Genomic DNA, 51,101 nt, shown 5'->3' with positions numbered 1-51,101 from the left:
GGGCCCTCTTGTCTTCAACGACACGAACTCAATTCCCCACCAACCACGAAGAGCCGGTTTTGGAGATCCGATGCTGCCGCTGTGGTTGACGTGGCAAATCTAGTGACCAACCGTCGCGTTCTGCATGGAATCGTCATCTGTCTGTTGATTGGCGACCCTCTCGGCGTCTTCGAGCACCCTGAGGACATTGCCGAAAGCGAGGCTGCGGAGATCTGCAGCCGACCAGCCCCGTTCAGCTAGTGCCATCTTGACGACAGGGTAACTGGATACTCCGGTTATTCCGCGGGGCAGCCGTTCGATCCCGTCGAAGTCCCCTCCGATGCCCAAGTGTTGGGGTCCCACCACTTCACGCGCATGTTCCACGTGTTTCACAACGTCGGCGATGGTTGCGTGTGGAGGCGGGTTCTGAGATGTCCAGCGGGCATATTCCGATATCGCGGCCTCGTCCTCGTCCACATGGCCTGCGTGGAATCCCGTCCGGAGGCCCAGCCTCTTCCGGATATCATCCGACCGTTGCTCGTGCTCGGCGCAGGCATTGGAGATGAAAGCGGGAACAAACGTAAGCATGAGCACTCCACCGTTTTCAGGCAATCTTTCAAGCACGGAATCCGGCACGTTCCTGACGTGATCGGTTACATTGCGACAAGACGAGTGCGAAAACATGACGGGGGCCCTGGTGATGTCCAGCGTGTTGTGCATGGTCTGTTCGGCCACGTGGGACAAATCGACGATGATTCCAAGGTCATTCATCTCGGCGATCACACTTCTTCCAAAACCAGTGAGCCCGTAGCCAACCTGTTCCCCCGTCGCTGATCGTGCCCAGGGCGTGTTGTCGTTGTGTGTCAGGGTCATATAGCGGACGCCGACACGTCTCATCATCCGGAGGACGCCGAGGGATGAGTCGATGGAGTGGCCTCCTTCAATTCCCATCAGGGAGGCAATCAGTCCCTTCTCAACGGCGGTCCTTACACCGGCGGCCGTGTCGACCAAACTGAACGTTTCGGGATACTCGGACATGATCCGGTGCACGCAGTCGATCTGTTCGAGTGTCGCCACGACGGCGTCGGCCGGCAGCATGTTGGACGGGACGAAGACTGACCAGAATTGCGCACCGACCCGGCCTTCCCGGAGCCGTGGAATGTCTGTGTGCAAGCTGGGCTGGTGCTGCGATAAGTCGATCTCCTCGACACGGGAATCGAATTTCTGTCGCAGAGCCCAAGGCAAATCGTTGTGGCCATCGAATATGAGAGCCTCGGCCATGACGGGACTCTCCAGGGTGGGTATCACCTGACGGCACTCAATTCCTCAAGGGCGACCCATGGCTCATGGAGTCCGAAAGCCTGGGGGCCAAAGACTTGCAGCGCTTCAGGGGTCCGCATGATGGCAGGAGTCGAGATTCCGTAGACGGCCACCCGCTGTCCGAACCGCAGGGCCTCGGAAGTGATGGGGGTGCCCAAATCAACATCAACTATCGTAATAAGATCCGGAACAATGGCAACGACCGCACCATTCTTGTGTGCAATGACGTTCTCGTTCCGGAACTGGATCCGCATTTCGTCGATACCGTCGAAGGATTCCACAACCGCAGAGCCGTGGGTGAACCCGTCTCTAACGAACCTCTCAACGTCAACGATTTTTCCCCGCATGAGCACGGTTCCGTGGCCGTATATTGTGTCCTTTAGGAAGGCACTGAGTTCTGCCAGCGGATCAAGATGTTTGTCCTTGGCCGTACGCAAAGTCCGGCCGATATTGAGGGCCAGGGTGACGGTGTTGCGGATCGCAGTTCGCTTGACGTCTGCTCCGCTCATTGGATACTCGGCGATGTATGCCGCGCCCCCCATCTTGATGGCGACCGCGCGCGCGAAAGTCTCCATCCTCTGGTTGTCCTGGCCGGTATCGACGATGCACGTGTGCCCGTTTTCGTCAGAAACAGCGAGCGGTGATCCGGACACCCCGTAGACTCCGAACGTTTCCATTTGAAGCTCCGGGAAGGCTCGTCCCATTCCGTCGCCGTCCACCACCGGGATACCCGCTTCGGCGGCGACGACCAGAGGAATCATGGAATTCAGTCCACCGCACTCCATGGGGATTGTTGCGTCGGCTGTTTTTCCGAGGTGTCTCTCCAAGGCGCGGAGCGACCGGACGGCCTCAGTGCCGGCTGGGACTTTCTCGACTACGACAGTCGGAGCACCCATCATGGCCGTGGAAATGACAAAGTCATCGTCATCAAGTTCGGTCGGATCGAGGATTTCGATCTTCTTCCCGTTTTTGAGGCATTCCTCGACGAGGAGGCGGCCGATGAGCGGATCTCCGCCGCCGCCTGTACCCAGTATCGCCGCGCCCCGCGCCAAGTCAGGAACGTCGTTTAGTGAAAGATAGAAACTCATTATGTTTTCCTTCTAGTTCTTGCAGTCAGCATTCCGGGGTTACTTCGACGTCGGAAGATCGCCAACGGCCTTGATACGGACACGGGACGCGTTCCCTGGCAGATAAGCCAAGGGAAGCTCATCGATCTCCACGATTTGGACAGTGCTGGCTTTGGCTCCGGCAGCTATGGCCTTGCCGATTGCTTCCTCCCTGGCTTGGTCGAGCACTTCTTCGCGCTTTCCGGCCGGGATGGCAAAGATTCGGTCGACTTCCCCGCCTACTTGTGCAATAGCGGCGCCGATGGCATTCGCTACTCCGGAGTGCCCCGGACGGGCAACGTCACTGGCGCATGCCATCTGTTCGGGAACGAGGAACGCACCGCCGCCGACTGCAATCACCGGGACCAGGTCAGAGCTCGTCCGCATCCGGTCAACCGTCTCAGTGATCCTTCGGTGGATTTCATCTCTGGCCGCGTAGATCAGTGAGCGGTCCAGATGTTTGACGCGCTCCGGGTCGCCAATTACCGTGTCTCCAGCCGCGACCATGATGTCGGTCGCCGTCAAGGTTTGGCCGCCGAAAACGAGCGCCTCCTCCGTTACCCGATATCCGACGCTGTCCGGCCCGACGGTCACTCCATCGTCGAATCTGATTCTGCTGCCACCACCGACTCCCACGGACAAGACATCTGGCATCCGGAAGTTGGTGCGGATTCCTGCGACCTCAATCTCGGTGGCAGCCTCCCGAGGGAAGCCGGACTGGAGAACTCCGACGTCCGTCGTCGTCCCTCCAACGTCAACCACGATGCAGTCCTTGATGCCTGAGAGATACGCTGCCCCCCGCATGGAGTTTGTTGGTCCAGAGGCAAATGTGGCAACGGGGTATTTCCTGGCGAAATCGACGTCCATCAAGGTTCCGTCGTTCTGGCTCAGGAACAGAGGAGCGTTGATGTCCAGCGCCATGAGTGATTGGTCCAGGGAAGAACAAACTTCGGCTGAAAGGTCACGCAGGGCGGCATTGATGATGGTCGCGTTTTCCCTCTCGAGCAGTCCAACCCTGCCGATTTCGTTCGAAAGGCTGACCGGAAGTTCGGGAAATTCGATCCCGATGATTTCCGCCGCCATCTGCTCAAACTCGGAGTTAACCGGAGAGAACACAGACGAGATAGCGAAGCTTCGTGCGCCCCGGGCCACGGCATCCCGGACAGCTCTGCGTATTTCTTCACGGTCGATCGGAGATATCTCCCGTCCGTCGAACTCATGTCCGCCGTGGCACATGTAGGGCAGGGCCTTCACTGCTTCGGTGATCCGCGTGGGCCAGCCTACGAAGGGGGGCAGTCCACTCGTCGCAGGAAGTCCCAGCCGGATGGCCGCGGTCGGCGCCAGCCGCTCGGCCTCGATGAGAGCATTGATGAAATGCGTGGTGCCGATCATGACTGCGTCTATCTGCGTCGGATCGAAGGGGAAAGCACTCTGAAGACGGCGGAGGGATTCAGTAATTCCCAGTGCAACATCACTCATTGTTGGGCTTTTTACGCCTGCCAGGACCTCGTTGCCATCAATAAGCACAGCGTCTGTGTTGGTCCCGCCGACATCGATGCCTATTTTCACTGGTGTTCCTCCTGCAGTTCGCGAGTTTCAGTTTTCGGTTGGCGTGAGAGCACGTCTTCGGAAGTCCCTTTGATCAGGCCCAATTTCCCGGCAATGACGTACAGAACAATGGATGCACAGAGTGAGTTGAGGGAGCCTACCCCCCAGGGCAGGTACATCCCAATCAGCACCGACGCCCCCCACACCACGAGGGTTCCGATAACCCATGTGGGCTCAGTTGCGGGCAACCCGGGGGAAGAACCGGACAATACGCTCCGCCATTTCTTGACGATGTAGTATTCGGCGACCATGATGCCCGCGATCGGCGGGAATGTGACTCCAAGCAGGATCAGGAAATCCACGAAGTAGTTCAGGATTCCAGCGGCAGCGAGCATGGCTCCCAGGGCGCCGATAAAGATGGTGACACTGGTGCGGCTCACTCGTTTCCTGAACACTGTCTCGACAAAGTTCACGATGCCCAGAGAGGCAGAGTACAGATTCCAGTCATTCATCTTGACGGTGCCCGCAACGATGACGATCGTACCGACGAATCCGCTGCTGGACGTGACCAGTGCGATGACGTCGTTGGTCTTGAGCGCGTGAGCAAGAAGGACCCCAGCGATAGCAACCATGAATTCGCCAAGGGTGACTCCCAAAAGCGTCTGCTTGACGACATCGGAGGGTTTGCGGTTGAAGCGTGTCATATCCGGAGTGATGACCATCCCGACAATGAATCCGCCTGCCACCAGCGTCGTCCCCGCAGCGAGGCTAAGCACCGGTCCAGGGGCCGGCTGACTTACAAGATCGCCCAGATTGTGGTTTTGCAACTCAGAGAAAATCGACCAGCCGGCCAGCAGGAGGAACGCCGGAATCGTAATGTACGCGGTCCAGGCCATGCTCTTGAAACCATAAATGACAATCGCGGTCACAGCTGCGCCGACCACAAGGGACCACGCCCAGGCGGGAAAAACGGGTGCCAGCTTAGCAAGACCATCTGCAGCCACGCCGCTCTGGACGCCAAACCACCCGACCAAGCTAAGTGAGATGAATAAGGCGATGATGCTGGATCCATGGCGGCCAAAGCCAGTCCATCTAGCCAGAAGCGAGGTCGAGAGGCCTTCCCGTTGGCCGAGGATGCCCGTCATGATAGCGACAACCTCGAGGATGACCGACCCAAGGAAGATCGCCAGCAAAGCGTCGGAAAATTGCATCCCAAATCCGAGAGCTGCGCCTAGGAGGAACTGTGACAGCGCTGACATCTGGCCGAACCTTTGAACAGCCACCGACCACCAGCTATGACGGGCGTGTTCAGGAACACGTTCGAGGGCAAAGTCCTCCTCCCCGGCATGCTTTTTCGTTGTTGTACCTGTTGTCATTTCGGCTCCTTTGCCTGCGAGGTGCCTACCCGCAAAGAGCTCAGGGGTAGGAGAAGAATTAAGACAACGCTACGGCTGATGATGCACGACAACAATGGTCGATCTAACTACTAAATGCCGTGCCGGTGTGCATACTTAACACGTAGCATTTTCGTCGATGAGGATGGGAGGAGGCGGCCATGCCTTGGGTTCTCAAGTCGAGCGGTTTGGAGGCGCTGGAGTTTGGCGCCAGGATGCAGGGATCGGGGGGTGCAGGAGACACTCATGCCATATCCCTTCTGACACGAAACGTGCTGGAACAAAGGGGCGGAGTTACCGTATTTCCTCCGAGTAAAATCGCTCCGAACGATGTCGTCATTCCCGTCGGACTAGCGGGATCGCCGCTGGCCTTCAGCGAAAAGCCCGGCGGACCTGATCCATACACGAGGGCGTTCGAGGCGGTCGCCGCGAAATTTCCAGGGACGCGACCGCTCGTCTGCGCGTTCGAGATGGCCGGGATCAATGCGTATGCGCCGATTCTTGTGGCCGCGGCTCTGGACATCCCGATGATCGATCTGGACGGTATGGGGCGCGGACTCTCGGGGCTGCATCAGACGACCTTCAACGCACATAGCGTCCCGATGACCCCGTGTGCGCTCGTCGACGCTTCCGGCAGGTGTGTCGAAATCTGCGGAACGGGCGCGGAAGATGCCGAACGATCGCTTCGCTTACTCATGGGAATATTCGGTGGGTGGGTGGCATTCGCTGGATATGCCATGGACGGTGTCCAAGCACGCCAAGCAGGGATCACGGGGACACTCCGGCGGGCAATCGAGCTTGGCTACCAGTTCCAACAATCGAGAAAACTCACAGCATCGGTCAGCGACGCAATAATGCACTTCTCTCAACACACCAAAGGGTGTCTGCATGTCGGCAGAGGGAGCGTCGTGGACGTTAAATGGGAGCCGGCTCCCCGGGGGTCAGACGTCGGGGTACATGCCAAAGGCACGATAATCGTCCGTGCCCAGGGAAGGTACCTTCGGATCGAGGCACAGAACGAATTCCTTCTGCTCATAGACGAGGGCCGACTGCTGGCAAAGGCACCTCAAATCATTTGCCTCCTTGACAGCCACACCGGAACTCCCCTCCTCAGCGAGCGTACTGTCCCTGGCTACGGCGTAGACATCCTCGTCTTCGAAGCTCCGGGCAAGTGGACCGAAGCTTCGGCCCGGTCATTAGTAGACATTGCCGGCTACGGCTACACAATCCCCTCATATGGAGCCCCTCAATGACAGATCGGCTGACCCTACGGGAACTAATGCGGTGCCCGGCCCTGTTGCACAGCTCGGTCGTCCTGGCGGAGCCAACCGCAAGCTACTCGTTCGTCTGCGTCAATCAATTCACCGCAAACGGACAAGCCCGAATCGCGCACCTGGACGCGCCCGACGACAGGCAAATCGACGGGGTCGAAGGCATCTGGATATCTTCCTGGATGCCTTCCTACGGGCTGGAAATGATATTCCCCCATCTGAAGCTACAGGGTGTGGGCATGGTCATTCTCACACCATCCGAGAATGGAGAATCCGGGAGCAGTACAGAAATGAGCATCTCCACGCGGGAACTGGCAAGAAAACTGAAGATGAGCGTCGTGGTCCTTGATCAACCCCAGACAACTGTTTCTGTGGCTGCATCCCTCCAGGGCTTCATGAAATCCAATCTCATGACTCGGTCCACGAGCATGGCCGCCCTCTCCCGCGCAATCCAAGGCATGGAACCGAACCCGGACAATGTCGTCTCTGAACTTAGAAAGTATGTAAACGCGGAGATAGCCATCGTCAATTCACTTGGGCTAACGCTTGCTGGCGCGTTGGAGAGCCCACTTTCTCTTGGCGAATTAACCACAGCGCCGGGGCAAGGCCCCATTCCGGCTTTGTCGGCGAACTTGATATCGGTCCCGCTACCGCCCCTCATGGAAAACGACGATCCAGCACTTTGGATCCTTGCCGAATTCAGCACCGACGCCGCGCCCTTCGAGCTTGAAGGGGCCAGGGAACTCATGGAACTGACTGCATCGCCCTTGCTTCGCTGGCTCACTCGGCAGCGCTTTGCTGACGAGCTTTTTCAATCCGCGAGATCAGCGATCGTCTCACAGCTCGCTGTCAGCGGCGGAGCGGTTCCAGACCACCTCATCTCTCAAGCACTCAGCGTCGGATGGAACCTCAACGGATGGCACACCCTGGTAAGCATTCATGCCCCACAGAAATCCACAGCTCATGACATTGGCCGAATGATTCCAGCCGCCCTGACACGCTATGGATACTCCATCGCCTCATCGGAATACATGGATCACTGGCTTATCTGGGAGACCCAACCAAACCAACCGACTAGGACAGAGTACAAAGACCTTGTGGGTGCATTGGACTCCGTCCGACCGCCTTTGGAATCCGGCATCGTTTTTGGCGTCGCAAGACCACGACTTGGACCGGAGGGGTTTGCGAAAAGCATCGCCGAAGCCGAAGACTTCGCCCGACAAGCAAGTTACAGCAAAGGACGCCGCCAAATTGTTGATGCCCAGGAATCAATCGCCACCCAGTTGATCCGGCTCACCCTCCACGATCCCGCACTTGTGCGCCCATCCATGAAGTTCCTGGGAGGATTATCCGAAGAGGATGCCGGGTACTTGCGGGACACGCTGAGCGCTTACCTGAAATGCGAATCCAGCCTCGCTGAGACTGCTCGCGTTCTTCATGTTCATCGAAACACTGTAGTCAAGAGACTTGAGAAGATTGAGCAACTGATGGAGGTTCCATTAGACAATCCCGACACGAAATTTGCACTGCGAATCGCACTCAGAATCCTGGACATTTCCGCCACCAAGTAAGTGGGCGCACAGTAGTCGGCTGTCGACCCCCGGCCACACGGTGAACGGCAAGAGCTTCTCCTTCAGGCTTTCCTGCACACAGGTGCACGCCGGGACCCTCCTGACCGGCTGCACACAACCGCCAGGTCACCGCGGACCTTCGCCGCAGCAGCCACGATTCCTTGGTGGCCATTCTCGGCGTGCTGCGGGGACGGGGGAGCCACCATGGACGCCCTCGAGTCCATCGCCGCAGAGTTGAGCAAGCGTCGCGCAAGGCAAGGCCTCCCCTTGGACAGCCTGGTGCGCGCCATCAGGTTGGACTTTTCCGTCGTGTGGGATGCATTGTCCGCATCCGCCCTGGCGGTGGATCCGGCGCTGCTGGTCAGCAGGACTGAACTCGTCTGGCCCACAGTGGACACCTTTGCCTCACGCGTCCAGGCGCGGTACGTCGCAGAACTGGAGGATATCGAGCGGGCCAACGCCGATCTCCAGCACCAGTACCTCTCGCAACTCCTGGCCCCCAGGGAACCGTCGGAATCGGACCTTGCCCGGATCGCCGGAGCCCTGCGCGTCGACGTCGGCGCACCCCTTGTAGCGGCGGTCAGCAGGGAAGATACCGGCTGGCGACGTTCGAACGGTACACCGGGCTGGACCTTCAGAACCCTACCGATCTTGCGTTGGCGGTGCTAGCCCTGCGCACCCCTACAGCGGATCCGTGACCTCGATCCGCACGGCGCACGCGTCTGCCGCAGCCTTGCGAAGCACGGTCGCGTTGGGGTCGGCGACCGCGAGGAACGCGAGCCTTTTCCGCGAGGTGTATTCCTTCAGCGCCGCCTCCTCCAGGACCGCCGCAGAGAGCGCGGCGTCTCCGCCCAGAACGAGATATTCAATACTGTGTCCGGCGAATACAGCGGCGGCATAACCGGCCACGGCTTCCGTCAGTGCGTTTGCCTGGTTTTCGCGACGACGGGCAAAACGCTGCTGCGACGATCCTCCTGCCGACGAGCGTGACTGTACATAGCGGGAACCCGATTTGGACGCAGACACTTTGCCGCCGCTCACGACCCCCACCGCGTAGCCACCCCGGCGCACCAGGATGATTCCGAGCCGCCGTTCCTGTGAAGCAAGGGACGCCAAACGCTCAACGGTGGTTGCGCCCTTGCCCGGCCGTCCATCGACGGGCCAGGGGGCTCTCAATAGCGCGGTAGCGCCGTCAGCCGCCCGCAGGAGGGTACCGCCGTCGTCGGGCTCTTCCTCAACGGTGCCATGGCTCGCGGCGAAGCGCTCCACCCAGCCGGTCAACCGCGGACCAGGGATGAAGGCGGTGCGCGCCGCTCCAAGCGGCTGCTTTTCGCCGGGGGCGGATGGCCGGGTCTCCACGTCGATGTCTCCTTAACTGGAATCATGAGTAGCCTATCCATGTGGAAGATCTCTTTGGTGCCGACGCGGACAACGACGACGACGCCGGCGGCAAAGCGGCGGATTCGGACCGTTCCGGTGATGAGCGTGCGGGCACGGTACGTCGGGCGTCGCCGCGGAGCCCTTTGGCTGTCCGCATGAGGCCCCGGACGCTCGACGACGTTGTGGGCCAGCAGCATTTGCTGGGCCAGGGTTCTCCTTTGCGGCAGCTTGCCGCAGGGGCCGACGCCGCCGGTCCTGCCGGTCCGAGCTCGGTCATCTTGTGGGGACCTCCAGGTACGGGCAAGACGACGCTGGCGCACGTCATCGCCCGCGGACCAGGCCGGAAGTTCGTTGAATTGTCCGCTATTACTGCGGGCGTCAAGGACGTCCGCCTGGTCATGGAAAATGCCTTGACTGCCCGGGATCTCTACCGGACCACCACTGTGCTGTTCCTGGATGAGATCCACCGCTTCAACAAAGCCCAGCAGGACGCCCTGCTGCCTGGCGTCGAGAACCGCTGGGTGGTACTGGTCGCAGCCACCACCGAAAACCCCGCGTTCTCGGTGGTCTCGCCGCTGCTCTCCCGGTCACTGCTGCTTACCCTGAAACCGCTCACCGACAGCGACATCGAGGCGCTCTTGCAACGCGCTGTTGCCGATGCCCGCGGCTTGGCAGGGGGAGTGGAGCTCACCCCTGAAGCGCTCGAGCATTTGGTCCGCTTGTCCGGGGGAGATGCCCGCCGCGCGCTCACCGCACTTGAGGCCGCCGCCGGCGTCGCCTACGGAGACCGGAACCACGACGGCGACGCTTCCGAAGACGCTTCTGAAGAGGAAGGGCTGGCCGGTGACGGCGCCCCGGAGGCTCCGGTCGTCGTCGAACTCCGCCACACGGAGCGGGCCCTCGATGTAGCCGCCGTCCGGTACGACCGCGCGGGCGACCAGCACTACGACGTCGCCAGTGCGTTCATCAAGTCGATCCGCGGCTCAGACGTCGATGCGGCCCTCCACTACCTGGCCCGCATGCTCGAAGCGGGGGAGGACCCCCGCTTCGTGGCCCGCCGGATTGTGATTTCGGCTGCCGAAGACATCGGCATGGCAGATCCGACGGCGTTGCAGACCGCCGTCGCCGCGGCCCAGGCGGTGCAGTTGATCGGCATGCCCGAGGGCCGGATCATCCTCGCCGAAGCCGTGGTGCATCTGGCGACGGCGCCCAAGTCCAATGCGGCCTATATGGGCATCAACAAGGCCATCGCCGATGTGCGTGCGGGGATGGGGGTCGGGATTCCGGCCCACTTGCGGGATGCGCATTACCAAGGAGCGAAGGGCCTCGGCCACGGCCAAGGCTATAAGTACGCGCACGATGCCCCGCACGGCGTGGCCACGCAGCAGTACGCTCCGGATGATTTGGTCGGCAGGGACTACTACGAACCCACGGCAAACGGTGCTGAACGGGATATTGCTCCCAGGCTCGAGCGGCTGCGCAGGATCATCCGGGGCAAGTAGGCGTCATGGTAGGCTAGATGCTTGTCTGGCAAGGCTCGGGCGCACAATCCATCAAAATCCAGGTTTTGATGCTGTGCCCTGCGCCCCGTAGCAAAAGGCAGCGGTTGGCCGATGCTCTCCCTCATGGAGGCCAGTAACACTGACACACCGCAGATATTGGAAGGACACAAGTGGCTAACAACACTCGTGCTCGCCGTACCGCACGCCTTTCGCGTGCACTCGGCATCGCTCTGACTCCCAAGGCCGCCAAGTACATGGAGCGCCGTCCGTACGGCCCCGGTGAGCATGGCCGTGCCCGCAAGAAGCAGGACTCTGACTACGCTGTACGTCTGCGCGAAAAGCAGCGTCTGCGCGCCCAGTACGGCATCCGCGAAGCCCAGATGACCCGTGCCTTCGAAGAAGCACGGCGCACCAAGGGCCTGACCGGTGAAAACCTGATCGAACTGCTCGAAATGCGTCTCGACGCACTCGTGCTGCGTGCCGGCTTCGCCCGCACCATCGCCCAGGCCCGCCAGCTGGTTGTGCACCGCCACATCCTCGTTGACGGCATCCGCGTGGACCGCCCGTCGTTCCGCGTTGCTGAAGGCCAGCTCATCCACGTTCACAGCCGCAGCGAAGTCATGGCTCCGTTCCAGGTTGCAGCTGCCGGCGCACACGTCCTGAACGTCGTTCCGGCTTACCTGGACGTCAAGATCGACGCCCTGCAGGCACGCCTGGTTCGTCGCCCGAAGCGCTCTGAGGTCCCCGTGACCTGCGAAGAGCAGCTCGTGGTCGAATTCTACGCTCGCTGATTTTCAGCAAGCACATACAAAGAAGCCCGTGGCACGCGCCGCGGGCTTCTTTGTATGTAAGGTACTTGGGGAAGCCACGCCGGGGGTGCCCGCGTCGAACTACATGGCGCACCAACGGCAAAGCAACAAATGCTAGGAGATGAGTGTCCATGACTGGTGGCGATATTGCAGGTCTGATCGCGGCCGGAGTTTTCGCGCTCCTTGTGGTGCTGCTCGCTGTGCCGATCCTCAAACTCGGGCGCGTCTTCGATGAGGTCCGCACCTCCATCCGCTCCTTGAGCGACGGAGCCACGCCCCTGATGGACGAGGTCACGGCGACGGTTTCCACCACAAACCAGCAGCTGAAAAAGGTGGATGGCATCACCTCCAACGTTTCCGACGCCTCCGCCAACATCTCTGCCTTGTCCTCACTGGTGGCTGCAACGGTCGGTTCGCCGCTCATCAAGGTGGCAGCGTTCAGCTATGGAGTGCGCTCGGCTTTTGCCGCCCGCCGCAAACCGGGCAGCGGCCGCCGCAGCCGCTGAATCCGTTCGTAAGTCACGATCTTCGTATGTCAGGAAAACTGTGAAAAGAATTGTCTGGATGGGGATCGGCGTGGCAATCGGAGTCATCGCCTTCCGCAAGATCACCCAAGCACAGGCCAATATTGGTCCCGACGGCCTGAACCGCGCCGTAGCGCGGCTGGCCGACGGCGTGTACGACTTCGCCGACGCCGTGCGCGCCGGAATGAATGAACGCGAAGTCGACCTCAGGGCCGCGCTCGGCATCGTAGAGTCCGACGCCGGCAGCCAGTAGCCGCCGCTAGTCACCGCGGTTCGCCCAAGCGGCCGTCAACAGGGCAGAATTAGAAGCTGCGGCAATGGCACATGCCAGAACCGCGCACAAACTCATGTGCAGTGAATTGAGAAGGGTAAGTAATCAGCTAATGAAGTCGCAGGAGATCACCAAACGCTGGGTGGACTTTTTTGTCAGCAAGGGCCATACCGCCGTCCCCTCCGCGTCGCTCGTATCCAGCGACCCTTCCCTGCTCTTCACTGTGGCCGGCATGGTTCCCTTCATTCCCTACCTGACCGCCCGTGAGGAACCGCCCTTCAACCGCGCCACGAGCGTCCAGAAATGCATCCGCACCGGCGACATCGAGGAAGTGGGCAAGACCGCCCGGCACGGGACGTTCTTCCAGATGTGCGGAAACTTCTCCTTCGGGGACTACTTCAAGGAAGACGCCATCAAGTTCGCCTTCGAACTGCTCACCAAGAGCGTCGACGACGGCGGCTACGGACTGGACGTCGAGCGCCTCTGGGTGACCGTCTACGAGGAAGACGACGAAGCCCAGGATCTGTGGCTCAAGAACACGGGCATTCCCGCCTCGCGCATCCAGCGGATGGGGAAGGCGGACAACTACTGGTCCACCGGGCAGCCCGGTCCTGCCGGTCCGTGCTCGGAAATCTACTACGACCGCGGCCCGGCCTATGGCGCCGAAGGCGGTCCCATCGCGGACGAAAACCGCTACGTCGAAATCTGGAACCTCGTGTTCATGCAGTACCAGATCGAGAACGTCCGCTCGAAGGTGGATTTCGACATCGTTGGCGAACTGCCCAAGAAGAACATCGATACCGGCCTCGGCATGGAGCGCCTCGCGATGATCCTGCAGGGTGTCGAGAACATGTACGAAACGGACCAGGTCCGTCCCGTCATCGACAAGGCCGCAGCCTTGTCCGGCAAGGAGTACACCTCTGCCGAATCCGCTGACGACCCGCACCACACGGACGACGTCCGGATGCGCGTCGTCGCCGACCACATCCGTTCGGCCCTCATGCTGATTTCCGACGGCGTGTCCCCGTCCAACGAAGGCCGCGGCTACGTCCTGCGCCGGCTGATCCGCCGTGCCGTCCGTGCCATGCGCCTCCTCGGGGTCGAAGAAGCTTGCCTCCCGCAATTGCTTCCGGCATCCCGCGACGCCATGAAGGGCGTCTACCCCGTCGTGGAGACCGATTTCGATCGCATCAGCCGCATCGCCTACGCCGAAGAAAAAGCCTTCCTGCGCACCATCGCTTCCGGCACCGCGCGCCTTGAAGAGGCCGTTGTGCTGTCCAAGGCTGCCGGCAAGCCGCTGTCCGGCGAGGATGCCTTCGCCCTGCACGACACCTACGGGTTCCCGATCGACCTCACCCTCGAAATGGCCGAGGAAGCCGGCCTGAAGGTCGACGAAGCCGAATTCCGCAGCCTCATGCTGGAACAGCGCCAGCGCGCCCAGGCGGATGCCAAGGCCAAGAAGGGTGGACACGCCGATGTCTCAGCCTTCCAGGAGCTCCTGGCTGAGGGCGAGACGGTCTTCACGGGCTACACCGAGCTGGAAGGCGAGGCGCGGGTCCGCGGCATCGTGAGCTCCGGGCGGCGTGTTGCCCACGCTTCCACGGGCGACGAAATCGAGCTCGTGCTCAACGAGACCCCGTTTTACGCAGAGGCCGGTGGCCAGTCCGCAGACAAGGGCCTCATCACCGGTGACGGCTTCGTCGTCGAGGTCCTCGACGTCCAGCGCCCGGTGAAGGGCCTGAGCGTCCACAAGGCGATCGTCCGCGAAGGCGAGATCGCCTCGGACGCTTTGGTGCGCGCCGCCGTCGACCGCGAACGCCGCCACGCCGCAGAGCAGGCCCACACGGGCACGCACATCGTGCACGCCGCCCTGCACCAGATCCTCGGCCCGGAAGCCACCCAGCGCGGATCCTTCAACAAGGCCGGTTACCTGCGTTTCGACTTCGCCTGGGGCGAGGGATTGAGTGCAGCCACGAAGTCCGAGATCGAAGAGGTCTCGAACATCGCCATCCGCAACAACTTCCGGGTGGACACCAAGGTCATGGGCCTCGCCGAGGCGAAAGCGCTCGGCGCCATGGCCCTCTTCGGCGAGAACTACGGCAGCGAAGTCCGCGTTGTGGAGATCGACGGCGCATGGTCGCGCGAACTCTGTGGTGGCACCCATGTGGCCAACACCTCCCTCATCGGGAGCCTGTCGCTGCTCGGCGAACAGTCCGTTGGTTCGGGAAACCGCCGCGTGGAGGCTTTCGTCGGCCTTGACGCCTTCCGGCACCTCGCAGCCGAGCGTGCCCTGGTCACCGAGCTCACGGAGATGCTCAAGGTCCCTTCGGGCCAGTTGGCCGACCGGATCTCCAGCACCTTGGCCAAGCTCAAGGCGACGGAAAAGGAACTCGACCGCCTCCGCAAGGAACAGCTGACCGCGGCCGCCGCGAACCTAGTCGCCACGGCCCAGGATGCCGCAGGCGTCCGGGTAGTGGCGCACGACGCCGGCCAGGTCGGGGGAGCGGACGACCTCCGCAGCCTCGCCATGGACTTGCGCAACCGGCTCGGCTCCGACGCTTCCACGGTTGCCGTGGCCGGTGTCAGCAACGACCGTCCCGTCATCATCGTGGCCACCAACGAGGCCGCGCGTGAAGCGGGCGTCAAGGCAGGCGCCCTCGTTCGGGTTGCTGCAGGAATCCTCGGCGGCGGCGGCGGTGGCAAGGACGACGTCGCGCAGGGCGGCGGAACCGACGCCGCGAAGATCGCACCGGCCCTCGCGGCCGTTGTGGACGCGATCGCCAAGCGCTGATCTTGGAGGCCATTGCGAGCAACGACGACTACCCCCGGGGCATCAAACTGGGGGTAGACGTCGGCACCGTCCGTGTGGGAGTTGCCGTCTGTGATCCGGACGGGATCCTGGCAACGCCGTTCAAGACGGTGAGCCGGGACGCCAAGAAGAATTCCGACATCGGGGTCATTGTCCGGCAGGTCGCGGAGCTCGGCGTAGTCCAGATTTTCGTCGGCCTGCCGCGCACGATGAAGGGTGAAGAACATTCTTCTGCGGTCATGGCTACGGACTACGCGGAGTTGCTGGCAGCCCACTTGCAGCGCCGTGGACTCGACGTTCCAGTCAACATGGTGGACGAGCGGCTCAGTACCGTGACGGCCCACCGCAATCTCCATGAAGCTGGCATGAGCAGCAAGGATCATCGTAAAGTGGTGGATCAGGTTGCCGCTGCCGGAATTCTGCAGCACGCGATCGACATGCAAAAAGCCAGAGGTGCAGATGTGGGCAGGCGCGTGCAGGCGCCTATGCCACCCCAACACATTGACGGTGCCAGTGCGCCGCTGCCGGCCTCCGGCATTGATCCACACTCTCCAACGAGGGGAAGACAATAGTGAGCCCGGTCAACAACGACCCCTCCAACGACGCAGCAGAAGACCGCACCAGGCCTCTGACGCGTCGTGAAATCCGTGCCAGGGAACGTTTCCTGGAGACGCAGAACCAGGAGGTACTGCCACCGCCTGTGCCTGTCCACTTTGAACCTGTCGCAGTTCCGAAGCCACAGCCTGCATACGTCCCGGACTACGCGCCGGCAGCCCCGGGAGCGACCACCCACGCCGCTGACTTCCACGACGACGGCATCCACGGCGAAACAGTCCAGCCCCAAGAGGACCTGCAGCAGCAGCCTGACGTCCTCCGGCAGCCCATTGACACGGCGCAGCCCATTGACACGGCGCAGCCCATTGACAGAGTGCAGCCCATTGACACAGTGCAGCCAGACGTCGAGCACTACGACGTCGCGCACCCCGACGCCGTAGATCATCACGCCATCGACCACGATGCTATGCACGATGAACCCGTTCACAGCTACGACGTCGCACACGGTGACGAATTCCACGAGCTGCATGCCCATGACGAAGGTTATGAGCACCATGATCCCCAGTTCGACTACGAGGTCCATGACGGGCACGCCGCCCACGACCTCATGGCAGCCGCGACTCCGGCGCCAAAGGTCCCCTCGAAGAAGGTCCGCAGGCGCCGCCGTCTTGTCGCGCTCCTGCTCACCCTCACCGTGTTCGTCGCAGCGGTCGCTGTTGGGGCGCAGTTCCTGAAGCCATTGCTCGGGATGGACAAGGTCAGCGACTACCCTGGCCCGGGTACCGGCTCGGTCACCATCACTGTGGCCCCGGGCTCCGGCCCCAAGCTGGTCGCGACCAACCTCCAGAGCCAGCACGTCATCGCCGACGCCGATTCTTTCGTGGCGGCCTTCACTGCTGCAGGGGGTGAACTCTCACCGGGTGATTTCACTTTCAAAACGGAAATGAAAAACTCCGATGCGGTGAATGTGCTCCTCGGCAAGGATTCTTCCAAGGTCATGTACTTCGCGCTGAGTGCGGGATTGCGCATCGGTGAATCCCTTGATGCGATCGCCAAGGGTTCGGGCATACCTTTGTCCGACTTGAAGGCGCTCAGTGATTCACCTGCCCAGTTTGGTGTCCCTGCCCCGGCAAAGAACCTGGAAGGCTTCCTGGCACCGGGTGAGTACCGTTTCCCCCTTGGAACCTCTGCCAAGGACATCCTCCAGAAGCTCGTCACGGCCACCACCGACGAGCTCAAGGCCCAGGGCGTCACGGATCCCGCGAAGCAATACCAGACCATCACGGTGGCCAGCATCGTGCAGGCTGAAGGCGGCCAGGCCGACTACGGCAACGTAGCAGGCGCCATCTACAACAGGCTCAAGCCGGGCAACACCGAGACGAACGGGCTCATCCAGTCGGATGCAACCGTTACCTACGGCCTGGGTACCAAGACTTTCCACTTGACCGATGCCCAGAAGGCTGACAAGAGCAATCCCTACAACACCTACGCCAACGTAGGCCTTCCTGTCGGCCCCATCGGTTCGCCCGGAAAGACGGCGATCGATGCCGCCGCCAAGCCGACAGCCAACAACTACCTCTACTGGGTGACCATCAACCTCGACACCAAGGAGACCAAGTTCTCCAGCACGTTGGCGGAACACTTGAAGTACGTTGACCAGTACAACGCGTGGTGTGCGGCCAACGCCGGACGGTGCGTGTGAGTAGACGTGCTGCCGTCCTGGGGCACCCCATCAGTCACTCGAAGTCACCGGAGCTCCACCGCGCGGCGTACGCGAAGCTCGGGCTCGACATCGAATACTCGGCGATCGACGTAACCGTCGAGCGGCTCCCGGCCTTCATGGCGGGACTCGAGGCCGGGGACCACTGGTGCGGTTTGTCCGTCACCATGCCCCTCAAGACCGCCATGGTGGACCAAGTCGACGAGGTCCGCGGAGCCGGCGCGTACTTGGGCGTCATCAACACGGTGGCTTTCGAAGCTACTGAGCAAGGCGTGCGGCGCGTCGGCCACAACACGGATGTGGCCGGCATCGTCGAAGCCGTGAGGAACGCAGGAGTCACTGAACGGCCGAACTCCGCGATCCTTGGCGGCGGAGGAACGTCCGCAGCGGCTATTGCGGCGCTCCGGGAACTCGGTTCGAAACACGTTGACGTCTTTGTGCGCGACGCCGGACGGGCCGCCGAGGCGAAAGCCGCGGCAGCCGCCGTCGGGCTTTCCATTCACCTCCGGCCGCTGGCCGAAGCTGCTGAAGCCATGTCGGGAGCCGATCTGGTGATCTCCACGCTTCCGCCGCGGGCGGCAGACGGCATTGCGACGCAGCTTGAGCAGCTTCCCGACGATGACAAGCTTCCCGACGACGACAAGCTTCCCGGCGCCACCGGCGTGCTGCTCGATGTCGCCTACGATCCTTGGCCCAGCCGCATTGCCGAAGCATGGCATTCGCGGGGCGGAGTGGTGGTTCCGGGGCTCGAGATGTTGCTCTATCAAGCCGTGGAGCAAATCCGGTTGTTTTCCGGAGCTGACGTCACCGCCGATGTCATAGATGTGATGTGTGACTCAGTCGGGCTTCCCCGGCGGGTCTAGTAAGGGCCTTACATGGCAGGATTGGATATATGTTGCGTTGGTTGACTGCCGGTGAATCCCATGGCCCGGCACTGCTCGGAATTATTGAAGGCGTCCCCGCCGGTGTTGAACTCACCAGCGAGGAAATACGTGACGCCTTGGCGCGTCGCCGTCTAGGCTATGGCCGCGGCGCCCGGATGAAGTTCGAGCAGGACGAAGTGAGCATCCTCGGCGGAGTCAGGCACGGCGTGACGCAGGGCGGCCCCGTCGCGATCCAGATCGGCAACACCGAATGGCCCAAATGGGAGCAGATCATGTCTGCCGACCCGGTTGACCCGGCGCTGCTCGCGGACCAGGCCCGCAACGCTCCCTTGACACGTCCGCGGCCCGGCCATGCAGACTTCACGGGCATGCAGAAGTACGGGTTCCCTGAGGCCCGCCCGGTCCTGGAACGCGCCAGCGCCCGGGAAACCGCCACGCGTGTTGCCTTGGGTACCGTCGCTTCGCAATTCCTGAAGCAGCTTGGGATTGAGCTCGTCAGCCACACTGTTTCCATCGCGAGCGTGACCGTGCCCGAAGGCCGCCCCCTGCCGGTGCCGTCCGACGTTCTGGCCCTCGATGCCGATCCTTTGCGTTGCTTCGATCGAGAAACCTCCGACGCCATGGTGGCGGAGGTTGACGCGGCACACAAGGAAGGCGAGACCCTCGGTGGTGTTGTCGAGGTTTTGGCCTACGGTCTTCCGCCGGGACTCGGCAGCTACGTGCACTGGGACCGTCGCCTCGACTCCCGCCTGGCTGCTGCCCTGATGGGCATCCAAGCGATCAAGGGCGTCGAAGTGGGCGATGGCTTCCTGACGGCGGCCCGCCGAGGCTCCGCCGCGCACGATGAAATCGTGAAGGACGAGACCGGCCGGATCGTCCGCAAGACCAACCGTGCCGGTGGCATTGAAGGTGGCATGAGCATCGGCGAGGTCCTGCGTGTCCGCGCCGCCATGAAGCCCATCGCCACCGTTCCGCGCGCGTTGAAGACCATTGACGTGAGCACTGGTGAGGCTGCCAAGGCGCATCACCAGCGCTCCGACGTCTGTGCCGTTCCGGCGGCCGGTGTCGTGGCTGAAGCCATGGTTGCCCTCGTGCTGGCCGAGGCCGTTGCTGAGAAGTTCGGCGGTGATTCGGTCGCCGAGACCGCCCGGAACCTTCGGGGTTACCTGGACAGCATTCCGGCAACCCTGGACTCGGTCGGCCACTAGTGGTCCGCAGTAGCTCGGGCGCCGGTTATGGGCGCGCGATCGCTTTGGTTGGGCCGATGGCCGTCGGTAAGTCGGTCATTGGCCAGCAGCTCGCCCAGCAATTGGGCGTGCCCTTCGTGGACACGGACGCCGTCATCGTTGAGCACCACGGCACGATCGCGGATATTTTCGCCGGTCGCGGAGAACATGCCTTCCGGGAGATCGAGGCCAGGACGGTGGCACGCGCCGTCGAAGCTGCGAACATCCACGGGGCGGTGGTTTCGCTTGGTGGTGGCGCAGTGCTCGATTCCGGCACGCAGCAGCTGCTGGGTGATTGCACCGTGATCTACCTCGAGTGCGACGCTGAGACTGTCGCCGAGCGCATCGCCCGCAACACGGGCCGGCCACTCCTGGCCGGCGACGCCATGGCTCGCTGGGAGACCCTTTTTGCCGCCCGGCGTCCTGTCTATGAACGCCTTGCAGACATCATCGTCGACGTCCGGTCCGGAACCGTGGCGGAAATCGCCCTCCACGTGGAGGAAAGACTGCGTGAATACGCGGCCTTGAAAGAGGAAGTGCAAAAGTGAGCAACGAAGCAACTGTCATCAAGGTCACTGGCCAGTCCGCCAACGAGAACTACGACGTCGTCGTCGGACGCGGCCTCTTGGAGACCCTTCCCGCGAAACTGGGGGAGCGCGTCAAGCGGGTCCTGGTGGTCCACCCGCGTGCCTTGCGCCTTACGGGCGATACGGTCCGCGCCGAACTTGAGGCTGCCGGATTCACCGCCCTCACCGCCGAGATCCCGGACGCCGAAGAAGGCAAGCACATCCAGGTTGCCGCCTTCTGCTGGCAAGTGCTTGGCCAGAACGACTTCACCCGCTCCGATGCCATTGTGGCGGTCGGCGGCGGCGCGGTCACCGACCTCGCCGGATTCGTCGCAGCCACGTGGCTGCGCGGCGTCAAGGTCATCCACATGCCCACGAGCCTCCTTGGCATGGTGGACGCGTCCGTGGGCGGCAAGACCGGCATCAACACGGCGGAAGGCAAGAACCTGGTGGGTTCCTTCCACCCGCCCGCGGCTGTCCTCGCGGACCTGGACACGCTTCAGACGCTGCCCAAGAACGAGTTGATCTCCGGAATGGCAGAGGTCATCAAATGCGGCTTCATTGCTGATCCGGCGATCTTGGAGCTAGTCGAAAACAAGCCGGAAGAGGTCACCGATCCAGGCTCGGCAGTGCTCCGTGAGCTTATCGAACGTGCGATCGCCGTCAAGGCGAAGGTGGTTTCCGAAGACCTCAAGGAATCCGGCTTGCGCGAAATCCTCAACTACGGGCACACACTCGGCCACGCGATCGAACTCGTGGAACGCTACTCGTGGCGGCACGGCGCCGCCGTTTCGGTCGGCATGATGTTCGCCGCAGAGCTCGCCCGCAGCGTCGGCCGGCTTTCCGACGTCGACGCCGACAGGCACCGCACCATCCTCGAGGGACTCGGGTTGCCGGTCACCTACCGCCGGGACCGCTGGCAGGGCCTGCTCGACGGCATGCGCCGTGACAAGAAGTCCCGCGGAGACCTCTTGCGTTTCGTGGTGCTCGACGGCGTCGCGAAGCCCGGGATCCTCGACGTTCCGGACACCTCGTTGCTCTTCGCTGCCTACCAGGAGATCGCATCATGACCACCGAGACCTTCAGCAGCATCAGTGACTGGCCCACGGGCGGGTTTCCCGGTGTGCGCACCAACCCGGACACCCTCCTGCCCGCCATCGTCAACGAGGAAGCCATGCAGTCCGCACTGGCCGAGTCCAGCGATCCCGCCGACCGCATCATGGCGCTCATGCTCGAAGGCCACCCGGGAGAAGCCGCAGAGCTGTTGGCCGAGGCGCGCTACAACGATCCCGAGTCGTTCAAATTGCGGATCTTCGAAGCCGAATTACACCGCGCCACCAACCGCTTTGACCGTGCCGTGGAGCTCTTTCGCCAGCTACTGGGCGAAGTCCACGGAACCGCCAAGGAACCGGTCGTCCACCAGTATCTGGGGAGGGCCCATTTTGTGGCCGGCAACCACGTCGCCGCGGCAGAGTCGTTTACCAAGGCCTTGGATCTGCGCGTCGCCTTGGCGGCTGACGCTTCCCTGATCTACTCCTCTGCTGTGGCCCTGCAACGCGCCCGGAACGTCCTCGAGTTCGCCTCCTGAGACAGGCGCGGGCTGGCACATCGCATTTTGCCGGTAGAATGGACTTTGGATTTTTGATAAATACGCGCTGGCGGCCGTCACGGCATGCCTGCTTGGCATAGTCGGCTGGAGCCAGAAGGCGTAGCTAGAACCAGTGAAAGAAACCAGAGGATACTAGTGGCAACCACAAATGACATCAAGAACGGAACCGTGCTGAAGCTCGAGGGCCAGCTCTGGAACATCATTGAGTTCCAGCACGTCAAGCCGGGCAAGGGCGGTGCGTTCGTGCGTACGAAGATGCGCAACGTCATGTCGGGCAAGGTGGTCGACAAGACCTTCAACGCCGGCCTCAAAATCGAAACTGCCACGGTTGACCGCCGCGACTACCAGTACCTGTACCAGGACGGCGCGGACTTCGTGTTCATGGACACCCAGGACTTCGACCAGATCACGGTTTCCGGCGCCACGGTAGGCGACGCCACCAACTTCATGCTGGAAAACCAGATGGTCAACATCGCCATCCACGAGGGCACTCCGCTCTACATCGAACTGCCGCCGAGCGTTGTCCTCGAAATCACCTACACCGAGCCGGGCCTGCAGGGCGACCGCTCCTCGGCTGGAACCAAGCCGGCTACCCTCGAGACCGGCTACGAGATCCAGGTGCCCCTGTTCGTTGAGAACAACACCAAGGTCAAGGTAGACACCCGCGACGGCAGCTACCTGGGCCGGGTCAACGACTAGTGAGCGCCCGTGGTAAGGCCCGTAACAGGGCCCTCGAAGTACTCTTCGAGGCGGAGCAGCGTTCCGCCTCCGCTTTCGAGGTCTTGAAGGCCCGCCGGGAAATGACCGACCTCGTGGTCAACCCATACACGTTGGACATCGTGGAGGGCGTGGTTGCCATGCAGCCCACAATCGACGAGTTCCTGCAGACCTACGCCCAGGGTTGGACCCTGGAGCGGATGCCGGCGGTCGATCGCATTATCCTGCGGATCGGCGCTTGGGAACTCCTCTACAACGACGACGTGCCGGACGGCGTGGCAGTCAGCGAAGCGGTAGCCCTGGCCAAGGTCATGTCCACCGACGAATCTCCTGCGTTCATCAACGGCCTCCTTGGCCGCTTGCAGACGCTGAAGCCTTCCCTGCTCGCTTAGGCGGCATCGTAAGCATACGAAGGGCCGGTGCCACGGGAAACCGCGGGCACCGGCCCTTCGCTTTAGCCGGGTGTGAGCAATAACGCACGGACCGGCCCTTGCCGGAAGCGGACAGGCCTCGCCCCTGTGGTAATTTTGAAGAGCAAATGTTCCTTTTTTAATTCCGTCCCGTGAGGCGGGGAAAGGGGAGACGAGCGATGACTGAAGTCACTGCGCCGGTGCCGTCCCGGGTTGTTCTCAACCACGCGGATATCGACCGTGCGCTCACTCGTATCGCCCACGAGATCCTCGAAGCCAACAAAGGTTCCCAGGATCTGGTTCTTTTGGGCATCCCGCGCCGCGGTTATCCGCTGGCCGTGCGGCTGGCAGGGAAAATCGCCGCCGCGGATCCATCCGTCAACGCCTCCGCAATTGTCGGTCAGCTGGATGTCACCATGTTCCGTGACGATCTTTCCCACCAGCCCGCCAGGCCTCCGTACCCCACCAAGCTGCCCTTGTCCGGCATCGACAACAAGGTTGTTGTCCTTATCGATGACGTCCTGTACTCCGGCCGCACCATCCGGGCAGCCCTGGACGCCATCATCGACCTCGGCAGGCCACGCATTGTCCGCCTGGCCGTCCTTGTGGACCGCGGGCACCGCGAACTGCCGATCCGCGCGGACCACGTCGGCAAGAACCTGCCCACGTCTTCTTCGGAAAAGGTCCGGGTCCACCTTGAAGAACTCGATTCGGTGGACGGTCAGCCCATCAATGAAGTAGTGATCGAGGCAGGCGCATGAAACACCTGCTCTCCACCGAGAACCTCAGCGCAACGAACGCCATCCGGATCCTGGACACCGCCGAAGAGATGGCCGCCGTAGGGGACCGGGAGGTCAAGAAACTCCCGGCCTTGCGGGGCCGCACCGTGGTCAACCTTTTCTTCGAGGACTCCACCCGCACCCGCATTTCCTTCGAGGCAGCGGCCAAGCGGCTGTCCGCCGACGTCATCAACTTCGCGGCCAAGGGTTCCTCGGTTTCGAAAGGCGAATCCCTCAAGGACACCGCGCAGACGCTCGCAGCCATGGGGGCCGATGCGGTAGTCATCCGCCACTGGGCTTCCGGGGCTCCGCACCGCTTGGCTGCCACCGACTGGATCGACGCAGCCGTCATCAACGCCGGTGACGGCACCCACGAACACCCCACGCAGGCTCTCCTGGACGCGTTCACGATGCGCCGACACTGGTCCAGGTTGCACGGTTCGGCATCCACCGGCGCGGACCTCACCGGCATGCGCGTCGCCATCGCCGGCGACGTCCTGCACTCCCGTGTCGCACGCTCGAACGTGTGGCTCCTGCGCACCCTTGGTGCGGAAGTAACCCTGGTGGCGCCGCCCACTTTGCTGCCGATCGGCGTCGAACACTGGCCTTGCAAGGTCAGTTACAACCTCGACGAGACCCTCGAGGCCGGGGTGGACGCCATGATGATGCTGCGCGTCCAAGGTGAGCGCATGAACGCTTCCTTCTTCCCCTCCACCCGCGAGTATTCGCGGCGCTGGGGCTTCGACGACGCCCGCTTGCGCGCCCTCGACGAACTCGGGCTCAAGGACACCATCATCATGCACCCCGGCCCCATGAACCGCGGACTGGAGATTTCTTCCGCTGCCGCCGATTCGCCGCGCTCCACGGTCCTGGCTCAGGTCCGGAACGGTGTTTCGGTCCGGATGGCCGCCCTGTACTTGCTGCTTTCGGGGGATTCCCGTGAAGCCGCCCCCATGCCGGGCACCGCCCGTTCCGATAAGGAGAGCAACTGATGACCGAGAGCGCAACAGGCACTTACTTGATCCGCGGTGCGGCCATCCTGGGTGGCGACGCCGAGGACCTGCTGATCCGCGACGGCGTCATCGCTGAGCGCGGCACCGGCCTTTCCGCCGAAGGTGCCACCGTGATCGAGGCCGCGGGCTTCGTGGCGCTTCCAGGCATGGTCGACATCCACACCCATTTGCGTGAACCTGGCCGCGAAGACGCGGAGACTGTTGAAACGGGTACCCGCGCGGCAGCCCTTGGCGGCTACACCGCGGTCCACGCCATGGCCAACAGCAACCCGGTGGCAGACACCGCCGGCGTCGTCGAGCAGGTCCACAGCCTGGGCCGTGCCTCCGGTTGGGTAGATGTGCGCCCGGTGGGTGCCGTCACGGTCGGGCTCGCCGGTGAGCAGCTCGCCGAACTCGGGGCCATGGCAGACTCCCGCGCCCAGGTCCGGGTCTTCTCCGACGACGGCATCTGCGTCCACGATCCCGTGCTGATGCGCCGCGCCCTGGAGTACGTCAAGGCGTTCGACGGCGTCGTCGCCCAGCACGCGCAGGAACCCCGCCTCACTGCGGGTGCCCAGATGAACGAGGGCACCGTCTCCGCGGTTCTCGGCCTGGCCGGGTGGCCCGCAGTCGCCGAGGAAAGCATCATCGCCCGGGACGTCCTCCTTGCCCAGCACGTCGGCTCGCGCCTGCACGTCTGCCACGTATCCACCGCCGGCTCGGTGGAGATCGTCCGTTGGGCCAAGGAACGTGGGATCAACGTCACCGCGGAGGTCACGCCCCACCACTTGTTGCTTACCGACGAACTCGTCCGCAGCTACGACCCCGTCTACAAAGTCAACCCGCCCCTGCGCACCGACGCGGATGTCCAGGCGCTCCGTGCCGGGCTCGCGGACGGCACGATCGACGTCGTCGGCACGGACCACGCCCCGCATCCAAGCGAGCACAAAGAGTGCGAGTGGGCCCAGGCGGCCATGGGCATGACGGGACTGGAGACTGCCTTGTCGGTAGTCCAGGAGACCATGATCGAAACCGGGCTCATGACGTGGGCAGACTTCGCCCGCGTCACATCCACCGTTCCCGCGGCCATTGGCCGTGTGGCGGATCAGGGACGTCCGCTCGAGGCCGGCGAGCCCGCGAACGTCATCCTGGTGGACCCGGCTGCCCGGTGGACGGTGGATCCGCATAAGATGGCGACCATGGGCCGGAACTCACCCTTCGCGGGCAAAGAGCTGCCGGGTGCCGTCGTCGCCACCTTCTTCAAGGGCCACCCGACGGTGCTGGACGGAAAGCTCAACACGCCGTACCGCTACGCAGCGGAGCCGGCCGGCGCCGGCAGCAACTGATGGACACCAAGATTGCTTCCCTGCTCGTCGTTGTGGTTCTCGCCGCGGTCGCGGCCGGACTCATTGCGATAGGTTGGCGCGGCAGGCTCAAGCGGCAGGCCGGCCTCGGGCAGCTTCCGGACGTACCTGAAACGCTCAGCCCGGCAGGCATTGTGGCTGAAGGGCAGTATGTGGCCACGACAACGGCGGGAGACTGGCTTGACCGGGTAGCCGTCCACGGGCTTGGCTTCCGCGGGAACGCGGAAATGAGCGTCCATCCGGAAGGCGTCCTCTTCGACCGGAAGGGGACCGCACCATTGTTCGTTCCGGCGGAAGCCGTGACCGATTACGGCAGCGCCAACGGCATGGCCGGCAAGTTCGTGGAGAAGGATGGACTCGTGACCTTGAGCTGGATGCTCGGAGAGCACGAACTCGATACCGGATTCAGGCCCAGGCGCGCCGCCGACAAGCAACCGCTCCTCGAAGCACTTCAAGAATTGATCTCTGCAGCCCCCCAGGCAGATGCCGATAGTGGAAAGTAACAAAGTGACGGATAGCAATGCAGTAGCAGGCAATACCAACCCAGCAGAGTCCTCAGCGGCAGTGCTGGTCCTCGAAGACGGCCGCACGTTCCGCGGCCGCAGCTACGGCGCCACGGGTGTGGCCCTGGGCGAGGCGGTCTTCGCCACCGGCATGACCGGCTACCAGGAAACCATTACGGACCCCTCCTACGCCCGCCAACTGGTGGTCCAGACGGCTCCGCACATCGGTAACACCGGAGTGAACAAGGAAGACGCCGAGTCCCGCCGCATCTGGGTGGCCGGCTACGTGGTCCGCGACGCCGCGCGCCGCCCCTCGAACTGGCGCTCGGAACGCAGCCTCGACGCAGAGCTCGTTGAACAGGGCATCGTCGGCATCCAGGCCGTGGACACCCGTGCCATCACCCGGCACCTGCGCGAGCACAAGACCATGCGAGCAGGAATCTTCTCCGGCGAGGCGGCCAAGGCAAGCGACAAGGAGCTCCTGGACACCGTCCTGGCCAGCGCACCCATGGAAGGCGCCCGTTTGGCCGAAGAAGTAAGCATCGACGAGGCATACGTCGTCGAACCCGCGGACCATGGCTGGGACGGCGAGCCGAAGTTCAGCATCGCCGCGATCGACCTTGGCATCAAGGCCATGACCCCGGTCCGCTTCGCCGAACGCGGCGTACGCGTCCACGTCCTGCCGGCCACCGCAACGCTTGAAGACGTCAAGGCAGTCAACCCTGACGGCTTCTTCATGTCCAACGGCCCCGGCGACCCCGCCACCGCGGATGCCCAGGTGAAGCTGCTCCGCTCCGTGCTCGATGAGAAGATGCCGTACTTCGGAATCTGCTTCGGCAACCAGATCCTGGGCCGGGCCCTCGGATTCGGTACCTACAAGCTCAAGTACGGCCACCGCGGGATCAACCAGCCGGTGATGGACCGCCGAACCGGCAAAGTCGAGATCACCTCGCAGAACCACGGCTTCGCCGTCGACGCTCCCATGGATGGCGCCACGATGGCTCCTGAAGAGCGCTTTGGCCGTGTGGAGGTCAGCCACGTGAGCCTCAACGACGACGTCGTCGAAGGACTCGCCTGCCTCGACATCCCGGCCTTCTCGGTCCAATACCACCCCGAAGCCGCAGCCGGGCCTCACGACGCCGCCTACCTCTTCGACCGCTTCATCGACCTGATGGAGAGCACGAAGAACGGCCAGGACGCCGCGCAGGCCGCCCACACTCAGACATCGAACTCCGCGAAGAACGAGGACAACAAGTAATGCCAAAGCGTACAGATCTCAAGAGCGTCCTCGTTATTGGTTCCGGCCCGATCGTCATCGGCCAGGCAGCCGAATTCGACTACTCGGGAACCCAGGCCCTGCGGGTGCTCAAAGAGGAGGGCCTGCGCGTCATCCTCGTGAACTCCAACCCGGCCACCATCATGACCGACCCCGAGTTCGCCGATGCCACCTACGTCGAGCCCATCACGCCCGAGGTGGTCGAAAAGATCATCGCCAAGGAGCGCCCGGACGCCGTCCTGCCCACCCTGGGTGGACAAACGGCCCTCAACACGGCCATCGCCCTGGACAAGAACGGTGTGCTCGAGAAGTACAACGTCGAACTCATCGGTGCCAACATCGCCGCGATCGAACTTGGCGAGGACCGCGAAAAGTTCAAGGGCGTCGTGGAACGCTGCGGCGCCGAGTCGGCCCGCAGCCACATCATCCACACGATGGATGAAGCGCTGACCGCGGCGGAAGACCTCGGCTACCCGATGGTTGTCCGTCCATCCTTCACCATGGGCGGCCTGGGCTCCGGCCTGGCGTACAACGAGGACGACCTGCGCCGCATCGTGGGCCAGGGCCTGCAGTACAGCCCCACCTCCGAGGTCCTGCTTGAAGAGAGCATCCTCGGCTGGAAAGAATACGAGCTCGAGATGATGCGCGACAAGAACGACAATGTCGTTGTTGTGTGCTCCATCGAGAACTTCGATCCGGTGGGTGTCCACACAGGCGATTCCATCACCGTAGCCCCGGCCCTGACCCTGACCGACCGCGAATACCAGCGGCTGCGCGATATCTCCATCGCCGTCATCCGCGAAGTCGGCGTCGACACCGGTGGCTGCAACATCCAGTTCGCCATCGAGCCGGACACGGGACGCGTCGTCGTCATCGAAATGAACCCGCGTGTTTCGCGTTCCTCGGCGCTGGCTTCCAAGGCCACCGGCTTCGCGATCGCCAAGATCGCCACCAAGCTCTCCCTGGGCTACACCCTGGACGAGATCCCCAACGACATCACGCAGAAGACGCCGGCATCGTTCGAGCCGACGCTCGACTACGTCGTCGTCAAGGTTCCGCGCTTCGCGTTCGAGAAGTTCCCGGCCGCGGACAACACGCTGACCACCACCATGAAGTCCGTCGGCGAAGCCATGGCGATGGGCCGCAACTTCACGGAGGCCCTGCAGAAGGCCCTTCGCTCCCTTGAGCAGAAGGGCTCGCAGCTGGACTTCAGCCACGTTCCCGAATGGGAAGTTCCGGAACTCATCGAGAAGTCCAAGCGCCCGACGACGGACCGCCTCCACCAGGTCCAGCGCGCCCTGCTCGGCGGCGCTTCGGTCGAGGAGCTCTACGCAGCCACCAAGATCGATCCGTGGTTCCTGGACCAGCTGCAGCTGCTCAACGAGATGTCCCACGAGATCCGCAAAGCCGGTGCCCTGACGGAAAACATGCTCCGCAACGCCAAGCGCCACGGTTTCTCTGATGAGCAGATCGGTGCCTTGACGCACAACCCGGAGGCCGTTGTCCGCGGCGTCCGGCAGGCCCTGGGCATCCGTCCGGTCTACAAGACGGTGGACACCTGTGCCGCCGAATTCGCCGCGTACACCCCGTACCACTACTCGGCATATGACGAGGAGGATGAGGTCGGCCTGCACTCCAAGCCGTCCGTCATCATCCTGGGTTCGGGCCCCAACCGCATCGGCCAGGGCATCGAGTTCGACTACTCGTGCGTCCACGCTTCCATGGCGTTGCGCAAGGCTGGCTACGAGACCGTCATGGTCAACTGCAACCCGGAAACGGTCTCCACGGACTACGACGTCTCCACGCGCCTCTACTTCGAACCGTTGACACTCGAGGACGTCCTCGAGGTCATCGCGGCAGAGGAGCGCACGGGCGGTGTCATGGGCGTGTTCGTACAGCTCGGCGGCCAGACCCCGCTCAAGCTCGCACAGCAATTGGCAGACGCCGGTGTGCCGATCCTGGGTACGTCCCCGGAAGCTATCGACCTTGCCGAGCACCGCGGCATGTTCTCCCGCGTGCTTGACCAGGCCGGACTGATCTCCCCGAAGAACGGCACCGCCGTGTCCTTCGAGGACGCCAAGAAGATCGCTGACGAAATCGGCTACCCGGTCCTCGTCCGTCCGTCCTACGTACTGGGCGGCCGCGGCATGGAAATCGTCTACGACGAGGCCAACCTCTCGCGCTACATCGCCAACGCCACGGAAATCACCCCGGACCACCCGGTACTGATCGACCGGTTCCTCGAGGACGCCGTCGAAATCGACGTCGACGCGCTCTTCGACGGCACGGACATGTACCTCGGCGGCATCATGGAACACATCGAGGAAGCCGGCATTCACTCCGGTGACTCCGCTTGCGTCCTGCCTCCGATCACCCTCGGCAGCAACGTGATCGAACGCGTCCGCACCGCCACCCGGGCCATCGCCGAAGGCGTCGGCGTCCGTGGCCTCATCAACATCCAGTTCGCGCTGGCGTCCGACGTGCTCTACGTGCTCGAGGCCAACCCGCGCGCTTCCCGCACCGTTCCGTTCGTCTCCAAGGCAACGGGCGTGCAAATGGCCAAGGCCGCGGCCCTGATCGGTACCGGCGTCACCATCAACCAGTTGCGCAGCGCCTACAAGATGCTGCCGGAGACGGGCGACGGTTCAACCCTGCCGCTCGACGCGCCTGTTGCCGTAAAGGAAGCCGTGCTCCCGTTCAGCCGGTTCCGGACCCCGGAAGGCAAGGTAGTGGACTCACTGCTCGGCCCGGAAATGCGCTCCACGGGTGAGGTCATGGGCATCGATAAGCACTTCGACACCGCTTTCGCCAAGAGCCAGGCCGCGGCCAACAACGCGCTGCCCACCGAAGGCAAGATCTTCGTATCTGTCGCCAACCGCGACAAGCGCTCGGTGATCATGGGCGTCAAGCGCTTGTCCGATCTCGGGTTCGAGATCGTCTCCACGGGCGGCACCGCGGATGTCCTGCGCCGTAACGGCATCCAGGCCACCCCGGTCCGCAAGGTCGCGGAAGGCAGCAGCGCCGAAGGCGAAGGCACCATCGCCGACCTCATCATCGCCGGCGAGATCGACATGGTCTTCAACACGCCTTCCGGCGGCGAAGCCCGCAGCGACGGCTACGAACTCCGCGCTGCCGCTACGTCAATCGGCATCCCCTGCATCACCACTGTTGCGGAGTTCAACGCCGCCGTGCAGGCCATCGAGGCGCTGCGCACCTACGAATGGTCGGTGACGAGCCTGCAGGAGCACGCTGCCGCGCTGTCAGCTTCGCAGGCCGCGGCAGCCGAGGCCATCAATGCCTGAGTCTGCCGCAGCCGGGCAGCAGGGACGGGAGCCGTTCGGTTCCCGCCTGGCTGCCGCGATGGCCGCCCGGGGCCCCTTGTGCGTCGGCATTGACCCGCACCCGGGGTTGCTGGCGGACTGGGGATTGAACGACGACGTCGCCGGCCTGGAGCGCTTTTCGCTCACCGTCGTGGAGGCCGTGGCGACGCTCGCTGCCGCGGTCAAGCCGCAGGTGGCGCTCTATGAGCGCCACGGCTCTGCAGGAATGGCGGTCTTGGAGCGGACCCTTGAGGCCGCATCCGATGCCGGAGTACTGAGTATCGCCGATGCCAAGCGGGGAGACATTGGCTCCACGATGGCTGCCTATGCCGACGCCTGGCTACGGGATGGTTCCGCCTTGGCCGCAGACTCGGTGACGCTGAGCCCGTACCTCGGCTTCGAGTCGCTGCGTCCGGCGCTCGACCTCGCGGCGGAGTCCGGCCGTGGTGTTTTCGTGCTCGCCCTGACGTCCAACCCCGAGGGCAAGTCCGTGCAGCACGTTGGCGGTTCGGAATCGGTGGCTCGGCGGATCGCCGAGTCAGCGGCCGATGAGAACCGCCGCTACTCCGGCACCATGGGGTCCGTCGGTCTCGTGGTGGGTGCCACGATCGGCACCGCCTTGGTGGACCTTGGCTTGGACCTCGACGCCGTTCGTGGGCCCATCCTGGCACCCGGGCTGGGCGCGCAAGGAGCTACGCCGGCGGATCTGCGTGCCACTTTCGCCGCGGCATACCCGGCGGTCCTGGCAACCTCGAGCCGCGGAATCCTCGCGGCTGGTCCAACGATTGCCGGGCTCCGCTCTGCCACTGAGGCAACCCGCGACGGCTTGCTGGAAGGCTGAGCCTGATGTTGGTGGCTCCAATGCATTGCGCTGCGTGCTGACCACACGATAGCTTCGGGATCAGTCCAATCCGCTACGCACTCGATGTCGGCCAAAGGGGGATGTGTCAGTGACCTTAAAGGCTTTGTCTCCAGAGGAACGTTCCGATGCCTTGGAAAAGGCAGCGAGAGCCCGGGCAAGGCGGGCTCTCGCGAAGGAACAGCTCAGGACGGGCGAACTCAGCATTGCCCGGCTGATCAAGTCGGCGCAGACTGACGAAGCTATCGCGCGCATGCGTGTGTCCGAGCTCATCGAGGCCGTTCCGGGCATTGGCCCGGTCCGGGCTGCGGCCATCATGGCAGAGATTGGAATCGCCCCGTCACGCAGGCTCAAGGGCCTGGGAATTCACCAGTCCCGGTCGCTGATAGATTTTATGGAAGACAAATACAGCGTTTAAACGAATGCAGCGTACATAGCCTCTCCACGAAGGACGATGTGAGCAAGAATCCGGGACTGACCGTCCTCGCAGGCCCCACTGCCGTTGGCAAGGGAACAGTATCCACGTATATCCGGGACAATTACCCCGAGGTTTGGCTGTCAGTTTCAGCCACCACCCGTGCGCCGCGGCCGGGGGAGAAGGACGGTGTCCACTACTACTTCAAGTCCGCCGAAGAATTCGACGCACTTGTCGATGATGGCCAGTTGCTTGAGTGGGCCGTCGTCCACGGAAAGAACCGCTATGGAACGCTGCGGAGCACGGTGGACGCTGCCATTGCCGAAGGCCGGTCCGTGCTGTTGGAGATCGATTTGCAGGGCGCCCGCCAGGTCAAGGCAGCGGTTCCGGACGCCAACTTCGTCTTCCTCGCTCCGCCCAGCTGGGATGAAATGGTCCGCCGCTTGGTCGGTCGCGGCACCGAAACGCCGGAGGAACAGCAGCGACGGCTGGAAACCGCTAAACTGGAACTTGCCGCTGAACCGGAGTTTGACCACACCGTCATCAATGACGACGTACGCCGGGCAGCGGACGAGCTTGTTTCACTCATGGGGCTTACCCCGCACCACCGCTAAGCGCTAGCACTTGTCAGCCCGTTAGAATTTGGAGAATTCGTGTCCACGAACCTTGAAGGCATCATCAACCCGCCGATCGACGAGCTGCTTGCTGCTGCCGATTCAAAGTACGGCCTGGTGATTTTCGGCGCCAAGCGCGCGCGCCAGATCAACGCGTACTACGCCCAGCTGCACGAGGGCCTCTTCGAGTACGTTGGCCCGCTGGTCGACACGAAGCTGAACGAGAAGTCGCTTTCCATCGCCCTGCGCGAGATCAACGAAGGCCTGCTGGTTTCCACCCCCATCGAGCCCGCAGAGTAAAACAGACTGCCTGTTGACGGAGGTCACGTGCGCATAGTCCTCGGAGTCGGGGGAGGGATCGCAGCCTACAAGGTTGCATCGCTCCTCCGGCTTTTTACTGAGGCCGGACATAACGTCACGGTCATTCCCACGGAGGCCGCCATCCGCTTTGTCGGCGTGGCTACCTGGGAGGCCCTCTCGGGCAATCCAGTGAGCAACAGCGTCTTTGACGACGTGGAGAAGGTCAACCACGTCCGTCTCGGCCATGAGGCGGATCTCATCGTGGTCGCCCCGGCAACTGCCGACTTGCTGGCCAAGGCGGCAACCGGCCAGGCGGGGGATTTGCTGACCAACACACTCCTCATGGCCCATGGCCCGGTGCTGTTCGCTCCCGCAATGCACACTGAAATGTGGCAGAACCAAGCCACCCAGGCGAATGTGGAGACACTGCGCAGCCGGGGCATCACCGTCCTGGAACCCGCAGTCGGCCGGCTGACAGGCGCGGATTCCGGTCCAGGCAGGTTGCCGGAGCCGGAGGCGATCTTCGCAGCCGCCATGGCGTTGGTCGACTCAACCGCGCCCTCAACGGGAATTGCCGGCCCCAAACCCCTGGCCGGGCGGACCATCACGATTTCCGCCGGCGGCACCAGGGAAGCCCTGGATCCGGTCCGGTTCCTAGGGAACAGGTCCTCCGGCAAGCAGGGTGTTGCGCTGGCCGCCGCGGCCCTTGACGCAGGCGCCCATGTTCGGTTCCTCGCTGCGCACATGGACGTCCAGGCACCGGCGGGCGTCGAACTGATCCAGGTTGAATCGGCTTTGGAGCTCCGTGACGCCGCGGTGGAAGCCGCCGTCGGCTCCGACGTCGTGATCATGGCCGCGGCCGTCGCCGACTTCCGCCCCGCCGAAGTTTCAGACACGAAAATCAAGAAGGTCAACGGCAACGACGCCCCCGTGGTGCGCCTCGTGCAGAACCCGGACATCCTGCACGAGCTGGTATTGCGCCGCGACGCAGAGGCATCTACGCAATTGATCGTTGGATTTGCGGCCGAGACCGGAGACGAGGACGGCAACGTCCTGGAGCACGCCACTGCCAAGCTCAAACGCAAGGGCTGTGACCTTCTGGTCGTCAATCAGGTCGGCGTCGGGCGCGTGTTCGGCCAGGACCAGAATTCTGTGATCATTCTCTCCGGCCATGGCGCGGCCCCGCAGTCGGCGGCAGGTTCCAAATCCGACGTCGCCGCCGCTGTCATTGACCGGATCAGCACTGAATTGAGCCGAGTACACCCGGCCACCTAGGCCCCGGGTGAGGCTCGTTCCTTAGCTGGTCCATCCTTAGCATAGGGACATACGGCGGAAGCCGGCCGCCCCCAACCAAGTAAGGTAGTCGAGTGACTTTACCGCTGCACCATGAATCCCACGGCATCCCGTCCAAGCTCCGGCTCTTCACCTCAGAGTCGGTTACGGAAGGGCACCCAGACAAGATCTGCGACCAGATCAGCGACGCCATCCTCGATGCGCTCCTGGCGGCAGACCCTGAGTCGCGCGTGGCTGTTGAAACCATGGCCACTACCGGCTTGGTGCACGTAGCCGGTGAAGTCACTACGGATGCGTACGTTGAAATCCCGCAGATCGTCCGCGAGACCATCCTTGGAATCGGTTACGACTCGTCAGCCAACGGCTTCGACGGCGCCCGTTGTGGCGTGTCCGTCTCCATCGGGCAGCAGTCCAACGACATCGCCGGTGGCGTCTTCAATTCGCTCGAAGCCCGCGAAGGCCGCCAGGAGGACGACTACGACCTCCAAGGCGCCGGTGACCAGGGCATCATGTTCGGCTACGCGAGCGACGAGACCCCCTCCTACATGCCGACGCCCATTTGGCTCGCCCACCGGCTCTCCGAGCGTCTCACCGAAGTCCGCAAGAGCGGCGAACTGGCCTACTTGCGCCCTGACGGGAAGACCCAGGTGACCGTCGGTTACGACCGCGACCGTCCGGTTTCCGTTGAAACGGTGGTCATCTCAAGCCAGCACGCCGAAGGAACCCACCTCGATCGCTTGCGCGCCGATCTCGCCTCGCACGTCATCGACCCCGTCCTGGCAGTGTCCAACCTGGATATCTCCCACGTCGCGAATATCCTGAACCCAGCCGGTGCCTTCGTCATCGGCGGTCCCGTCGGCGACGCCGGGCTGACAGGCCGCAAGATCATCGTTGACACATACGGCGGCATGGCCCGCCACGGCGGCGGTGCGTTCTCCGGCAAGGATCCGTCGAAGGTGGACCGTTCGGCGGCCTACGCGATGCGCTGGGTAGCCAAGAACGTTGTGGCGGCAGGCTTGGCCAAGCGTGCCGAGATCCAGATCGCCTACGCGATCGGCCAGGCGCGTCCGGTGGGCACCTACGTCGAAACCTTCGGGACCGAGACGGTTGACCCTGCCAAGATCAGCGAAGCGATTGCGGAGATCTTCGACCTCCGTCCCCGCGCCATCATCGACGCGCTCGACCTCAAGCGCCCCATCTACGCCAAGACGGCGGCGCATGGCCACTTCGGCCGCGACGAGCCCGATTTCACGTGGGAACGATTGGACCGCGTGGACGAACTGAAGGAATTCTTCAACGCCTGACTTGGCTGCTCCAGCCAGAGCCGGAATTGTCGGTGGTGCCTGCTTGGATTGACCCAAGGCATCCGGCACTCCAGGGAGGTGACAAGCATGAGCGATGGTTCGCTGCTTCCGTTTGCCATGGCGACGCCTTCCCCGTCCCATCAACCGTCCTTGTTGCAAGGCTTCCCTTCGCGCGGGAGCGACGTCGCCGGGCCACCCCTCGCGGCGAGCAATCCGGTGGCACGGGTCTTGATCGAATCATCCTTGCCGCATCTCGACAGGCCCTTTGACTACAGCGTCCCGGCCGAATTGGATGCGACCGCCCTGGCAGGCGTCCGGGTGAAGGTCCGCTTCAGCGGCCAGGAACTCAACGGCTATGTCCTGGAGCGCGCGGAATCGTCGGAAGCCGGACATGCCCTGACTCCGCTTCTCAAGGTGGTTTCAGCCGTCCCGGTGCTGACTCCGGCGTTGCTGGAGCTTGCTTCCAGTGTCGCGGCCCGCTATGCCGGGACGCTCAGCGATGTCCTGCGCACCGCGATTCCGCCGCGCGTCGCGCGGCTGGAGAAGCTTCTCCTATCCGGTGATTCCCTCCTGGACGAGCCCACCGGGGCTGCGAGAGCCGCTGAGAGCCCCTCGTCGCAGGCGCACGCGGGGTGGGGTTCCTACGCCAACGGAGCGCCGTACTTGCAGCACCTGGCAGGGGGCGGCTCACCCCGTGCCGTCTTGACGGCGACACAGGGTTTTGGAACCGATGGCTGGCCCGAGCTTGTGGCGTCTGCCGTGGCGGCAGTCCGCTCCTCAGGGCGGGGCGCCGTCGTCGTCGTTCCCGACTACCGTGATCTCGACCGGATAGAAGCGGCGCTGCGCGCTGTCCTTCCGCCGGGGGATGTCGCGCGGTTGGCGGCTGACGACGGCCAGACCCCGCGGTACCGAAGCTACCTTCGCCTCCTCAGCGGCGCCGCGAAGGTAGCAGTCGGCACCCGCTCCGCCGCGTACGCTCCGGTGCAGGACCTTGGGCTGGTGGTCTGCTGGGACGACGGCGACGATCTCCACATTGACCAGCGTGCCCCTTACGCCCATACCCGGGAAATCCTGCTCTTGCGTTCGGAACGGGAGTCAGCCGCTTGCCTCATGGCCGCGCATAGCCGCAGCACCGAGCTTCAGCGGCTTGTTGAGGGCGGCTGGGCGGTACCGGTGGAGGCCCCTCGGCCGGTGGTCCGCTCCAGCACGCCCAGGGTGCTCAATACGGCTGACAGCTTCGAGCAGGAACGCGACCCGCTTGCAAGGATCGCACGCTTGCCGGGCGCCGCGTGGCGGGCCGCCAAAGAGGGACTGGAACGAGGACCTGTCCTGGTGCAGGTTGCCCGGGCCGGCTACGCCCCATCCCTCGTTTGCGAAGATTGCCGTGAATCCGCCAGGTGCAACAATTGCCAGGGCCCGCTCGCAATCGCCGGACAATCGGCCTTGCCGCAGTGCCGCTGGTGCTCCACCCCGGCCCCGGAGTGGCGATGCCGGCATTGCGGCGGAGGCCGTCTTCGAAGGGGAGCCGCCGGTGTGCTGCGGACAGCGGAAGAACTCGGCAGGGCTTTTCCGGGCAAGGCCGTCGTGACGTCGTCGGGAGACCAGGTCAAGGCCACGGTGTCAGACGCCCATGCACTGGTGGTGGCGACCGTGGGCGCCGAGCCGATCGCAACCGGCGGCTACGCGGCGGCCCTGCTCCTGGATGGCAATTCACTCCTGCGCAGGGAAAACCTCCGCGCCGGTGAGGACACCGTGCGGCGATGGTTCAATGCGGCAGCCCTCGTACGGCCCGCGCATGAAGGCGGGCTCGTAGTCATCACCGCCGACGACACCACCGCGACAGGTGCCCTTTTGCGCTGGGACCCTGCGGGATATGCCTCCCGCGAGCTGGCACTGCGGCAGGAACTCCAGTTACCGCCCGCCGTGCGGATCGCGTCAGTGACGGGCAAGCGGGCCGACGTCGTGCACTTCACCGAAAGCCTGGCCAACACCATCCAGCTCCGCACCGCGGGCCCCGCCCCGGTTTCCCTCACCCTGTCGGCGCAACGTGCTACGGGGCGGGACGACGATCCGGACGTCCGGACGCTACTCTTCATTCCTTATGCACAAGCCGCTGTTGCCACCCGTTCCATGCGGGCAGTCAAAGCCGCCAGTGCGGCCAAGCGCACGTCAGGACCCGTGCAATTACGGCTCGACGGCGTCGACGTCCTCTAGCGCCGCTTGCGGCTTCGCATCGCAACGATCTCTTCGGCCACCGCCAGCAGTTGCCGGGCCGATTCGTCCCAGTTGAAGTCTGCCGCGCGTTCCACGCTGCGGCGTGAGCGCGCCTGCCACAGTTCGCCGTCTTCAAGGGCCTTGACTGCCGCGGCAAATTCGCCCGGTGATTCGGGGTGCACATAGCTCACGGCGTCTCCTCCGACCTCACGGAAGATGGGAGTGTCGCTGGCGATCACGGGAGTGCCAAGCGCCATCGCCTCGACCAGAGGCAGCCCGTAACCTTCCGCCTTGGACAGGCTGATCAGGGCGGTGGCCCGGAGCAAGAGGGAATCGTATTCGGCATCGGTGACGCCGTTGTGGAACTCGACCCGTGCACCCGGCGGGACCAAGGGCTCCAGCTCGGCACGGCGCTGGGGGGTGATCCTGCTGAGCAGATGCAGCGTGAATCCGGGCAATTCGGCCATTCCCTGGATCATCGTCTCCACATTTTTGTAGGGCATGAACGAGCCCATGTAGAGGAGTGACTTCTCGGCACCGGCTGCGGGATCGCGCGGCGTCTGGCCTGGCTGTGGTGCGTTGCCCACAATCCGGACCGGACGCCGGGTCAAATTGAACTTGGCCATGAGCGACTCGGTGGTGTGGCTGATGGTCGCGACGATGTCGGCCCGGTTGAGAAGCAATCGCTGCGGCCAGTAGGCCTTGTGGTAGAGCCGCCAGAGCAACCGCACGGGCGCCGGAAGGAAGCCCGGAGGGGCGGGGTGCTCGTAGTAGATGAGGTCGTGCAGGGTCAGGACCAGCCCGTACTTGCGGCCCCAGGTTCCCATGGTCTGCATGGGGCAAACCACAACATCGGCCCCGATCTTATTGACCTCGCGTGCCACGAACAGTTCGCGGGGTGACAGCGGGCTGCTGATGTGAACGTAGGGGACGTCCGGGAGGAGCGCCAACTGGCGCTTGTCGCTGATGAGCATGGTGACATCGGCGATCTTGGACGTCGCTGCTATGAGGCTCGATCCGTAACGGCTGATCCCGTCATGATGGTCCGTGCGGGTAAATCGGGCATCGATGACGATCTTCACGCGGGGTGTTCCTCCAGGAAGCTGCGGATGGCGGCGGCGGCCGGCGCCGGTGTCTCGTAGTGGATCAAATGCCCGACGTCGGGAATCACTTCCAGCGCGCCGTCGGGCAGCATCTCCAGCAGCTTGTGCTGGTCCCGGAGCAGGGCGATCTCGTCTTTCTCGCCGGCCACCAACAACACGGGTAGGTCCAATTGCCCGGCAACCTCGGCCACATGGCTTGACACCGAAGCCCGGAAAGACTCAAGGAGGCTCGAGCGGTCAGCGAACGCGGAGAAGTAAGCATCGTGCTGGCCGTGGACAAAGGCCCGGAGTTCCTTGTCCCGGGTCTTGGCCATCGCGGAGCTCATGACGCGGACAATGAGGCGGCTGCGCAAGACGGCGAGCCCCAGCCGGCGCGGGAGCTTGGCGGAGACCTGGTAGTACAGGACTGCCAACTTGGTCATGAGCCCTTTGGGGCCCTCAAGCGCGGGAGCAGCGATGGGATTGACCAGGATCAGCGGACGGATGGCGCCCGGGTTCGCCGCGGCGAAGTGGCTGGCAACAATGGATCCGAAGGAGTGCCCCAAGAGAACCGTGTCCGGTCCAAGACCCAGGGCCGCCATGAAGCCGGTGATGAACTTCCCATAGCGTTCCACGGTGTGGGGATCTCCGGCGAAAGGCTCGGAGCTGCCAAAGCCGGGAAGGTCGGGCATGATGACGCGCATTTCCGGCAGGTGGTCTACGACCCGGAGAAGGCCGTGGTGGTCGCCGCGGAAACCGTGGATGACCAAAATGGTCCGGGTCGACGCGGTCACCGTGACCGGCTCATAGCACCAATAGGCGACGTTGCTGCCGTCGAGGTCGATGTCCGAGGCACTCGTCCGGGAGGACAAGGCCTTGCTGAAAAACTCCCGTGGGGAGGTTCGTGCGGGTTCGGGGGAGTGGTTGGTGTCCACTTGTTCCATTCGGCAGGTCCTAGTTGACGTTGTCCGGGTGTGAGCCGGTGCGGTGGTGGCGTTCGAGGGCGGCCAAGCCATCCATGTCGTCGGCATCCAGCTCGAAGCCGAAGACATTGAAGTTTTCCTGGATGCGTGCCGCGGTACTCGCTTTGGGAATCACGATATTGCCCAGCTGCAGGTGCCAGCGGATGATGATCTGCGCCGGCGTCTTGCCGTATTTGTCGGCGAGCGCCCTGACGGCCGGATCCTGAAGGACCTGGCCGCGGCCCAACGGGCTCCACGCCTCGGTGCGGATGCCCAACTGCTCGTGGAGGGTCCGGAGCCTGGTCTGCTGCAGCCATGGGTGCAGTTCGATCTGGTTCACGGCCGGAACCACTTCGGCTTTTTGCATGAGTGCTTCGAGATGGGCGGGCTGGAAGTTGGAGACTCCGATTGCACGCACCCGGCCTTCGCGGTACAAGGTTTCCATGGCCCGGTAGCTTTCCTGGAACAGTCCGCGCCCCGCGCAGGGCCAGTGGATCAGGTACAGATCGACGTAGTCGAGGCCCAGGTTCGCCATGGAGGAATCGAACGCGCGCAAGGTGGAATCGTAGCCCTGGTCGTCGTTCCAGAGCTTCGTGGTGACGAAGACGTCCTCGCGGGAGAGACCATGCGTGCCCTCGCCGGAGCCTCCCGTGTTGCTGTCGACGCCGGGCGGGGGTATGACCGCACTGCCGATGCCGCGGCCGACTCCTGTCTCGTTGCCATACAGGGCGGCTGTGTCGAAGTGCCTGTAGCCGGAGCCTAGCGCGGCGGCAACCAATGACGTGGCGTCCGCCGGCGGCACCTTGTAGAGCCCGAACCCCAACTGGTCAATCAAGACACCGTTGTTGAGACTGAGCCTGGGCGAGGGTTTCATAGCCAAGACTCTACCTACCTCGATGCCGGGAATGTTTCAGGGTCGTTCATTTATTCAGGAAGGGCTGCCGAAACTCACCAGCTGCTTCGCCGTTGCTTCATCCACGATCAGGTCCGTTGCCAGCCTCGCTTTGAGTGCTCCGCGAAGCCCGTTGATCTTGGATGCACCCGAGACGACGCAGATTCGGCGACGGACCTGCCGTAGTTGCTCGTGGCTTGGGCCGGTGGACCGCTCGTTGAGGGTGATGCCGTCGGAGGATCCGTCGGCGCGGAAGAAAACCGTGGCGACATCGCCCACGACGTCCGAGCTGGCCAACAGGTTAAGGTCGGTTTCATCGAGGTAGCCGCCTGCGTAAACGTGGCTGGGATAGTCCGAATGCACCGACCCGACACCGAAGATGGCGATGCTCATCCTGGACTGGAGGTCGAGCACCCGTTGGACACTGCGCTCATTCCACATAGCGGTCTTCGTGGAGGCATGGTCGAAGAAGGCGGGCACCGGGAACTGCTCTACCCGCGCACCATAGGCGATGCCGAATCGGCGCATGATGTCGCTGGCGTAGGTAATGCCGGTGGTCTGCATGTTGCCGGCGCCGTTGAGTTGCACGATAGTGCTGCCGTGCGTGATCTTGCGGGTCAGGTGCCTGCTGACGGCGCTGATGGTCGCACCCCAGGCCACTCCGATAATGGCGTTGGAATCGACCAAGGGACCAATGGTCCGTGCGGCTTGGGTCGCCACCCGGTCAAGGGTTTCCGCCTCGTTCAAGGTGTCCAGGACGGGCACCACATGCACATCGACGCCGTAGTGGTTGCGGATCATACGCTCCAGTTCCGGGGCGGAATCCAGGGGACTACGGATCTGGATCTGGACCAGTCCCGACTCGCGGGCCGATGACAGCAGCCGGGAGACCGTCGAACGCGAGGTCCGAAGTTCGCGCGCAATGGCGTCCATGGTGAGGTCCTGGAGGTAGTACATCTGTGCTGCCCGGAGGGCCTCGGAATGTCGTGATCGTGGCATCTCAGTTCCGTTCTGCACGTTTGTGCAAGTAGCTTGATTTCATTTTCCATTCTTTCGAAGAATAGTTGTGCAAGGTGCGACGTCAAGTGATGCAGCGCACAAACCAAAGCCCAAGGGAGCAGTTTTGGGATACACCAGCAATTCCGGTTCCGCAGCAGGATCACCCCGTCGGGCCTCGGCTTCGGCACTTCGCGAACGCCCGCAAGCCCAGGTGCTGATCATCGGCGGCGGCATCAACGGCGTCGGAACATTCCGCGATTTGGCGTTGCAAGGCGTGGACGTCGCCCTCGTGGAACGCGGTGACTACTGCCAGGGCGCCAGCGGAGCCTCATCCCACATGATCCATGGAGGAATCCGCTACCTCGAGAACGGCGAATTCCGCCTCGTTCAGGAATCGGTGGTGGAGCGCAACCGGCTTTTGAAGATCGCCCCCCATTACGTGAAGCCGTTGCAGACAACCATCCCCATCTTCAGTACCTTCTCCGGGATACTTTCCGCCCCCACACGCTTCCTCACGCACAAGCAAGGCAAGCCGCAGGAGCGCGGCGCGTTCCTCATCAAGCTCGGTCTGAGCATGTACGACTTCTTCTCCCGCGATGGCGGCAGTGTCCCCCGCCATCAGTTCCGTGGCAAGGACAAGGCCTTGGCCGAGTTGCCGCGATTGCACCCCGGCATCAAATATGCAGCCACGTACTTTGACGCGTCCGTGCACAACCCTGAGCGACTGACGCTCGATGTGCTGCAGGACGGTGAAAAGGCGGGTATCGGAAGCGGTTTGCCGGGCGGCAGCTCCCGGGCCAGCAACTACGTCTCCCTTGTTTCGATGGACTCTGTTTCGATGGACTCCACCGCTGACTCACCGCGCGCTGTTTTGCTGCGCGATGAGCTCACGGGCGAGGAATTCAGCTTCCAGGCCGACGTTATCGTCAACACCACCGGCGCCTGGGTGGATCTCACCAACGAGGCAATGGGTGCCGCGAGCCGCTTCATGGGAGGAACCAAGGGTTCCCACATTGTCTTGGACCACCCGGAATTGCTCTCAGCTTGCGGAGGCCGCGAGATCTTCTTTGAACACACGGACGGGCGGATCGTGCTCATCTATCCGATGGGTGACCGCGTCCTGGTGGGCACCACCGACGTCGACGCCGACATGGCCCAGGATGCCGTGTGCACCGAAGCCGAGATCGACTACTTCTTCGACCTCGTCGGGCATGTCTTCCCGTCCATCAAGGTTGAGCGCAGCCATATCGTCTACAGCTTCGCCGGCGTCCGCCCGCTTCCGCGCCACGACGACACCCAGCCTGGCTTCGTGTCACGCGACTACCGTATCGAGCGAAGGGAGCGGGACGCCTCCGGTCCTGCGGCCGCCCAAGGCGGCAAGGCCGCCGTCGTACTTTCATTGATCGGCGGAAAGTGGACCACGTTCCGGGCCCTCGCCGAACACCTGAGCAACGACGTCCTCCGGGAGCTGGGCATGGAACGGAAGGTCTCGACGGCGAAACTCGCCATCGGAGGCGGCTTGGGTTTCCCTGATAGCGAAGACGGAATCCAGGACTGGGTCAAGAAGCACATGGCTCCCGGTCTCGGCGCCGACCGGGTCGGCGGTTTGCTCACCCGTTATGGCACCCGTGCTGAGGACGTCATTGCCTATCTCAAGGCGGGGGAGGACCGGAAACTGCGCTCCACGAATGAGCTCAGCGTCCGGGAGCTTGAGTTCATGGCTGCCAACGAACAGATCGGGCACCTCGTGGATGTCCTCATCCGCCGCACCTCACTGGCCTTCCGCGGCCTCGTGACGGGGGAGCTCCTGAACGAAATCGCCGAGGTCCTCGCCACGCAGCTTGGCTGGGATGCAGCGCAGCGTGAAGCGGAAATCCAGCATGCACAGGAGGTGCTTCTGCGTTTTCATGGCGTGACTGTTCACAGCCTCGTCGCATGAACGTAATGTACGTCACATCAGCTTGATTGTTCCGGCCAAGAAGCCTGGACACAAGGGTTGCGGTCTTCCGCTCCGTGAGGGATGACCGCAACCGGGCCGGCGCTAACAGACGCCGGCCCAACGGCCCCAACAAAACCTGCAGGGCTGACAACAGAAGAAAATGAGGAGTCAAAGATGTCTCTCGGAATTGTTTTCCTTTCCGAAGTGTTCGGAACCGGCATGCTTACCCTCCTTGGCTGTGGCGTTGTGGCAAACGTCGCGCTCAAGGGCACAAAGGGTAACAACGGCGGGTTCCTGATGGTGAATTTTGGCTGGGGCATCGCAGTATTCGCCGGCGTATACGTGGCGGCCATGTCCGGCGCGCACCTGAACCCGGCCGTCACGCTTGGCCTCTTGGTTGACGGCAAAGCCGAGTTCGCCCCAGGGGTAGCCGTGAGCGCGGCGTCCACGTTCACCTACTTCGGTGGAGAACTGACCGGCGCCTTTCTCGGCGCCATCTTCGCCTGGCTCGCCCACAAGCAGCACTTCGACGCCGAGCCGCTGGCAGCAAGCAAACTCGCGGTGTTCTCCACGGGACCGGCTATCCGCTCGTACCCTTGGAACCTCGTCACGGAAATCATCGGCACTTTCGTGCTGGTCTTCGTGATCCTGACCTTCGGCGGCACTCCGTCCGGCCTCGGGCCGCTCGCAGTGGCATTGCTCGTCGTGGGTATCGGCGCATCCCTTGGCGGCCCCACGGGCTATGCCATCAACCCGGCCCGTGACCTCGGTCCGCGCATCGCCCACGCCATTCTGCCGATCAAGGGCAAGGGCTCCAGCGACTGGGCCTACTCCTGGGTTCCGATCGTCGGCCCGCTCCTGGGTGGAACCATCGCCGGACTCGTCGCCCACTCAATACCGATCATGGCCACTGTCGCCAAGTAGCAAACCGCTCAGAAACTTTTCCCGCAACTACCAAAGCAAGCAGACAAGGACGTCAAAATGTCGCAATACGTCATCGCCATTGACCAGGGAACCACCAGCTCGCGTGCCATCGTTTTCGACCACTCGGGAAACATCGTTTCGTCCGGCCAGATGGAGCACGAGCAGATCTTCCCCCAGGCCGGATGGGTGGAGCACAACCCGGTTGAAATCTGGGACAACACCCGCGAGGTCATTGGCTCCGCGCTCTCCAAGGCGAACCTGACCCGGCACGACATCGCCGCCGTCGGCATCACCAACCAGCGCGAAACCACCGTCGTGTGGGACAAGAACACGGGCGAACCCATCTACAACGCGATCGTCTGGCAGGACACCCGCACACAGCCAATCGTGGACGAGCTGGCCCAGGACGGTGGACCCGAGCGCTTCAAGCAGAAGGTCGGCCTGCCCTTGGCCACCTACTTCTCCGGCACCAAGATCAAGTGGATCCTGGACAACGTCGAAGGTGCGCGGGCCAAGGCTGAAGCCGGGGACCTCATCTTCGGCAACACCGACTGCTGGGTCCTGTGGAACCTGACAGGCGGCGTCGACGGCGGCGTGCACGCCACGGATGTCACCAACGCCTCGCGCACCATGTTCATGGACCTCGACACCTTGCAATGGGACCAGGACATCCTGGACACCTTCGGGGTGCCGGCGTCGATGATGCCCGCCATCAAGTCCTCTTCGGAGGTCTACGGCACGGTGCACACCTCGCAATTGCTGCGGGAAGTACCCGTCGCGGGCATCCTGGGCGACCAGCAAGCGGCAACCTTCGGCCAGGCGGCGTTCCAGGCCGGCGAAGCCAAGAACACCTATGGCACGGGCTGCTTCCTGATCTTCAACACGGGCGAAGAAATCGTCCACTCGAAGAACGGCCTGCTGACCACGCTGGGCTACAAGCTGGGCGACGCGAAACCGCACTACGCGCTGGAAGGCTCCATCGCCGTCACGGGTTCACTGATCCAGTGGCTCCGCGACAACCTCGGCTTGATCAGCTCCGCTCCCGAAGTCGAGACGCTGGCTGCCGGCGTCGAGGACAATGGCGGCGTCTACATCGTGCCGGCGTTCTCCGGACTGTTCGCCCCGTACTGGCGCGCTGACGCCCGCGGAGCCATCGTTGGCCTGACCCGTTTTGCGAACAAGGGCCACATCGCCCGCGCGGCACTCGAGGCCACCGCATTCCAGACCCGCGAAGTGCTCGACGCCGTCAACGCGGACTCGGGCGTTCCGCTGACCGAGTTGAAGGTCGACGGCGGAATGGTCGCCAATGAGGCGCTCATGCAGTTCCAGGCCGACATCCTCGGCGTGCCCGTGGTCCGTCCGAAGGTCGTCGAAACCACGGCCCTGGGTGCCGCCTACGCTGCAGGCCTCGCCGTCGGCTTCTGGAAGGACCTCGGCGAACTCAGCTCAAACTGGGGCGAGGACAAGCGCTGGGAGCCGCAGCTTCCGGCCGAAGAGCAGGAGCGGCAGATGCGCCTGTGGAAGAAGGCTGTGACCAAGTCCATGGATTGGGTGGACGAGGACGTTAAGTAGGCCTGCTTGAGAGAGGTTCCGGGGACTCCCGCCCGCCCGCTTCGCGGTGCCCACCACACCATGGCGGGGAGTCCCCGGAACCTCAGTCCGCGCTGCACGGCTTCCTTGAAACCACGCCATGGGCTTGGTGCGGTAAGGTGGCTCTATGCGTGCGATCCTTCTGCTTAGCTAGCCGCCCGGTATTCGTCGATTTAGATCATCGCGAACCGAGCGGCCGCCCCTCCTTGTCGAGGGGCTTTTGTGTGTCCGGGACCTTCCGGGACCCGGAGCAGGAGGCAAAACCGTCATGGAAGAACAGAAGAGGGCAGCAGTGAGCGTTCAGCCGGAGACAGAAACCGGAGCACAGTCAACAGTGGCAGGCGAGACGCCCGAGGAGGGTGTCTACAGCTTCGCCTCGATGGAGGCCAAGTGGCCGCAGGTCTGGGAAGACCTCAAAGTCTTCACCCCTGTTGACGACGGCTCCCGCGAGCGGCGCTATGTCCTGGACATGTTCCCCTACCCCTCAGGTGACCTCCACATGGGCCACGCCGAGGCCTTCGCGATGGGCGACGTCGTGGCGAGGTACCTCCGCCAGAAGGGTTTCGACGTCCTGCACCCCATCGGCTGGGACTCCTTTGGACTGCCCGCGGAAAACGCCGCCATCAAGCGCAACGCACACCCCAGCGAGTGGACGTACGCCAACATCGACACGCAGGCCGCATCGTTCAAGCGCTACGCGATCTCTGCTGATTGGTCCCGCCGATTGCACACTTCGGACCCGGAGTACTACCGCTGGACGCAATGGCTGTTCAAGCGCTTCTACGAGCGCGGGCTGGCATACCGCAAGGATTCGCCCGTCAACTGGTGCCCGAAGGACCTGACCGTCCTGGCGAACGAACAAGTGGTCAACGGCGCGTGCGAACGCTGCGGGACCCCTGTCACGAAGAAGTCCCTGAACCAGTGGTACTTCAAGATCACCGACTACGCCGACCGCCTGCTGGACGATATGTCCGAGCTCCAGGGACACTGGCCCGAGCGCGTCCTGGCGATGCAGCGGAACTGGATCGGCCGCTCCGAGGGCGCACACGTGCGGTTCGCCATCGAAGCCACGGACGGCCGCGCCGAGCGCGAAGTCACTGTCTTCACCACCCGACCGGACACCCTGTACGGTGCTACGTTCTTCGTCGTCGCCGCGGACGCGCACCTGGCATTGGACCTGGTCACACCCGAACACCACGACTCCCTCATGGCCTACCGCGAAAAGGTCAAGGCTCTGTCCGACATCGAACGCCAGTCCACTGAGCGCGAGAAGACAGGCGTGTTCACCGGCCGCTACGCCATCAACCCGCTCAACGGTGAAAAACTGCCCGTCTGGGCAGCCGACTACGTGCTTGCCGACTACGGCACGGGCGCCATCATGGCAGTGCCCGCGCACGACCAGCGCGACCTCGACTTCGCCCGCGCCTTTGGCCTGCCCGTGCGGCCGGTCCTGAACACCGGCGGGGAAGACCCGGCGGAGACCGGCGTTGCGACCGCCGGCGAAGGCACCCTGATGAACTCCGGCGAATTGGACGGCTTGTCCAAGGCCGAAGCTATCCCCGCAGCCATCGACATCCTGGAGAAGCTGGGCACAGGGGAGAAGTTCGTTAACTTCCGCCTGCGCGACTGGCTCCTGAGCCGGCAGCGTTTCTGGGGTACCCCGATCCCGATCATCCACTGCGCGGAATGCGGCGAGGTGCCGGTACCGGACGATCAACTCCCTGTCACTCTGCCCGAAAACCTGCGCGGCGAGGCGCTGTCGCCGAGGGGCACGTCTCCTCTCGCCGCGGCACTGGAATGGGTCAACGTCGAGTGCCCGAACTGCGGACGGGCCGCCCAGCGCGACACGGACACCATGGACACGTTCGTTGACTCGTCCTGGTACTTCCTGCGCTTCGTTTCCCCGCACTACACCGAGGGACCGTTCGATCCCGCCAAGATCAACGACTGGATGCCGGTCGGCCAGTATGTGGGTGGCGTGGAGCACGCCATCCTGCACTTGCTCTACGCCCGCTTCTTCACCAAGGTCATCCACGACATGGGCCTGCTTGCCGCGGACGAACCCTTCAGCGCCTTGCTCAACCAGGGGCAGGTCCTCAACGGCGGCAAGGCCATGAGCAAGTCCCTCGGCAACGGGGTGGATCTTGGCGAGCAACTGGACAAGTTCGGTGTCGACGCCGTCCGCTTGACGATGGTCTTTGCTTCCCCGCCGGAGGACGACGTCGACTGGGCGGACGTCTCGCCGTCGGGCTCGGCAAAGTTCCTTGCCCGTGCCTGGCGCCTTGGCCAGGACGTGGCAAGCGAGCCCGGCGTCGATGTCTCCACTGGTGACCGCGCGCTGCGCACCGTCACCCACAGGACCATCGCCGACGCCGCTGATCTGTTGGACAACAACAAGTTCAACGTCGTGGTGGCCAAGCTGATGGAGCTCGTCAACGCGACCCGCAAAACCATCGACTCCGGTGCCGGTGGCGCGGACCCGGCTGTCCGTGAAGCCGTGGAAGCCGTCGCAGTCATCCTGAGCCTCTTCGCGCCGTACACGGCCGAGGACCTCTGGAACCAGCTGGGCCACCCGGCCTCGGTGGCGAACGCCGGTTGGCCCTCCCACGATGCCTCACTTCTTGTCCAGGACACCGTGACGGCTGTCGTGCAGGTCCAGGGCAAGGTCCGTGACCGCTTGGACGTTTCTCCGGACATCAGTGAGGACGCCCTGCGCGAACTCGCCCTGGCCAGCGAAAACGTGCAACGAGCACTCGATGGCCGCGGCATCCGCACGGTGATCGTGCGCGCGCCTAAACTGGTCAACATCGTCCCGGCCTAGCCGGGAACCGGCCGCCGGCGCTTGCCGGCGGCCAGCCACCAGCTCCAGGAGGCTCCCTTGACGGACCGCGAACCACCCGCATGGTTGTGGCTCAAGGAACGTTTGGCCCGCCTGCGCCAATCCACGACGCCGGGCCGCGCCGGAACTGAGCCGGCGCCCGCCGTCGTGCGCACCGCCGTCGTCACCGATTCGGCTGCCGCGCTACCGGCCGAATGGGTCAAGGCGTTCATCGCCGACGGCCGCCTCGCCGTCGTGCCGATGCCCGTGATGGTGGGCGAGGAGATCTACGGCGAAGGGGAGGACGACATCACCCAGACGCTAGCGTTGGCCCTGGCGGCGGGATCGTCCGTGAAGACTTCCAGACCCTCACCCGGCCAGTTCGAGCAGGCTTATCTCGCCGCCCGGGATCGCGGTTTCGAAGCCGTCGTCTCCATCCACATTTCCGCCGGACTGTCCGGCACCGCCGATTCAGCGCGGATGGCCGCGCAGCGCGTCTCGATCCCCGTCGAAGTCATTGACTCCCGCACCGTGGGAATGGCGCTAGGGATGGGCGTCCAAAGCGCACTGGTTGCGGCCGCAGACGGCCGTTCGGCAGCCGAAGTCCGTCACTTTGCCGAGGAACGATTGAGCCGCACCAAGGTCTACTTCTATGTGCCGAGCCTTGAGCAGCTCCGGCGCGGCGGCCGAATCGGCACTGCTGCGTCGTGGCTCGGGGCCATGCTGTCCATCAAGCCGATCCTCGCGGTCGACGACGGCAAGATCGTGCCGCTTGAGAAGGTGCGCTCGGCTGCCAAGGCCGTTGCCCGGCTTGAGGAAATCGTTGCTGCGGATGTCAATTCCCGGCCTGCAGGACAATCTCGGCTCGCCGTGCACCATTTTGGGAACCTGGCAGAGGCAGAGCGCCTCGCGGCCAGGCTGGGAGAGAACTGCCGCGGTTGCCCGCCTGCGCAGATCAGTACCCTGCCTGCCGTTCTCGCGGCCCACGCGGGGCTCGGCGTTTTGGCCGTGGTTGTCGGGGAAAGCAGTACCCCTGGCGCCGGAACGCTCCTCAGCGGCACTGCGGGAGCCACAACGGATCAGGCGAACACGATGCGGAGCGAACCGTAACTGCGGGCGGGCTGCCGCTGAACGCGCAAAACCTTTCCGGCGTGGATGCTCTCATACAAAGCCTGGCCCATCAGGTCGATCTCACAAACACCGGGATGGCGTCATCCCATTCGGCAGGGGTGCGGAACGGGAGCTGGGGCTTGAGCAGCGCCTTCTTCTACGTCAGAGCTTGTTGCCGGGCCATCGTTAGCTCCACGAAAAAGGCATAACCCCCAACTGCCGCCACACTTGCGAACGACGCCGCGACGCGGAGGTTTTCACATGAGGCAACGTATCCGGCTACGCGGAGGTTGCCATGAGTCGAAGTCCTGAGCGACGGCCTTATATTGATGCTCCTATAGCTGTCAATGGTCGTTGAGCCAGCTTTCGTAGCGTTGGTGA

The 51,101-nt window shown here is 63.4% G+C and carries 44 protein-coding genes; 35 read left to right on the top strand and 9 right to left on the bottom strand.

Translation table 11 applies throughout. The annotated features are described in order from the left end of the window. Window positions 1-99: 99 nt before the first annotated feature. The 4 genes from QRN52_RS21575 to QRN52_RS21560 are packed head-to-tail and all read right to left on the bottom strand — an operon-like array spanning window position 100 to window position 5,329. Window positions 100-1,260 (bottom strand): dipeptidase, encoded by a 1,161-nt coding sequence (locus QRN52_RS21575; RefSeq protein ID WP_284755708.1) that lies wholly within the window; start codon window positions 1,258-1,260, stop codon window positions 100-102. A 23-nt stretch (window positions 1,261-1,283) separates the two neighbouring features. After that, the gene (locus QRN52_RS21570) at window positions 1,284-2,387 is read right to left on the bottom strand and encodes an S-methyl thiohydantoin desulfurase family protein (RefSeq protein WP_284755705.1); all 1,104 of its coding nucleotides are present in this window, start codon (window positions 2,385-2,387) and stop codon (window positions 1,284-1,286) included. A gap of 39 nt (window positions 2,388-2,426) precedes the next feature. Continuing rightward, on the bottom strand, window positions 2,427-3,974 hold the full coding sequence (locus tag QRN52_RS21565) for a hydantoinase/oxoprolinase N-terminal domain-containing protein (RefSeq protein ID WP_284755703.1): 1,548 nt from the start codon (window positions 3,972-3,974) through the stop codon (window positions 2,427-2,429). Then, window positions 3,971-5,329, bottom strand: a complete 1,359-nt coding sequence (locus QRN52_RS21560) for a purine-cytosine permease family protein (protein WP_284755702.1) — start codon at window positions 5,327-5,329, stop codon at window positions 3,971-3,973. The genes QRN52_RS21565 and QRN52_RS21560 overlap by 4 nt, the downstream gene beginning before the upstream one ends. A 179-nt stretch (window positions 5,330-5,508) precedes the next feature. Here QRN52_RS21560 and QRN52_RS21555 point away from each other — a divergent pair, with 179 nt between their 5' ends. The 3 genes from QRN52_RS21555 to QRN52_RS21545 all read left to right on the top strand — a co-directional run bounded on the left by QRN52_RS21555 (window position 5,509) and on the right by QRN52_RS21545 (window position 8,858). Further along, a complete protein-coding gene (locus QRN52_RS21555; protein WP_284755701.1) occupies window positions 5,509-6,600 on the top strand; it encodes a DUF917 domain-containing protein in 1,092 nt (363 codons plus the stop codon). Then, window positions 6,597-8,189 carry a PucR family transcriptional regulator gene (locus tag QRN52_RS21550; protein ID WP_284755699.1) on the top strand — a complete coding sequence of 531 codons (1,593 nt, stop codon included), beginning with the start codon at window positions 6,597-6,599 and terminating at the stop codon, window positions 8,187-8,189. The genes QRN52_RS21555 and QRN52_RS21550 overlap by 4 nt, the downstream gene beginning before the upstream one ends. Window positions 8,190-8,261: 72 nt before the next feature. Further along, entirely contained in the window at window positions 8,262-8,858 is a 597-nt protein-coding gene (locus QRN52_RS21545; protein ID WP_502869741.1) for an RsbRD N-terminal domain-containing protein, read from the top strand. Window positions 8,859-8,870: 12 nt separating this feature from the next. Here QRN52_RS21545 and QRN52_RS21540 read toward each other — a convergent pair whose 3' ends face one another. Continuing rightward, entirely contained in the window at window positions 8,871-9,548 is a 678-nt protein-coding gene (locus tag QRN52_RS21540; RefSeq protein WP_284755696.1) for an acVLRF1 family peptidyl-tRNA hydrolase, read from the bottom strand. Window positions 9,549-9,589: 41 nt separating this feature from the next. Between QRN52_RS21540 and QRN52_RS21535 the strand changes: the two genes are divergently transcribed. From QRN52_RS21535 to QRN52_RS21405, 27 genes are all read left to right on the top strand, one after another. After that, complete coding sequence (locus QRN52_RS21535; protein ID WP_284755694.1) at window positions 9,590-11,071, top strand: replication-associated recombination protein A; 1,482 nt, start codon at window positions 9,590-9,592, stop codon at window positions 11,069-11,071. Window positions 11,072-11,241: 170 nt separating this feature from the next. After that, complete coding sequence (gene rpsD, locus QRN52_RS21530; RefSeq protein ID WP_028267147.1) at window positions 11,242-11,862, top strand: 30S ribosomal protein S4; 621 nt, start codon at window positions 11,242-11,244, stop codon at window positions 11,860-11,862. A gap of 149 nt (window positions 11,863-12,011) precedes the next feature. Continuing rightward, window positions 12,012-12,386, top strand: coding sequence for a DUF948 domain-containing protein (locus QRN52_RS21525; RefSeq protein WP_059389201.1), 375 nt, complete (start codon window positions 12,012-12,014; stop codon window positions 12,384-12,386). Window positions 12,387-12,444: 58 nt separating this feature from the next. Further along, window positions 12,445-12,657: a hypothetical protein gene (locus QRN52_RS21520; RefSeq protein WP_284755711.1), complete on the top strand. Its 213-nt coding sequence runs from the start codon at window positions 12,445-12,447 to the stop codon at window positions 12,655-12,657. Between the two features lie 130 nt (window positions 12,658-12,787). Further along, window positions 12,788-15,466 carry an alanine--tRNA ligase gene (gene alaS / locus QRN52_RS21515; protein ID WP_284755690.1) on the top strand — a complete coding sequence of 893 codons (2,679 nt, stop codon included), beginning with the start codon at window positions 12,788-12,790 and terminating at the stop codon, window positions 15,464-15,466. Between the two features lie 2 nt (window positions 15,467-15,468). Continuing rightward, window positions 15,469-16,056, top strand: coding sequence for a Holliday junction resolvase RuvX (gene ruvX / locus QRN52_RS21510; protein ID WP_284755688.1), 588 nt, complete (start codon window positions 15,469-15,471; stop codon window positions 16,054-16,056). After that, entirely contained in the window at window positions 16,056-17,741 is a 1,686-nt protein-coding gene (gene mltG / locus QRN52_RS21505; protein WP_284755687.1) for an endolytic transglycosylase MltG, read from the top strand. Before ruvX ends, mltG begins: the two co-directional genes overlap by 1 nt. Beyond that, window positions 17,738-18,622 carry a shikimate dehydrogenase gene (locus QRN52_RS21500; RefSeq protein ID WP_284755686.1) on the top strand — a complete coding sequence of 295 codons (885 nt, stop codon included), beginning with the start codon at window positions 17,738-17,740 and terminating at the stop codon, window positions 18,620-18,622. The genes mltG and QRN52_RS21500 overlap by 4 nt, the downstream gene beginning before the upstream one ends. 29 nt (window positions 18,623-18,651) lie before the next feature. Further along, window positions 18,652-19,851, top strand: coding sequence for a chorismate synthase (aroC, locus tag QRN52_RS21495; protein ID WP_284755685.1), 1,200 nt, complete (start codon window positions 18,652-18,654; stop codon window positions 19,849-19,851). Continuing rightward, complete coding sequence (locus QRN52_RS21490; protein WP_284755683.1) at window positions 19,851-20,417, top strand: shikimate kinase; 567 nt, start codon at window positions 19,851-19,853, stop codon at window positions 20,415-20,417. The genes aroC and QRN52_RS21490 overlap by 1 nt, the downstream gene beginning before the upstream one ends. Beyond that, the gene (aroB, locus tag QRN52_RS21485) at window positions 20,414-21,505 is read left to right on the top strand and encodes a 3-dehydroquinate synthase (protein WP_269992120.1); all 1,092 of its coding nucleotides are present in this window, start codon (window positions 20,414-20,416) and stop codon (window positions 21,503-21,505) included. Before QRN52_RS21490 ends, aroB begins: the two co-directional genes overlap by 4 nt. Next, window positions 21,502-22,023 (top strand): tetratricopeptide repeat protein, encoded by a 522-nt coding sequence (locus tag QRN52_RS21480; RefSeq protein WP_284755680.1) that lies wholly within the window; start codon window positions 21,502-21,504, stop codon window positions 22,021-22,023. The genes aroB and QRN52_RS21480 overlap by 4 nt, the downstream gene beginning before the upstream one ends. A 156-nt stretch (window positions 22,024-22,179) precedes the next feature. Then, on the top strand, window positions 22,180-22,743 hold the full coding sequence (gene efp, locus QRN52_RS21475; protein WP_028267136.1) for an elongation factor P: 564 nt from the start codon (window positions 22,180-22,182) through the stop codon (window positions 22,741-22,743). Then, on the top strand, window positions 22,743-23,153 hold the full coding sequence (nusB, locus tag QRN52_RS21470) for a transcription antitermination factor NusB (RefSeq protein ID WP_284755679.1): 411 nt from the start codon (window positions 22,743-22,745) through the stop codon (window positions 23,151-23,153). The genes efp and nusB overlap by 1 nt, the downstream gene beginning before the upstream one ends. 197 nt (window positions 23,154-23,350) lie before the next feature. Continuing rightward, window positions 23,351-23,932 (top strand): bifunctional pyr operon transcriptional regulator/uracil phosphoribosyltransferase PyrR, encoded by a 582-nt coding sequence (pyrR, locus tag QRN52_RS21465; RefSeq protein WP_284755677.1) that lies wholly within the window; start codon window positions 23,351-23,353, stop codon window positions 23,930-23,932. After that, the gene (locus QRN52_RS21460; protein WP_284755675.1) at window positions 23,929-24,942 is read left to right on the top strand and encodes an aspartate carbamoyltransferase catalytic subunit; all 1,014 of its coding nucleotides are present in this window, start codon (window positions 23,929-23,931) and stop codon (window positions 24,940-24,942) included. The genes pyrR and QRN52_RS21460 overlap by 4 nt, the downstream gene beginning before the upstream one ends. After that, window positions 24,942-26,288, top strand: a complete 1,347-nt coding sequence (locus QRN52_RS21455; RefSeq protein ID WP_284755674.1) for a dihydroorotase — start codon at window positions 24,942-24,944, stop codon at window positions 26,286-26,288. The genes QRN52_RS21460 and QRN52_RS21455 overlap by 1 nt, the downstream gene beginning before the upstream one ends. Beyond that, window positions 26,288-26,809: a PH-like domain-containing protein gene (locus tag QRN52_RS21450; RefSeq protein WP_284755672.1), complete on the top strand. Its 522-nt coding sequence runs from the start codon at window positions 26,288-26,290 to the stop codon at window positions 26,807-26,809. The genes QRN52_RS21455 and QRN52_RS21450 overlap by 1 nt, the downstream gene beginning before the upstream one ends. Further along, on the top strand, window positions 26,790-28,067 hold the full coding sequence (carA, locus tag QRN52_RS21445) for a glutamine-hydrolyzing carbamoyl-phosphate synthase small subunit (RefSeq protein WP_284755670.1): 1,278 nt from the start codon (window positions 26,790-26,792) through the stop codon (window positions 28,065-28,067). Before QRN52_RS21450 ends, carA begins: the two co-directional genes overlap by 20 nt. After that, window positions 28,067-31,387, top strand: a complete 3,321-nt coding sequence (carB, locus tag QRN52_RS21440) for a carbamoyl-phosphate synthase large subunit (RefSeq protein ID WP_284755669.1) — start codon at window positions 28,067-28,069, stop codon at window positions 31,385-31,387. Before carA ends, carB begins: the two co-directional genes overlap by 1 nt. Next, a complete protein-coding gene (pyrF, locus tag QRN52_RS21435) occupies window positions 31,380-32,246 on the top strand; it encodes an orotidine-5'-phosphate decarboxylase (RefSeq protein WP_284755667.1) in 867 nt (288 codons plus the stop codon). The genes carB and pyrF overlap by 8 nt, the downstream gene beginning before the upstream one ends. A gap of 109 nt (window positions 32,247-32,355) precedes the next feature. After that, window positions 32,356-32,682, top strand: a complete 327-nt coding sequence (mihF, locus tag QRN52_RS21430; RefSeq protein WP_284755665.1) for an integration host factor, actinobacterial type — start codon at window positions 32,356-32,358, stop codon at window positions 32,680-32,682. A 38-nt stretch (window positions 32,683-32,720) separates the two neighbouring features. Then, on the top strand, window positions 32,721-33,293 hold the full coding sequence (gmk, locus tag QRN52_RS21425; protein WP_284755664.1) for a guanylate kinase: 573 nt from the start codon (window positions 32,721-32,723) through the stop codon (window positions 33,291-33,293). 39 nt (window positions 33,294-33,332) lie between these two features. Next, a complete protein-coding gene (gene rpoZ, locus QRN52_RS21420; protein WP_028267125.1) occupies window positions 33,333-33,593 on the top strand; it encodes a DNA-directed RNA polymerase subunit omega in 261 nt (86 codons plus the stop codon). Window positions 33,594-33,620: 27 nt separating this feature from the next. After that, window positions 33,621-34,868, top strand: coding sequence for a bifunctional phosphopantothenoylcysteine decarboxylase/phosphopantothenate--cysteine ligase CoaBC (coaBC, locus tag QRN52_RS21415; RefSeq protein ID WP_284755662.1), 1,248 nt, complete (start codon window positions 33,621-33,623; stop codon window positions 34,866-34,868). Between the two features lie 92 nt (window positions 34,869-34,960). Then, a complete protein-coding gene (gene metK / locus QRN52_RS21410; protein ID WP_284755661.1) occupies window positions 34,961-36,190 on the top strand; it encodes a methionine adenosyltransferase in 1,230 nt (409 codons plus the stop codon). A gap of 87 nt (window positions 36,191-36,277) precedes the next feature. After that, window positions 36,278-38,404 carry a primosomal protein N' gene (locus QRN52_RS21405; protein ID WP_284755660.1) on the top strand — a complete coding sequence of 709 codons (2,127 nt, stop codon included), beginning with the start codon at window positions 36,278-36,280 and terminating at the stop codon, window positions 38,402-38,404. Here QRN52_RS21405 and QRN52_RS21400 read toward each other — a convergent pair. Genes QRN52_RS21400 through QRN52_RS21385 form a run of 4 tightly spaced genes read right to left on the bottom strand, consistent with a single transcriptional unit; the run spans window position 38,401 to window position 42,339 of the window. After that, window positions 38,401-39,486 (bottom strand): glycosyltransferase family 4 protein, encoded by a 1,086-nt coding sequence (locus QRN52_RS21400; RefSeq protein ID WP_284755658.1) that lies wholly within the window; start codon window positions 39,484-39,486, stop codon window positions 38,401-38,403. The genes QRN52_RS21405 and QRN52_RS21400 overlap by 4 nt on opposite strands. Further along, the gene (locus tag QRN52_RS21395; protein ID WP_284755657.1) at window positions 39,483-40,430 is read right to left on the bottom strand and encodes an alpha/beta fold hydrolase; all 948 of its coding nucleotides are present in this window, start codon (window positions 40,428-40,430) and stop codon (window positions 39,483-39,485) included. The genes QRN52_RS21400 and QRN52_RS21395 overlap by 4 nt, the downstream gene beginning before the upstream one ends. A 10-nt stretch (window positions 40,431-40,440) precedes the next feature. Further along, window positions 40,441-41,322: an aldo/keto reductase gene (locus QRN52_RS21390; RefSeq protein WP_284755656.1), complete on the bottom strand. Its 882-nt coding sequence runs from the start codon at window positions 41,320-41,322 to the stop codon at window positions 40,441-40,443. A gap of 54 nt (window positions 41,323-41,376) precedes the next feature. Then, window positions 41,377-42,339 (bottom strand): sugar-binding transcriptional regulator, encoded by a 963-nt coding sequence (locus tag QRN52_RS21385; protein ID WP_284755655.1) that lies wholly within the window; start codon window positions 42,337-42,339, stop codon window positions 41,377-41,379. A 124-nt stretch (window positions 42,340-42,463) separates the two neighbouring features. Between QRN52_RS21385 and QRN52_RS21380 the strand changes: the two genes are divergently transcribed. The 5 genes from QRN52_RS21380 (at window position 42,464) to QRN52_RS21360 (ending at window position 50,720) form a co-directional block, all read left to right on the top strand. Continuing rightward, a complete protein-coding gene (locus QRN52_RS21380; protein ID WP_284755653.1) occupies window positions 42,464-44,278 on the top strand; it encodes a glycerol-3-phosphate dehydrogenase/oxidase in 1,815 nt (604 codons plus the stop codon). 174 nt (window positions 44,279-44,452) lie between these two features. After that, window positions 44,453-45,202 (top strand): MIP/aquaporin family protein, encoded by a 750-nt coding sequence (locus QRN52_RS21375; protein WP_234754211.1) that lies wholly within the window; start codon window positions 44,453-44,455, stop codon window positions 45,200-45,202. Window positions 45,203-45,259: 57 nt separating this feature from the next. After that, window positions 45,260-46,774, top strand: a complete 1,515-nt coding sequence (glpK, locus tag QRN52_RS21370; protein ID WP_284755651.1) for a glycerol kinase GlpK — start codon at window positions 45,260-45,262, stop codon at window positions 46,772-46,774. Between the two features lie 310 nt (window positions 46,775-47,084). After that, the gene (leuS, locus tag QRN52_RS21365) at window positions 47,085-49,613 is read left to right on the top strand and encodes a leucine--tRNA ligase (RefSeq protein WP_284755710.1); all 2,529 of its coding nucleotides are present in this window, start codon (window positions 47,085-47,087) and stop codon (window positions 49,611-49,613) included. Between the two features lie 57 nt (window positions 49,614-49,670). After that, window positions 49,671-50,720 (top strand): DegV family protein, encoded by a 1,050-nt coding sequence (locus QRN52_RS21360; RefSeq protein WP_284755649.1) that lies wholly within the window; start codon window positions 49,671-49,673, stop codon window positions 50,718-50,720. Window positions 50,721-51,101 lie beyond the last annotated feature (381 nt).

The organism is Arthrobacter sp. efr-133-R2A-120, from assembly GCF_030209835.1.
Lineage (GTDB): Bacteria > Actinomycetota > Actinomycetes > Actinomycetales > Micrococcaceae > Arthrobacter.
Note: the sequence above shows the minus strand (reverse complement) of the source record. Positions and strands in the feature narration are given on the sequence as shown.

What these genes read in the sequence shown, in the direction of transcription:
- QRN52_RS21575 (WP_284755708.1), bottom strand. Translation starts at nt 1,260, where the DNA reads ATGGCCGAGGCTCTCATATTCGATGGCCACAACGATTTGCCTTGGGCT.
- QRN52_RS21570 (WP_284755705.1), bottom strand. Translation starts at nt 2,387, where the DNA reads ATGAGTTTCTATCTTTCACTAAACGACGTTCCTGACTTGGCGCGGGGC.
- QRN52_RS21560 (WP_284755702.1), bottom strand. Translation starts at nt 5,329, where the DNA reads ATGACAACAGGTACAACAACGAAAAAGCATGCCGGGGAGGAGGACTTT.
- QRN52_RS21555 (WP_284755701.1), top strand. Translation starts at nt 5,509, where the DNA reads ATGCCTTGGGTTCTCAAGTCGAGCGGTTTGGAGGCGCTGGAGTTTGGC.
- QRN52_RS21550 (WP_284755699.1), top strand. Translation starts at nt 6,597, where the DNA reads ATGACAGATCGGCTGACCCTACGGGAACTAATGCGGTGCCCGGCCCTG.
- QRN52_RS21525 (WP_059389201.1), top strand. Translation starts at nt 12,012, where the DNA reads ATGACTGGTGGCGATATTGCAGGTCTGATCGCGGCCGGAGTTTTCGCG.
- QRN52_RS21520 (WP_284755711.1), top strand. Translation starts at nt 12,445, where the DNA reads ATGGGGATCGGCGTGGCAATCGGAGTCATCGCCTTCCGCAAGATCACC.
- alaS (WP_284755690.1), top strand. Translation starts at nt 12,788, where the DNA reads ATGAAGTCGCAGGAGATCACCAAACGCTGGGTGGACTTTTTTGTCAGC.
- aroC (WP_284755685.1), top strand. Translation starts at nt 18,652, where the DNA reads ATGTTGCGTTGGTTGACTGCCGGTGAATCCCATGGCCCGGCACTGCTC.
- QRN52_RS21480 (WP_284755680.1), top strand. Translation starts at nt 21,502, where the DNA reads ATGACCACCGAGACCTTCAGCAGCATCAGTGACTGGCCCACGGGCGGG.
- pyrR (WP_284755677.1), top strand. Translation starts at nt 23,351, where the DNA reads ATGACTGAAGTCACTGCGCCGGTGCCGTCCCGGGTTGTTCTCAACCAC.
- QRN52_RS21460 (WP_284755675.1), top strand. Translation starts at nt 23,929, where the DNA reads ATGAAACACCTGCTCTCCACCGAGAACCTCAGCGCAACGAACGCCATC.
- QRN52_RS21455 (WP_284755674.1), top strand. Translation starts at nt 24,942, where the DNA reads ATGACCGAGAGCGCAACAGGCACTTACTTGATCCGCGGTGCGGCCATC.
- QRN52_RS21450 (WP_284755672.1), top strand. Translation starts at nt 26,288, where the DNA reads ATGGACACCAAGATTGCTTCCCTGCTCGTCGTTGTGGTTCTCGCCGCG.
- carA (WP_284755670.1), top strand. Translation starts at nt 26,790, where the DNA reads ATGCCGATAGTGGAAAGTAACAAAGTGACGGATAGCAATGCAGTAGCA.
- carB (WP_284755669.1), top strand. Translation starts at nt 28,067, where the DNA reads ATGCCAAAGCGTACAGATCTCAAGAGCGTCCTCGTTATTGGTTCCGGC.
- pyrF (WP_284755667.1), top strand. Translation starts at nt 31,380, where the DNA reads ATGCCTGAGTCTGCCGCAGCCGGGCAGCAGGGACGGGAGCCGTTCGGT.
- QRN52_RS21405 (WP_284755660.1), top strand. Translation starts at nt 36,278, where the DNA reads ATGAGCGATGGTTCGCTGCTTCCGTTTGCCATGGCGACGCCTTCCCCG.
- QRN52_RS21395 (WP_284755657.1), bottom strand. Translation starts at nt 40,430, where the DNA reads ATGGAACAAGTGGACACCAACCACTCCCCCGAACCCGCACGAACCTCC.
- QRN52_RS21390 (WP_284755656.1), bottom strand. Translation starts at nt 41,322, where the DNA reads ATGAAACCCTCGCCCAGGCTCAGTCTCAACAACGGTGTCTTGATTGAC.
- QRN52_RS21385 (WP_284755655.1), bottom strand. Translation starts at nt 42,339, where the DNA reads ATGCCACGATCACGACATTCCGAGGCCCTCCGGGCAGCACAGATGTAC.
- QRN52_RS21375 (WP_234754211.1), top strand. Translation starts at nt 44,453, where the DNA reads ATGTCTCTCGGAATTGTTTTCCTTTCCGAAGTGTTCGGAACCGGCATG.
- glpK (WP_284755651.1), top strand. Translation starts at nt 45,260, where the DNA reads ATGTCGCAATACGTCATCGCCATTGACCAGGGAACCACCAGCTCGCGT.